Genomic DNA, 56,667 nt, shown 5'->3' with positions numbered 1-56,667 from the left:
CCGAACGCAATTGCTGGCCATCGGTTTCAAACAGCATACCGTTCAAGTAATAACGGACATCCTGGTGGGCCATAGAAAACTGGGTGCTATCGATAAGCTGGCGCATCTGCCCCTGAGGAAGGGTAATTTCCACTTCACTCTGCCAGTCTTCGATATTCGGGAAATCGGCAGCTGGCAGTACAGATAGCGTATAGCGGCTACGGCCAGAGCGGATAATCGCGCGGTCCCCTTCAAGGGAAACCGAAATATTGGCGCTATCTGGCAGGCCACGGCAAATATCAAGGAACTTGCGCGATGGAACCGTTACAGCCCCTTCTTCAACGTCGCCTTCCAGAGCCAGCTTGGCAATCATCTCGACTTCAAGGTCGGTACCTGTCATCGACAGGCAACCCTGTTCGACAACCAACAGAATATTGCCGAGGATCGGCAATGAAGGGCGGCTACCCAATGCACCAGAGACCTGCTGCAGGGGTTTTAATAGCTGTTCGCGTGCAACTGTAAATTTCATATTAAGATGACAATGTTCTTATTAGGTTAGAATAATCTTCTTTGATGTCATGGCTTTCCTCACGCAGTTGCTCAATTTTGCGGCATGCGTGCAGCACCGTTGTATGATCCCGACCACCAAAAGCATCACCGATCTCCGGTAAGCTGTGGTTGGTCAACTCTTTTGCCAGAGCCATCGCCATCTGGCGCGGGCGGGCAACCGAGCGGGAGCGGCGCTTGGATAGCATATCAGCCATCTTAATCTTATAGTACTCAGCCACGGTCTTTTGAATATTATCGATAGTGACCAGTTTTTCCTGCAAGGCCAGCAAATCTCGCAGCGCCTCACGGACAAAATCAATCGTGATTGCACGGCCGGTAAAGTTGGCATTGGCGATCACGCGATTTAGGGCCCCTTCCAACTCACGGACATTGGAACGCAGACGCTTGGCAATGAAGAACGCAACTTCATCAGCCAAACGGATATTGTGGTCTTCTGCCTTCTTCATCAAGATCGCGACACGGGTTTCCAACTCTGGCGGCTCGATAGCCACCGTCAGGCCCCAACCAAAGCGCGATTTAAGGCGATCTTCTACCCCGTTGATTTCACGCGGGTAACGGTCAGACGTCAGGATGATCTGCTGGTTGCCTTCCAGTAGCGCATTAAAGGTGTGGAAGAACTCTTCCTGAGAGCGCTCCTTATTGGCAAAGAACTGAATATCATCGATCAATAGCGCATCGACGCTACGGTAGTAACGCTTGAACTCTTCGATGGCATTGTTCTGCAGCGCCTTAACCATATCCTGAACAAAACGCTCAGAGTGCATGTACACCACTTTGGCGTTGGGCTTGCGATCGGCAATGGCATTGCCAACGGCATGCAGCAAGTGGGTTTTACCCAAACCGGTTCCACCATAGAGGAACAGCGGGTTATACGCAGCCCCCGGGTTATCGGCCACCTGTCGACAAGCGGCCAAACCAAGCTGATTCGATTTACCCTCAACAAAGTTGTTGAAATTATGCTTAGGGTTCACGTTGGAGCGGTAACCCGACTGCGACTCGGGCTGCACCGGCGACGGCGCAGGCTCCCAGGTACGCGAAGGTGTATCGTCTACAGCTCTCGGTGCCGGTGCCGCTACGACAGCAGCAGGAGCCGGTGTCAGAGTCGGTGGAGGCGATACACGCTGTGGCGACGGTGCGATAACACGCCGGCTACCCACCTCAAACCGCAGGATCGGCAAATCGTTACCGCAGAACTCATTGAGCAGACGGTTGATGTTGTTGAGGTACTTATCACGGACCCAATCCAGCACGAAGCGGTTGGGCGCAAACAAGGTCAACGTATTGTCGCTCAACTCGGCTTGAAGCGGTCGAACCCACATACTGAATTCTGTTGCAGGGAGTTCTTCTTGAAGGCGTTGAAGGCACTGCAACCAAAGCGAAGATGACAAGCTCGACTCCACACTGAATAACTAAACACTAAAAGGGATGCAATTTTATACCTGCTGGCTCAGGATCGCCAGCAAAGAGATCGCAGATCAAGTGAATAAGATCTGACTTATTCACATGGATCGCACAATTATACTCGCGATCACCACAATTTGACCCCTGCTTACCCACAAATCTATAAACATTGCCCACTCATAGACATTACTAAAGATTATTTAAAATAACTCAAAGTTATTTAAAGAAACCTATTATTAACAGATAGGATAATTCTCACAGAACATCATCACAGCAACCTGAGGAGTAAACAGGATGAAAAGCTGGGTAACAACTTCATTGACTGCAATCGCCCTAACCTTGTCGGTTAGCCAAGCCGCGATGGCTGCCACCGATGTAAAAGTAGGAATGTCAGGACGCTATTTCCCTTTTACCTTTGTAAAACAAGATCAGCTGCAAGGCTTTGAGGTTGATCTGTGGAACGAGATCGGCAAACGCAATGACTACAATGTCGAGTTTGTTACCGCTAACTTCTCCGGTTTGTTCGGATTGCTGGAAACCGGTCGAATTGACACTATTTCCAACCAAATCACCATGACCGATGAGCGCAAGGCCAAGTACCTGTTCTCACACCCTTATGTCGTCGATGGGGCACAGTTAGTTGTGCGTAAGGGCAATGACGCCATCGCTGGTACGGCCGATCTATCCGGCAAGACCGTTGGGGTAAACCTGGGCTCAAATTATGAGCAGCTCCTGCGTAAACTGGATACCGATGGCAGCATCAAAATAAAAACCTACGACACCGGCATCGAACACGACGTCGCCCTGGGCCGTACTGATGCCTTCGTGATGGACCGTCTGTCGTCGCTTGAACTGATCAAGAAAGCTAACCTGCCACTGGAATTGGCCGGTGAACCGTTCGAGACCATCGAAAATGCCTGGCCGTTCGTACAAGGCGAGAAAGGTGAAAAGCTGCGTGACGAAGTGAACGTAGCACTCGATGCGATGCGCGAAGACGGTACTCTCGCCGAAATTTCCATCAAGTGGTTTGATGCCGACATCACCCACTAGTAACACCTGCTATTCTTCATAACAAAAGGCTCACCCTCGGGTGGGTCTTTGTCGCTGAAAAACCACAGTAAAAAAGAAGACACCATATGGGTTTTGATTTTGACTATATGCTTTCCCTGATGCCGATCTTGTTCAAATATCTCGGTACCACGATGGGAATGGCACTCTGGGGCTTAGTGTTTGCCCTGATCATCGCATTGGTACTGGCACTGCTGCGAACTTACCGCATTCCGGTGCTCGATCAGCTCAGCCAACTCTATATCAGCTTTTTCCGCGGTACCCCACTGCTGGTACAGCTGTTCCTGCTCTATTATGGCCTGCCACAAGTGATGCCGGTCTTCGTTGGTCTTGATGCCTTTACCGCCGCAGTCATAGGCCTGAGCCTGCATTTTGCCGCTTACATGGCCGAGACTATCCGTGCAGCCATCCTCGGTATCGACCGCAGCCAACGCGAAGCCAGCCTGTCAATTGGCATGACTGAACTACAAGCCATGCGGCGGATCATCCTGCCACAGGCTACACGGGTGGCCCTGCCATCGCTAATGAACTATTTCATCGACATGATCAAATCAACCTCGCTGGCTTTCACCCTCGGGGTAGCTGAAATCATGGCTATGGCCCAAATGGAGGCCTCTTCAAGCTTCAAGTTCTTTGAGGCATTCCTTGCCGTTGCCCTTATCTACTGGGGTATAGTGCTTGTCCTGACCCGGGTCCAAAACTGGGCAGAAGCCAAACTCAACAGGGCGTATACACGATGATTAAAATTGAAAACCTGACGAAGCGCTTTGGTGATGCGACCATTTTCTCCGGGCTAGATTTAACTATCAGCAAAGGTGAAATCGTCGTCGTGATCGGCCCGTCGGGAACTGGAAAGTCGACTCTGCTGCGCTGTGTCAATTTCCTCGAAACCGCCGATGAAGGACACCTCACCCTTGGCGATGTCTCGATCGACAGCCAGCAGGCCGGCCAAAAAGAGGTGCTGGCACTGCGCCGCAAGACCGGGTTTGTATTCCAGAACTATGCCCTCTTTGCTCACCTGACAGCACGACAAAATATCGCCGAGGGCCTGATCACCGTTAAGGGCTGGAACAAAGAAGAAGCTCACCAGAAGGCCCAGCAGATCCTTGACGACATAGGCCTTGGCGACAAAGGCGAGCATTACCCTGCCGCCCTGTCTGGCGGTCAGCAACAACGAGTCGGGATCGGCCGTGCAATGGCACTCGAAGCCGAATTGCTACTGTTTGACGAGCCAACATCGGCACTGGATCCCGAGTGGGTCGGCGAAGTGTTGAACCTGATGCAGAAACTGGCCACCCGGCACCAGACCATGCTGGTGGTTACCCACGAAATGCAATTTGCCCGCGAAGTGGCCGATCGGGTGATCTTTATGGCCGATGGCGGCTTTGTCGAACAAGGCACTCCGGATCAGATCTTCGGTAATCCGCAAGATCCGAGGCTGAAGAAGTTCCTAAACCAAGTCGGGATCCGTTAAGGATCCTTGCACTCTGGCAAATAGGAAGTATAATTCAGCGCCCGTAGTTCTCTGCGGGCATAATTATTGACTATTTAAGAGTCAGTGATTACAATTCCGCCTCTTTGATTAGAGGCAACGACTGAAATCAGTCGCTAAACTCTAACCAAACTTAAAAACTGATCAGTTAATTTAAGGTAAAACCCATGAAACGCACTTTTCAACCTTCAGTTCTAAAGCGCAAGCGTAACCACGGTTTCCGTGCACGCATGGCTACTAAGAACGGTCGCGCAACAATCAACGCTCGTCGCGCTAAAGGCCGTAAGCGTCTTTCTAAGTAATCATCAGATTATTTTGAGTAAGAACGCTTTCTCTCGGGAGTTACGTCTGTTAACTCCCGAACATTACAAAAAAGTCTTCCAGCAAGCTCATCGTGCTGGCTCTCCTCATTTAACTATTCTTGCCCGCAATAACAACCTCGACCATCCGCGTCTTGGCTTGGCTGTCCCGAAGAAACAGATTAAAACTGCCGTTGGCCGTAACAAATTCAAACGTATCGTGCGTGAGAGTTTCCGCCTGCAGCAACATGATCTGCCAGCAAAGGATTTTGTCGTTATCGCCAAGAAAAGTGCCAGTGAACTGAGCAACGAAGAACTTTTCAAGCTTCTAGAGAAATTATGGCATCGCCTGTCTCGCCCTTCGCGTGGCTAGTCATCAGACTAGTCCGCTTTTACCAACTGGCAATAAGTCCGCTTATTGGGCCCCGCTGTCGCTTTACCCCTACATGTTCCCAATACGCTATCGAGGCGATAAAAACGCATGGAGCGATAAAAGGTGGTTGGTTCGCAGCGAAACGTCTATTAAGATGTCATCCTTTAACCGACGGTGGTTATGACCCCGTTCCGCCAACCAAGCATAACGACAGAGATAATTAACGATGGATTCCCAACGCAATATTCTGTTAATTGCCCTACTGTTTGTCTCTTTCCTACTGTTCCAACAGTGGAATACAGACAGCAACCCGCAACCGCAGGGTGTAGCGCAACAAGTCAACAACAGTGGTGATGTGCCTTCGCATTCCGCTGACGGCCAGACTATCACTGACCAAAGCACGTCAAACAACTTGATCACTATTAACACTGATGTACTGGCGCTTACTGTCGATACGCTAGGTGGTGACATCATCGAAGCAAAGCTACTGGCTTATGACAACGAATTGGAATCGGAAGACCCATTCGTTCTCCTGAAAAATGACCAGGGCCATAGCTACACAGCTCAATCAGGCCTAATCGGTGCCCAAGGTATCGATACGGCAGCTGGTCGTGCTCAACTACAAGCAACCGCTGACAGCTTCGTCCTCGCTGATGGCCAAGACGAACTGCGCGTACCGCTGACTTACGAGCAAGACGGCATCAGCTACACCAAAACGATCATCGTGAAGCGCAACAGCTACGCAGTTGATGTTGAATACAGCATCGATAACCAATCTGCCCAGCCAGCCAGCGTGCAGATGTATGCCCAGCTGAAGCAAAACCTAATGGACGATGGCGGCAGCCTGACCATGCCTACCTACCGTGGTGGCGCATACTCAACTGGCAACGTGAAGTACAAGAAGTACAGCTTCGATGATATGCAGGACAAAAACTTGAACCTGGATATGAATCAAGGCTGGGCGGCAATGATGCAGCACTACTTCGTGACAGCATGGATCCCGCGCACAGAAGAAGCGAGCAACCTGTACACCCGCACTGGTAATGGCCAGGGCTACATCGGTGTACGCATGCCAACAACGACAGTTGCGCCTGGCAGTGAGCAGTCACTAACGGCGACACTGTGGGTCGGTCCTAAACTACAAGACCAAATGGCAGCAACGGCTCCGAACCTGAACCTGACAGTCGACTACGGCTGGCTATGGTTTATCGCCAGCCCGCTTCACAGCCTGCTGTCGTTCATCCAAGGCATCGTGGTGAACTGGGGTCTGGCAATTATTATCCTGACATTCATTGTTCGTGGTGCGATGTACCCGCTGACCAAAGCGCAGTACACCTCAATGGCGAAAATGCGTATGCTGCAGCCAAAACTGCAAGCAATGCGTGAGCGTTTGGGCGACGACCGCCAGCGCATGAGCCAGGAAATGATGGAACTGTACAAGAAAGAGAAAGTGAACCCACTGGGTGGCTGTCTACCAATCTTGCTACAGATGCCTATCTTCATCGCACTTTACTGGTCATTGATGGAATCCGTTGAACTACGTCATACACCATTCTTCGGCTGGATCCACGACCTGTCAGCACAGGACCCGTACTACATCCTGCCGATCCTGATGGGTGCGACCATGTTCATGATCCAGAAGATGAGCCCGACGACGGTTACCGACCCGATGCAGCAGAAGATCATGACTTTCATGCCGGTGATGTTCACCTTCTTCTTCCTGTTCTTCCCGTCAGGTCTAGTCCTTTACTGGCTGGTATCTAACGTCGTAACACTTATCCAGCAGACGTTGATTTACCGTTCACTGGAAAAGAAAGGTCTGCATAGCAAGTAACGCAGCCCTGAGTTAAGAAAAAGGCGGCCTGCGGGCCGCCTTTTTTATTCTCCCAATCCCAAGCACTTGCCATTGCTGGGCAATCGCCACTACTCTGTTTACAATTGCCGCGTATTTATCAAGCTAAGCCAAAATTATGACTGAACATACAGATACCATTGTTGCCCAAGCCACCCCACCAGGGCGTGGCGGCGTCGGGATCATCCGCGTCTCGGGCCCGAAAGCCAACGAGGTCACCCTGGCCGTAGCCGGACGTGAGCTCAAGCCTCGCTATGCCGAATACCTATCGTTCAAAAATGAAGATGGTACGGCGCTGGATCAGGGAATAGCCTTGTTCTTCAAGGGCCCGAACTCCTTTACCGGCGAAGATGTCCTCGAGCTGCAGGGCCATGGCGGCCCGGTACTGATGGATATGATGATCCGCCGTATCTTGGAAATCGATGGCATTCGCGCTGCCCGACCGGGGGAGTTCTCCGAACGCGCCTTTATGAACGACAAACTCGACCTGACGCAAGCAGAGGCGATTGCCGACCTGATTGATGCCAGTTCAGAGGAAGCGGCAAAAAGTGCCTTCAAATCGCTGCAGGGGGCCTTCTCGACCCGCGTTAATGAATTAGTTGAGGCCCTTATTCATCTGCGCATCTACGTCGAAGCCGCGATTGACTTCCCTGAAGAAGAAATCGACTTCCTGTCCGATGGCAAGGTCTCCGGTGATCTTAACGGCATTATCGACCGTCTAGATGCCGTGCGCCGCGAAGCCAACCAAGGCGCTATCATGCGTGAAGGGATGAAGGTCGTGATTGCCGGTCGGCCGAATGCCGGTAAGTCGAGCCTACTCAATGCCCTTTCCGGCAAGGACAGTGCCATCGTCACCGATATTGCCGGTACCACCCGTGACGTACTGCGCGAGCATATCCACATTGATGGCATGCCGCTGCATATCATCGACACCGCAGGCTTACGTGAAGCCTCTGACGAAGTTGAGCGCATTGGTATCGAACGGGCCTGGGAGGAAATCCAGCAAGCCGACCGCGTTCTGTTCATGGTCGATGGTACCACCACCGACGCCACAGACCCGGCAGAGATCTGGCCGGAGTTTATTGAACGTTTACCGCAAGGGCTGGGCATTACGGTGATCCGTAACAAGGTTGAGCTGACCGGAGAAAGCACGGGGATTTGCCACGTCAACAACCCGACCCTTATCCGCCTCTCAGCCCGTACCGGAGAAGGGGTCGAACCACTGCGTGAACACCTCAAGGAATGCATGGGCTTTGCCGGCACCACCGAAGGGGGCTTTATGGCCCGCCGGCGTCACCTTGACGCCCTGGAGCGCGCAGCCAGCCATCTGGAAACCGGCAAAGAGCAACTGGAGGGCTTCATGGCCGGAGAAATCCTTGCCGAAGAGCTCCGCCTCGCCCAGCAACACCTGAGTGAAATTACCGGCGAATTTACCTCCGATGATCTACTCGGCCGGATCTTCACCTCGTTCTGTATCGGCAAATAACCGATCCTCACCCGCGATCATTTCCACAGCCTGTCTCGGATCCGCGTGACAGGCTGTGTATAAGCTGCCGATAAAAGATCCCCTCCCCAGCAAGATCAAGCTTCCCTCCTACGTCCAACCCAGTACAATACTGTGTATAACCCCTTTGTGAATATCTACACGGATTTGAGGACATGAGCCACATTACCCTTATTACCGGCAGCACCCTTGGCGGCGCCGAATACGTTGCCGACCACTTGAGCGACCTGCTGGAACAAGCCGGCCATAGTACGGATATCACCAACCAAGCCGACCTCGGACAACTTGCTACCGACCAAATCTGGCTGGTGGTCTGCTCGACCCATGGCGCAGGTGAATATCCCGACAATTTCCAGCCTTTCGCCGAACAACTACACAGCCAGCAACCGGATCTCGCCGCTTTACGCTATGCCGTGATCGGCTTGGGTGACTCCAGCTACGATACCTTTTGTGCCGCAGCCAGGAAGATTGATCAACAGTTGGCAAATCTGGGGGCGATCCGCCTTGGGGAAAGACTCGAAATTGATGTTTCACGGGATCCGGTCCCGGAGGATCCAGCAGAATTATGGCTGGAAAACTGGAAAAACAACCTGCTTTGAATAAAAAACAAACAGTTTTTTACCCAGTTTTTGCCGATCTTTAAACTTTTTTCTGTGGATAACTATAGATCTAAACGGTGATCAACCCATAGTTATCCCTTTAGTAACTTCTTGTCCTCCATTCCGCTGTTAATAACTGCCTTTTTTGATCCCAGCTAATCCCAGCACTGATCCATGCTGCTCCACAGCAAATGATCCTCGATAAGACCATGATCATTAGGATCATTTATCACTTATCCACACGATCGGCGGATCTATATAATAGATCTAACAGAAGATCTATTTAAAAGATCTTATCTATATTCAAAAGCAGTATCCCCAAGGATCAAATGATCTTCAGGAAAGATTCTCTCCACGACGGAAACAGGATAGAATATTGCACCTTCGCTCAAAGATAACTCACTGCCAATTTTGAATATCCGAGGTAGTTTCATGTTTTACCAGGAAAATTTTGATGTCATCGTCGTAGGTGGCGGCCATGCCGGGACTGAAGCTGCATTGGCAGCAGCCCGTATGGGACAAAAAACCCTACTGCTGACACACAACATCGATACGTTGGGACAGATGTCATGCAACCCAGCAATCGGCGGGATCGGGAAAGGACACCTGGTTAAAGAAGTTGACGCCCTTGGTGGTTTGATGGCCCGGGCGATCGACAAAGGCGGGATCCAGTTCCGCACTTTGAACTCGTCAAAAGGCCCTGCGGTGAGGGCAACACGCGCTCAGGCAGACCGTGCCCTGTACAAAGCAGCCGTGCGTGACGCGCTAGAGAACCAGCCGAACCTAAAGTTATTCCAACAGGCGGTTGATGATCTGATCATCGAAAATGATCGTGTTGTCGGCGCCGTAACTGAAATGGGACTGAAGTTCCGTGCCAAAGCGGTCGTGTTGACTGTAGGGACATTCCTCGGTGGCAAGATCCACATTGGTCTAGAAAACTACAACGGCGGCCGCGCCGGGGATCCACCGTCGATCACCTTGGCGTCACGTTTGCGTGAAATGCCATTCCGGGTTGATCGTCTCAAGACCGGAACACCTCCGCGTATTGATGCGCGCAGTGTCGATTTTAGCCAGCTGCAAGCCCAGCATGGTGACAACCCGACACCACTGTTTTCGTTTATGGGTAAAGCCTCGGATCATCCACGCCAGATCCCATGTTTTATTACCCACACCAACGAGAAAACTCACGATGTGATCCGTAATAATCTGGATCGCAGCCCGATGTATTCCGGGGTGATCGAGGGGATCGGCCCACGTTACTGCCCGTCGATCGAAGACAAGGTAATGCGTTTTGCCGACAAGGACAGCCATCAGATCTTCATCGAGCCTGAAGGCCTGACAACCCATGAGCTGTACCCAAACGGGATTTCCACCAGTTTGCCGTTTGATGTCCAGATGCAGATTGTCCGTTCGATGAAGGGTTTCGAGAATGCCGATATTGTCCGTCCGGGTTATGCCATTGAGTATGATTTCTTCGATCCTCGTGACTTGAAGCAGACGTTCGAGACCAAGTTTATCAATGGTCTGTTCTTTGCCGGCCAGATCAACGGCACCACCGGTTACGAAGAGGCCGCAGCCCAAGGCTTGTTGGCCGGAATGAACGCTGCCCTGCTGGCACAGGACCGTGAAGGTTGGAGCCCGCGTCGCGATCAGGCCTACATGGGTGTACTGATTGACGATTTGTCGACCATGGGCACCAAAGAACCGTACCGCATGTTCACATCCCGAGCTGAATATCGTTTGCTGCTGCGTGAAGACAACGCTGATTTGCGTTTGACCGAAATTGGCCGCGAATTTGGTTTGGTTGATGACGAACGGTGGGCACGCTTCAACCAGAAACTGGAAAATATTGAGCAGGAACGCCAGCGCCTGAAAAATATTTGGGTGACGCCGACGTCGGAGCAGGTTGAGGCGGTAAACCAGATCCTCAAGACGCCGATCACCCGCGAGGCGAGCGGCGAGGATTTGCTGCGCCGTCCGGAAGTAACGTACAACCTGCTTACTGATATTGCGCTATTCGGCCCTGCTCATGAAGATAGCCAGGCCTGCGAACAGGTGGAAACCCAGGTCAAGTACCAAGGGTATATTGACCGCCAGAAAGACGAAGTGGAAAAATCCCTGCGCCATGAGAAGACCAAGCTGCCGCTGGATATCGATTACAGCGTCGTCAAAGGCTTGTCGAACGAAGTCATTGCCAAGCTCAATGATGCCAAGCCGGAAACTATCGGTATGGCGTCACGTATTTCAGGCATCACCCCGGCTGCGATTTCCCTGCTGTTGGTGTACCTCAAGAAGCAAGGCCTGCTGAAGAAAGGCGAATAGGAGTAATTTGTGAAACAACGTCTGTTGCAACTGGTAGCGCAAACTGATCTCACAGTCACAGATCAGCAAATTGACCAGCTCGTCGGCTATGTCGCCATGCTGGATAAATGGAATAAAGCGTATAATCTGACATCGGTACGCGATCCGTATGAGATGTTGGTGAAACATATTATGGATAGTATTGTGGTAAGCCCTCACCTTGTTGGTGAGCGGTTTATCGATGTGGGTACCGGTCCGGGCCTTCCAGGGATCCCTCTGGCGATCATGAACCCGGACAAGCAGTTCACGTTGTTAGACAGTCTGGGCAAGCGGATCCGTTTTATCCGCCAAGTGATCCATGAACTGAAGATCGACAATGTCACCCCGGTTCAGAGCCGGGTTGAGGAATTCCAGCCTGAAGTCGGTTTTGATGCCGTGCTTAGTCGTGCGTTTGCCTCAATGAATGATATGGTATCTTGGTGCCACCACCTCCCTACCAGCAACGGGTGCTTCCTGGCGCTGAAGGGGCAATTCAATCAGCAGGAAGTGACAGAACTACCCGAATGGTGTTCTGTGACGGAAGTCATATCTTTGCATGTTCCTGAGCTGGAAGGCGAACGCCATCTAGTAGTCTTGACAGCAAAGGATTAAAGGATGAGGTTTTTTTGTGGGAAGAGTCATAGCGGTAGCCAACCAGAAGGGAGGCGTGGGTAAAACCACAACATGTGTCAACTTGGCAGCGTCATTGGCGGCCACGCAACGCAAGGTCTTGGTCATTGACCTGGATCCCCAGGGCAACGCCACCATGGCCAGCGGCGTGGATAAATACCAAGTCGATGCAACGGCCTATGAGCTTCTTGTCGAAGAAACCCCGTTCAACGATGTCGTGATCACCGACACCACTGGCGGCTATCATCTGATAGCCGCTAACGGTGATGTCACGGCGGCAGAAATCAAGCTGATGGAAGTCTTTGCCCGCGAAGTTCGGCTGCGTACAGCCCTTGAAAATGTTCGTGGTAACTATGATTTCATCTTTATTGATTGTCCTCCTGCCTTAAACCTTCTTACAATCAATGCAATGACAGCTGCAGACTCTGTTCTGGTACCGATGCAGTGCGAATATTTCGCGCTCGAGGGGCTAACGGCATTGATGGATACCATCAGCAAACTCACCGCTGTCGTCAATAGTGAACTGAAAATTGAGGGATTGCTGCGGACCATGTATGACCCGCGCAACCGGCTGGCGAACGAAGTGTCCCAGCAGCTCAAGAAGCATTTTGGCGACAAGGTCTATCGTACCGTTATCCCGCGCAATGTCCGGCTTGCCGAAGCTCCGAGTCATGGCCGACCAGCCATGTACTACGACAAGTACTCGAGCGGTGCCAAAGCCTATTTGGCCTTGGCCGGTGAAATTATCCGCCGTGAAGAGTTGGCAGCGAATGCCAGCGCGGTCGATGCATAAAGGTTAATCATGAACATGAATAAACGGGGCCTGGGAAAAGGCCTTGATGCCTTGCTGGCCACCAGCTCTGTTGCCGCCACCAAGCTGCAGCAGGCTGATAAAGCACAAACACTGTCGGCTGACGGTAGTCTCAAAGAGCTGGCTATCAGCCAGCTGGCGCCGGGTCGCTACCAGCCACGCAAAGATATGTCGGAAGAAGCACTGGCCGAGTTGGCTGAATCTATCCGTGCTCAAGGCGTGATCCAGCCGATTGTGGTGAGGGAAATCGCGCCACAGCAGTACGAGATCATTGCCGGAGAGCGGCGCTGGCGTGCATCGCGTCAAGCCGGCCTTCAGAAAGTCCCTTGTATTATCAAGGATGTTAACGACAGGGCCACTGTGGCCATTGCTTTGATTGAGAATATCCAACGTGAAGATCTCAACGCGATAGAGGAAGCGCAGGCGCTGGAACGGCTGCAAAGTGAGTTTTCACTTACTCACCAGCAAGTCGCCGAAGCGGTGGGCAAGTCTCGTGCGGCGGTATCGAATCTGCTGCGTTTGAACCAGTTGGAAGCGCCGGTCAAGCGCATGGTAGAGCAAAAACAGCTGGAAATGGGCCATGCCCGTGCCTTGCTTGCTCTACCCAATGAACGCCAGCTTGAAGCGGCACAAATTGTTGTAGCCAAGATGTTAACGGTTCGTAATGCTGAACGCTTGGTGAAGAAGATGCTGACGCCGGAACCTGAGCCCAAAGTAGCGGTTGCTAATCCTACCATCGAAGCGGTAGAAAACCAGCTAAGTGAGCAGTTTGGCACCCAGGTGGCGATAAATCAGCAGAAAAACGGCAAAGGAAAGATCGTTATCAGCTTTGATCAGGCTGACAAGCTCCAGCAAATTATTGCAATGCTAGGTCACGAAGTGTGATATAAAACGTGCATATTTTGTTGCAAAAATTACAACGACGTGATCAAGTTATTGTGTTGTAAAATCTAACATCTTTTTTTGCTGCGATTAGATTGCATTCAATCTTATGAGCCGTATAATTTTCGCTGTTTTCCCAGCACGTCGTAAGTGCAGTGGAACGTACTCGAGGAACGAATACATGGTATCGGCGCTAGTTCGACCGGGACGCCAATTGGCGAAACGGTTGCTGTTACTACAATCTGGCGTCGTTTTGATAACGGCAATCATGGCAGTTTTTGCTGTCAGTGTTGACTGGGGAATCTCTGCACTTATCGGCGGTGGTATCTTTGTGATCGCCAACGCAGTCTTTGCAACCTGTGCGTTTTTGTTCAGCGGAGCCCGCAAGGCCCGGCTGGTCATGGCGTCATTCTATGGTGGCGAAGTGCTGAAAATCCTCATTACAGTCATTTTGTTTGCCTTTGTTTACCTGTATGTCGAGGTGGAACTTGTTCCCCTCAAACTGACCTATTTGCTGGCTCTCGGAATTAATATCTTTGGGCCGGTTTTATTCATTAACAACAACAAATAGGATGAGTTATGGCTGCGCCAGGTGAAGCGCTAACGCCGTCAGGCTACATCACTCACCACCTGACAAATTTGTCGATTGGTGATGGTGGTTTCTGGACGGTACATATAGATAGCCTGTTTTTCTCAGCCCTGACCGGTCTACTCTTTCTTTGGGTATTCCGTAAGGCTGCGAAAACAGCGACATCAGGAGTTCCTGGGAAACTACAGTGTTTTGTGGAAATGGTCGTAGAGTTCGTTGACGATAACGTCAAGGAAACCTTCCATGGCCGCAACCCGCTGATAGCTCCTTTGGCTCTTACCATTTTCTGCTGGATTTTGCTGATGAACATCATGGACTTGGTGCCAATTGATTTTCTTCCGTATCCTGCTGAACATTGGTTGGGTATTCCTTACCTTAAGGTGGTACCGAGTGCTGATGTCAACATCACCATGTCAATGGCGCTGGGCGTTTTTGCCTTGATGATTTACTACAGCATCAAAGTAAAAGGTCTCGGTGGCTTTGCGAAAGAACTGGCTCTTCACCCGTTCAATCACCCGGTCATGATCCCGTTCAACCTGCTTCTTGAAATTGTTTCGCTACTGGCGAAGCCGCTTTCATTAGGTATGCGTCTGTTCGGTAACATGTTCGCCGGTGAGGTGGTGTTTATCCTAATCGCGGCACTTATGCCGTGGTGGGCACAATGGCTGGGCTCGGTACCGTGGGCAATTTTCCACGTTCTAGTCATTACAATTCAAGCATTCGTGTTTATGATGTTGACTATTGTGTACCTGTCTCAGGCGCATGAAGACAATCATTAACGATTATTTGTAAATTATTCAATTTTTTACTGGCACTTTAGCCGACAACTATAAACTGGAGATAGTGATGGAAACTTTACTAAGCTTTTCTGCAATTGCCGTAGGCATCATTGTAGGTCTTGCTGCACTGGGTACAGCGATCGGCTTCGCCCTTCTTGGTGGTAAATTCCTTGAAGGTGCTGCACGCCAGCCTGAAATGGCTCCAATGCTACAGGTTAAGATGTTCATCATCGCTGGTCTGCTTGATGCGGTTCCAATGATCGGTATCGTAATCGCTCTACTATTCACGTTCGCAAACCCATTCGTTGGCCAGCTAGCTGGTTAATAACACAAAACGAACGGACCCATAGCAACCCTTTTTAAGGAGATGCGTTGTGAATATGAATGCAACTTTGCTGGGTCAGGCTATCGCCTTCTTTATGTTTGTGGTGTTCTGCATGAAATATGTATGGCCACCAATCATGGAAGCGATTGAAGAGCGTCAGAAAAAAATTGCTGACGGTTTGGCAGCCGCTGATCGCGCTGCCAAAGACCTGAACCTAGCGCAGTCAAATGCTTCTGACTCACTGAAAGAAGCAAAACGCACTGCAACTGAAATTGTAGAGCAAGCTAACAAGCGCAAAGCTCAGATCGTCGATGAAGCGAAGGCTGAAGCCCTCGTTGAGCGTGATAAAATTCTGTCCCAAGGTCTTGCTGAGATCGAAGCAGAACGTAACCGCGCCCGCGATGAACTAAGAAAACAAGTTGCAACTCTGGCTGTGATTGGTGCTGAGAAAATCATTGAGCGTTCTATCGATAAAGATGCGCACGCTGATCTTCTTAACAAAGTCACTGCAGAACTGTAATTAAAGGGGCAAGCACATGTCGGATATGACTACTATCGCACGCCCCTACGCTAAAGCAGCCTTTGATCTTGCGGTTGAGAAAGGTGAGCTGGCCCAATGGGCGGAAATGCTCTCCTTTGCTGCCGAAGTCACCCGTAACGAGACCATCCAGGATATTCTGGATAGCGGTTACGCGGCGGACAAGCTGACGGAGATTTTCCTGTCAGTATGCGGCGAGCAACTCAACGAAGTCGGCCAGAACCTGATTAAGGTTATGGCCGAGAACGGACGCCTGAAAGTACTTCCTGCTGTATGCAGCGAGTTCCTGCTCCTGAAAAGCGAGCTGGAAAAAACTATCGATGCCACTGTGACCTCTGCGGTTGCCCTGGATGATAGTCAACTTGCTGCCATCGGTGAGAAACTGGAACAGCGTCTGAGCCGTAAGGTGAAGCTGAATTGCAGTGTAGACGAGACCCTGATTGCTGGGGTCGTGATTAGAGCTGGAGACTTGGTCATCGATAACTCAGTACGCGGCAAGTTAGACCGCCTGAGCGATACTTTGCAGTCTTGATTTGGGGAATTGGAGCATGCAACTTAATTCCACGGAAATTAGCGAACTGATCAAGCAACGTATTGAAAACTTCAACGTTGTAAGTGAAGCGCGTAACGAAGGTACTATCGTGTCGGTAAGCGACGGTATCATTCGTATCCATGGCCTTGCTGATGTGATGCAAGGTGAAATGATTGAATTACCTGGTGGCCGTTATGCACTAGCACTTAACCTTGAGCGTGACTCGGTGGGTGCGGTTGTAATGGGCCCATATGTCGACCTTCAGGAAGGCATGAAAGTAACGGGTACTGGTCGTATTCTTGAAGTACCTGTCGGCCCTGCACTGCTAGGCCGCGTAGTGAATACACTGGGTGAGCCTATTGATGGTAAAGGTTCGATCGAAGCAGAAGTTTACTCTCCTGTTGAAGTGATTGCACCGGGTGTTATCGAACGTAAATCTGTTGATCAGCCAGTTCAGACTGGTTACAAGGCAGTTGATTCGATGATCCCGATCGGCCGTGGCCAGCGTGAGCTGATCATCGGTGACCGTCAGACGGGTAAAACCGCCATGGCGATCGATGCCATTATCAACCAGAAGAACTCTGGTATTTATTCTGTATATGTCGCTATCGGCCAGAAAGCTTCTACTATCGCCAACGTGGTACGTAAGCTGGAAGAGCACGGTGCACTGGAAAACACCATCATTGTTGTTGCGTCAGCATCTGAATCAGCAGCTCTGCAATACCTAGCGCCTTACGCGGGTTGTGCAATGGGTGAATACTTCCGTGACCGTGGTGAAGATGCACTGATTGTATACGATGACCTGTCTAAGCAGGCTGTTGCTTACCGTCAAATTTCACTATTGCTTAAGCGTCCACCAGGCCGTGAAGCATTCCCAGGTGATGTTTTCTACTTACACTCGCGTCTTCTAGAGCGTGCGTCTCGCGTCAGTGAGCACTACGTAGAAAAATTCACGAACGGTAAAGTGAAAGGCAAAACAGGTTCACTGACTGCGCTTCCTATTATCGAAACGCAAGCAGGTGACGTATCGGCATTCGTACCGACCAACGTTATCTCTATCACCGATGGTCAGATCTTCCTACAAACAGAGCTGTTCAACGCCGGTATTCGTCCAGCGGTTGATCCAGGTATCTCTGTATCGCGGGTAGGTGGTTCTGCTCAAACTAAAATCATCAAGAAACTGTCTGGTGGTATTCGTACCGCACTGGCACAGTACCGTGAACTGGCAGCATTTGCTCAGTTCTCGTCTGACCTTGATGAAGCAACTAAGAAACAGCTTGATCACGGTCAGAAAGTTACTGAGCTGATGAAGCAGAAGCAGTACTCGCCGATGTCTGTATTTGAACAGGCTGTGGTTATCTTTGCTGCGGAAAAAGGCTACTTGAATGATGTGGAGCTGACCAAGCTTGCTGATTTTGAAGCTGCGTTGCTTTCATATGCCAAAGGTCAATTCGCTGAGCTTGTGTCTCAGGTTGATGAAACGGGTGCGTGGAATGATGAAATCGAAACTCAGTTTGTAAAACTGGTTGAAGGTTTCAAAGCGACCCAGACTTGGTAATTGGTTGGTGGTCGCTTGCGATCACCTACTAACGGAGAGTAACGATGGCCGGCGCAAAAGAGATTCGTAACAAGATCGGTAGTGTTAAAAACACTCAGAAGATCACTAAAGCGATGGAGATGGTTGCTGCTTCTAAGATGCGTAAAACGCAAGAAGCAATGGAATCATCTCGTCCATACGCACAAACTATGCGCAAAGTGATCGGTCATATCGCCCTTGGTAGTCTTGAGTATAAGCACCCTTATCTTGAGGAGCGTGAAGCCAAGCGCGTAGGTTACATCATTGTTTCTACTGACCGCGGTCTGTGTGGCGGCTTGAACATTAACCTGTTCAAGCAAGTCATGGCAGATATCCAAGGTTGGAATGAAAAAGGCGCAGAAATTGACCTTGCACTGGTTGGTGCAAAGGCTACGGGCTTTTTCAATAGTTACGGCGGTAACGTCCAGGCTCAGGTATCCGGTTTGGGTGATAACCCATCGGTTGATGAGCTGATTGGTACTGTTGGTGTCATGCTGAAGAAATATGATGAGGGCCAACTGGATCGCCTGTACTTGGTGTACAACAAGTTTGTAAACACTATGGTTCAGGAACCAGTGATCGATCAATTGCTGCCTTTGCCTAAGTCGGAAGATGAAGAAATGCAGCGCAGCCACGCTTGGGATTACATTTATGAGCCTGAGCCTAAAGCCCTGCTGGATACCCTATTGGTTCGCTATGTCGAATCACAGGTATACCAGGGTGTTGTCGAAAACCTTGCCAGTGAGCAAGCGGCACGAATGGTTGCGATGAAAGCAGCAACAGATAATGCAGGAAATCTGATTGATGAATTGCAGCTTGTGTATAACAAAGCCCGTCAGGCGGCGATTACACAAGAACTGTCAGAAATCGTTTCTGGTGCATCTGCTGTTTAAGGCAAAGAATTAATAAGTTTAGAGGATTAACGATGGCTACAGGTAAGATCGTACAGATCATCGGTGCGGTAGTCGACGTAGAGTTTCCACAGGACTCTGTACCACAGGTATACGACGCCCTACACGTTGATGCGAAAGAAAACGGTACGCTAGTACTGGAAGTTCAGCAGCAGCTTGGTGGTGGTGTTGTTCGTGGTATCGCTATGGGTACTTCTGATGGCTTGCGTCGTGGTTTGTCTGTTGAAAATACAGGCCGCCCAATTGAAGTTCCAGTTGGTACTGCAACTCTAGGACGTATCATGAACGTTCTGGGTCAGCCAATTGATGAGTGTGGTGAGATCGGTGAGAAAGAGCGCTACTCTATCCACCGTGAAGCACCTAGCTACGAAGAGCAATCAAACGAAACCGCACTGCTAGAAACCGGTGTTAAAGTAATCGACCTGATTTGTCCATTCGCGAAGGGTGGTAAAATCGGTCTATTCGGTGGTGCCGGTGTTGGTAAGACCGTCAACATGATGGAACTTATCAACAATATCGCCCTACAGCACTCTGGCCTGTCTGTATTTGCCGGTGTTGGTGAGCGTACGCGTGAAGGTAACGATTTCTACTTTGAGATGCAGGAAGCGGGCGTTGTAAACGTTGAGAAGCCTGAAGAATCGAAAGTAGCGATGGTTTACGGTCAGATGAACGAGCCACCGGGTAACCGTCTACGTGTTGCACTGACTGGTCTAACAATGGCTGAGCGCTTCCGTGACGAAGGCCGTGATGTCCTATTGTTCATCGATAACATCTACCGTTACACCCTTGCGGGTACAGAGGTATCGGCACTACTGGGTCGTATGCCATCTGCGGTAGGTTACCAGCCAACGCTTGCAGAAGAGATGGGTGTTCTTCAGGAACGTATCACATCCACCAAGTCAGGCTCTATCACATCTGTTCAGGCCGTTTACGTCCCTGCGGATGACTTGACGGATCCATCGCCAGCAACGACGTTTGCTCACTTGGATGCAACGGTTGTACTTTCTCGTCAAATCGCATCGCTTGGTCTATACCCTGCGATCGACCCACTAGATTCAACATCTCGTATGCTTGATCCTCTAGTGGTTGGCCAAGAGCACTACGACATTGCTCGTGGCGTTCAGAGCTTGCTACAGCGTTATAAAGAGCTAAAAGACATCATTGCAATCCTAGGTATGGACGAGCTATCTGAAGAAGATAAGCAAGCTGTATCTCGTGCACGTAAGATTGAGCGTTTCCTAACTCAGCCTTACCACGTTGCAGAAGTCTTTACTGGTGACCCTGGCATCTACGTATCTCTGAAAGAGACATTGCGTAGTTTCAAAGGCATTCTAGCGGGCGAATACGACGATATCCCAGAGCAGGCATTTATGTACTGTGGTGCGATTGAAGACGTGTTGGAAAACGCGAAGAAGCTTTAAGCTGACTAGGAGGCGACATGGCAGCGATAACCTTCCATCTGGACGTAGTAAGCGCAGAGAAACGTTTGTTCTCTGGCCGTGCTGAAGACATTCAGGTGACCGGTAGCGAAGGTGAACTGGGTATTCACGCAGGACACACTCCGCTGCTGACCGCTATAACGCCAGGTATGGTCCGTATTACCAAACAGCATGGTGAAGAAGAGGTGATCTACCTCTCTGGTGGCATGCTGGAGGTTCAGCCGGGCACGGTGACCGTGTTGGCAGACACCGCTATCCGCGGTGAAGATCTGGACGCAGCGAAAGCGGCAGAAGCGAAACGCCAAGCTGAGGAGCGTATCCATAACCAGCATGGTGATATCGACTTCGCTCAGGCAGCCAGTGATTTGGCGAAAGCGATTGCTCAGCTTCGAGTCATCGAGTTGACCAAGAAAGCCCGCTAATTATCAGCAAGGCCAAAAAAGCGACCCTCGGGTCGCTTTTTTTATACCGGCTCACTTGGGCATGACAGGCTGTGGTCTTCCAGCATGCCAAGAGTGAGTTATTACTCGTAAAAAAATATCTATTTTTCCTGCCGCCCTTGCCTTTGCCATTATACAATGCCCCAAGGAAACTTATTTAATATGCACCAAGAGGACTAATTCATGAGCTTCAGTGCTGTGATTCTCGCCGCGGGAAAGGGAACCCGCATGTACTCCAACCTGCCTAAAGTACTGCACACACTGGCGGGAAAGCCTATGGCCAAACACGTCATTGATACCTGTGCTGGCCTCGGCGCTAACAATATTCACCTGGTCTACGGCCACGGTGGTGACCAGATGCAGGCATCCTTGGGCGCAGAGCCAGTTAACTGGGTGCTGCAGGCCGAGCAGCTAGGCACGGGCCATGCAGTAAACCAGGCTTGCCCTGGTTTGGCGGAAGACGAGAAGGTGCTTATCCTGTACGGCGATGTTCCGCTTATCAGTAATGAAACGCTGGAAAACCTACTCGATGCCCAGCCAGATGGTGGCATCGCCCTGCTGACCGTGGTCCTTGATGATCCGACCGGTTACGGCCGTATCGTGCGCCGCAACGGTCCTGTGGTCGCGATTGTCGAGCAGAAAGATGCGTCGGAAGAGCAGAAGCTGATCAAGGAAATCAATACCGGGGTGATGGTTGCCAACGGTGGTGATCTCAAGCGCTGGCTGTCAGCATTGAAGAATGATAACGCCCAGGGGGAATACTACCTGACCGATATCATCGAAATTGCCCACAACGAAGGCCGCGCGGTGGAAGCGGTACACCCGGTGCGGGCTATCGAAGTTGAAGGCGTCAACAACCGCGTTCAGCTGGCCAGGTTGGAGCGTGCGTTCCAAGCCATGCAGGCGGAGCGTTTGCTCGAGCAAGGTGTGATGCTGCGCGATCCGGCCCGTTTTGATCTACGCGGTGAACTGCAGTGCGGCACCGATATCGAAATCGATGCCAATGTCATTATCGAAGGCAGTGTATCGCTGGGTAATAACGTGGTGATCGGTGCAGGTTCCATCCTGAAAGACTGTGAAATTGATGACAATACGATTATCCGTCCTTACAGCGTGATCGAAGGCGCGACGGTCGGTGAAGACTGTACTGTCGGTCCGTTTGCCCGCTTACGCCCAGGTGCCGAGTTGGTGGGTGATTCGCATGTTGGTAACTTCGTTGAAATGAAGAAGTCGCGTTTGGGCAAGGGCTCGAAGGCCAACCACCTGACTTACCTTGGTGATGCCGAAATTGGCGATCGTGTGAACATTGGTGCCGGTACGATTACCTGTAACTACGATGGTGCCAACAAGTTCAAGACTGAGATTGCCGATGACGTGTTTGTAGGCTCTGATACTCAGTTGATTGCCCCTGTGAAAGTCGGTAAAGGTGCCACGATTGGGGCCGGTGCGACGATCAACCGTAATGTCGGTGACGGTGAGTTGGTGATCACCCGTGCGCCAGCCCGTACCGTCAAAGGCTGGAAGCGTCCAGAAAAGAAGTAGTGACTCTTTGCTCTAAATGATCAAAGGCAAGGTGTAGACCTTGCCTTTTTTATACCTGCAGAAAATATTTCCAGTTTCTCGCCCCTCTTCTTTCGAATAAAAAATTAATTGCACATGGTTGATCAAAAAAGTTTTGATCTGCTAGTATTCCTTTTAAATCGAAACTTATGGCTTCAGTTCGTAAATTAATGACTAAACGAAATACCCAACAGCGTCGTCATGCCATTCTCTCTATGGTCAATGAACAGGGCGAAATCAGTGTTGATACACTGGCTAAGCATTTCGCCACATCCGAAGTCACTGTCCGCAAGGATTTGGCTGCATTAGAAAAAAATGGCCTTTTGTTACGGCGGTACGGTGGTGCGGTTTCCATACCAACCGAAATGGTCAGCGAGCCAGAAGAACAAGTTTCGGTTCGTAAGTTGGCTATTGCCAAGGCGGCGGCTGTGCGGATCCGTGATCATAACCGGATCATTATTGACAGCGGCAGTACCACCGCCAGCTTGATCAGCCTGCTCAATGACAAGCATGGTCTGATAGTGATGACCAACTCACTCAATGTTGCCAATGCCCTGAACAGTTTGGAAAACGAGCCCACCCTGCTGATGACCGGGGGCACTTGGGACCCGCATTCCGAGGCGTTCCAAGGTCAAGTGGCTGAATCAGTGCTGCGTTCGTATGATTTTGATCAGCTCTTTATTGGTGCAGATGGCATAGATACTGCACGGGGTACAACCACATTCAATGAGCTAGTGGGGCTGAGCCGGGTGATGGCTGAGGTGTCACGCGAAGTGGTGGTGATGGTCGAGTCGAGCAAGGTGGGACGCAAGATCCCCAACCTAGAGCTGCCGTGGACGAATATCAGTACATTGATCACCGATGACGGCTTGGACATGGAAGCCAAACAACAGATTGAACAGCATGGCGTGCAGGTGATTTGCGCGGCAGCGGAATAAATTTAGGAGCAAGAAATTATGTGTGGAATTGTTGGTGCGGTAGCACAGCGTGATGTAGCAGAAATTCTGGTTGAAGGGCTACGCCGCCTTGAGTACCGCGGCTATGATTCAGCCGGTGTCGCGATTGTTGATAGTGAGTCGAACCTGACCCGAGTACGCCGTTTGGGTAAAGTCCAAGAGTTGGCTGATGCCGTAGGCGAGGAGCATGTTGTTGGTGGTACAGGTATAGCTCATACGCGCTGGGCCACACACGGTGAGCCGTCTGAAGTTAACGCCCACCCACACATGTCAGGTGATGTTGCCGTGGTACACAATGGCATCATCGAAAACCACGAAGAGTTGCGTGAACTACTGCAATCCCGCGGTTATGTATTCGAGTCCCAAACTGATACTGAAGTGATTGCTCACATGGTGGAATGGGAACTGCGCACCTCGGCTACCCTGCTAGAAGCGGTGCAGAAAACCGCGAAGCAATTGACAGGTGCTTACGGTACGGTTGCCCTGGATCGCAAAGACCCATCACGGATTGTGGTCGCGCGCTCTGGCAGCCCGATTGTTATCGGCTTCGGTGTCGGTGAGAACTTCCTGGCTTCTGATCAGCTTGCTCTGTTGAACGTGACTCGCCGCTTCATGTACTTAGAAGAAGGCGATGTAGCAGAAATCACCCGCCGTGATGTCACAGTGTACGATTCAGTTGGTGAGCGCGTCGAGCGCGAGATCTCAGAATCCAATGCCGAGCACGACGCGGGTGACAAGGGCCAATACCGCCACTTTATGCAAAAAGAGATCTACGAGCAGCCAACGGCGTTGATCAAGACTATGGAAGGCCGTATCACGGCGGATTCTGTGGTTACAGAAGCAATTGGCGTGAACGCGACAGAGATCCTCAGCCAGGTTGAGCATGTGCAGATTGTGGCCTGTGGTACGTCTTACAATGCCGGAATGACCGCTCGCTACTGGTTCGAAGATATTGCCGGCGTTAGCTGTGATGTGGAAATTGCATCGGAGTTCCGTTATCGCAAGTTTGTCACCCGTCCGAACAGCCTACTTATCACTCTGTCCCAGTCCGGTGAAACGGCCGATACGCTAGCGGCGCTTCGCCTTGCTAAAGAGAAAGGCTACATGGCGGCAATGACTATCTGTAATGTGGCGGGCTCTTCGCTGGTTCGTGAATCGGATTTTGCCTTCATGACCCGTGCGGGAGTGGAAATCGGTGTGGCATCGACCAAAGCTTTTACCACTCAGCTTTCAGCCCTGCTGATGTTAGTAACGGCATTGGGTAAACAGCAAAACCGCATTAGCAAAGAGAAAGAGCAAGAGATCGTTGAAGCCCTGCATGCCCTACCACAGCAGATCAATGCGGCGCTTTCTTTTGAAAAAGACATCGAAGCACTGGCCACTGATTTTGCCGACAAGCACCACACGCTATTCCTTGGCCGTGGTGAGTTCTACCCGATTGCGATGGAAGCCTCGCTGAAACTCAAAGAGATTTCGTACATCCACGCCGAAGCCTATGCGGCGGGTGAGCTCAAGCACGGTCCACTAGCGCTGATCGATGCGGATATGCCAGTGGTGGTTGTGGCACCGAGCAATGACTTGTTGGAGAAGCTCAAGTCAAACGTCGAAGAAGTACGTGCCCGTGGCGGCCTATTGTATGTCTTTGCTGATGCTGATGCCGGCTTTGAAGGGGATGAGACCATGAAGATCATCACCATGCCACATGTCAGCGAGATCACCGCTGCGATTTACTACACGATCCCGATGCAGTTGCTGTCTTACTATGTTGCATTAATCAAAGGGACCGATGTCGATCAGCCGCGTAATTTGGCGAAGGCTGTAACAGTCGAATAAAAAATCAGTCTGTTAGCTCATTACTCAGCAGTTTGTTTTAAAAATGAGAAAAGGCACCCAAGCGGGTGCCTTTTTTATTGGGCTAAGATGGGAGGGTCTACTATCTTGACAGGGCTGAATGATTTCTTTGCGAATTAAAAAAGTCAGGCAGTCTGGTTACTATTTGCAAACCAAATTACAACAATGCGAACGGTGGTTATAAGTAAATGATTGTTATGTAGTGGATTGTTAGATTTATCTCAAGTTGGCTTATGTTGTGCAATCCAGTAATGAAAGCTAGGCATTATTCATTGTGTTGTATTGGAGGTGTGACATGACAGATCCGAAAGCCCAAATCGCAGCCCGCATCAAAGAAGCCAGGGAATGGAAAGGCCTGACCCAGGTCCATATGGCCCAGCAACTTAAGGTCGCACGTCAAACCTATCTGGATTTGGAGACGGGTAAAACCGAACCCAAGGTGAGGATGCTGTCGGAAATTGCGGCGATCACCGAGCGGCCATTGACCTGGTTCGTGTACGGTGATGAAGGCATTGAAATACTGGAAAGTGAATACAAGGAGGAAATTGATCGTTTGTTGCAGTATTTCAGTCGACTCCCCCATTCCGCTAGGAATGTCATTTTGCAGCAAAGTATTAATTTGGCGGGATTTATGGCGGAGTATACCCGCGCACTAACACAACGGGACAAGTCGTAATCAGGTGGTCAGATCTGTGTCGGCATATGCCGACATAAAGACGCACGTGGTGCCTTGATAGCTGGTCACTAGAGGGAGGGGGTCACAGTTTATAAACTTGCCTGTTATGTAAACCATTGTCCTTAATTAATAATCATGACTTGAATGACATTATACTCACTAAGGAAGTGAGATATTCCTCCCGGGCGTTCAGCGCATGGTCTGTGGATGGGAGGGTATATATGAGGATGCTATGGAACAGGTAAAATCGTGGATTGCAAAAAGAATCAAGGATGCGCGGGAATGGAAAGGGATCTCCCAGGTGGCGATGGCCAAGCACCTAGATGTTGCCAGACAAACATATTTGGATCTCGAGTCGGGAAAAACAGAGCCGAGGATTTCTACCTTGGTGAGGATTGCTGAACTGACCGACCAACCACTCGGGTGGTTTGTGTTTGATATTCAGCGTCCGGAGATGCAGCATGAGCAGCTGAAGTCAGAATTAATCCAGCTCTCATCACTGTACGGGAAACTATCAGAGCCGCTACGAAGCCAATTATTAACTAGCCATGTCAATCAGCTCAAGATGATTATTGAGCATTTGGATGTCGACGGGGCAAATAAAGCAGCCACAGGGGCTGCTTAGCAAATCGTATTGGATAATCCGTGTCTTGCCCTTACTGGGCTAGGAAAAACTGGTAAGCCGGATTGTCTGTTTCGTCTTTCCAGCTGTAGCCGAGCTCTCGCAGGTGGCTGGTAAAGGACAACAAGTCTTGCTCTTCCAACTCAAATCCACAGAGTACCCTGCCATAATCCGCACCATGGTTGCGGTAGTTGAACAGGCTGATATTCCAGTGGGTGCCTAAGGTATTAAGGAACTTGAGCAGGGCTCCGGGATATTCCGGAAACTCAAAACTGTACAGCCGCTCTTTCAATGGTTTGGAAGGTCGGCCTCCAATCATATAGCGAACATGGACCTTGGCCATTTCGTCATCGGACAAATCAACCACCGGGTACCCCCCCTTTCGTAGATCGGCGATGATGTTGTCGAGCTCTTCTTGAGCCTGGATCAAGCGTACCCCGACGAACACATTGGCCAGGCTATCGTTGTTGTAGCGGTAGTTGAACTCGGTAACCGCACGGCCACCGAGGATGTGACAGAAATCGAGAAACGCCCCCGGTCGTTCGGGAATAGTGACGGCCAGTAACCCTTCCCGCTTTTCACCGAGCTCGCAACGCTCTGATACGTAACGCAAGCCGTGGAAGTTGAGGTTGGCCCCAGATAGCACCGCCGCTAATTGTTTGTCCTTGAGTTGATGGCGATCGGTAAACTTCTTCAGCCCGGCCAGGGACAAGGCACCTGAAGGCTCGGCGATTGCCCGGGTATCCTCGAAGATATCTTTGACGGCCGAGCAAATTTCATCGCTGCTGACGGTGATGGAATCATCGAGGTATTGCTGGCACAGACGGAAAGTTTCTTCGCCGATCCGTTTTACAGCAACGCCATCGGCAAACATACCGACTTGATCCAGAGTTACCGGCTCCCCGGCATCCAGTGCTGCACGTAGGCAGGCCGAATCCTCGGCCTCGACCCCGATGACTTTGATTTGTGGCATCAGCTGTTTGATAAGTACGGCAACACCTGCAGCGATCCCCCCGCCACCGACCGGGACAAAGATATAGTCGAGATGACCATTTTGCTGGACCAGTTCAACACCAATCGTGCCCTGCCCGGCAATCACTGAAGGATGATCGAAAGGCGGAATGAAGGTATAGCCGTGCTGGCTGGCAAGCATTTCGGCATGGGCTTTTGCTTCGTCGAAATTACCGCCGTGCAATACGACTTTGCCGCCGAAACTGCGGACCGCATCCACCTTGATGTCTGGGGTGGTCCGCGGCATGACAATCGTTGCCTGTACCCCGAGGTGCTTGCCTGACATCGCCAAGCCCTGGGCATGGTTACCTGCCGATGCGGCAATCACCCCAGCCTGGCGCTGGGCCTCGTTAAGCTGGGACATCATGTTGTAGGCACCGCGCAGCTTGAACGAGTGAACCGGCTGGCGGTCTTCTCGCTTAAGCTGTACCTGGTTGCCGATCCGTGCTGCCAGACGATCCATCGTTTGTAGCGGGGTGACTTGCGCCACCTCATACACGGGTGCACGGAGAATATCGCGAAGGTAATCGGCTCCGCTTAACAGCTCTACATCCTTGGCCAAGGTTACTTCGCTCATCATGCTTTATCCTTCTAGTTTCGATTTATCACGCACAGCCCCTTGGTCGGCGCTGGTGGCGAGGTTGGCGTAGGCACGTAGGGCAAAAGAGACTTCGCGCTGGCGGTCTAATGGTTTCCAGCCTCGTAGCTCTGTTTGTTCTCGGCGACTGGCCAGTGTTGCGTCATCAACCTGCAGGTCGATACTGCGGTTTGGGATATCGATGGCAATGGTGTCGCCATTTTCAATCAAACCAATGGTGCCGCCACTGGCTGCTTCCGGTGATACGTGGCCGATTGACAAGCCGCTGGTGCCGCCGGAGAATCGTCCGTCGGTGATCAGGGCACACTCTTTGCCCAGCCCCATCGATTTGAGGTAAGTGGTTGGGTAGAGCATTTCTTGCATACCTGGGCCGCCTTTCGGCCCTTCGTAGCGAATAACGACGACATCGCCGGCTTTCACTTTACCGCCCAAGATACCTTCCACTGCGGTTTCCTGGCTTTCGAAGACTACTGCAGGGCCGGTAAAGGTCAGGCAGCTCTCATCCACGCCAGCGGTTTTCACGATACAGCCATCGAGTGCCATATTGCCGGAAAGCACTGCGAGGCCACCGTCTTGGCTGAAGGCATGTTCTTTATTGCGGATACAGCCATTTTCGCGGTCATCATCCAGGCTGTCCCAGCGGCAGTCTTGTGAGAAGGCCTGGGTGGTACGGATCCCTGCTGGTCCGGCACGGAAGAATGTCTTCACTTCCTCAGACTCGGTCTGAACGATATCGTAATGCTTGAAGCTTTCCGAGAATTGCTCACCCAGGATGTTGTAGCAATCATTGTGGAATAAATCGGCGCGATCGAGCTCGGCAAGAATGCTGTATACCCCACCGGCCCGGTGGACATCTTCCATATGGTATTTCTGGGTTGATGGTGCCACTTTACATAGGTGCGGGACGCGGCGTGACATGCGATCGATGTCTGCCATGGTGAAGTCAATCTCACCTTCCTGCGCCGCTGCCAAGAGGTGGAGTACGGTATTGGTCGAGCCGCCCATAGCAATATCGAGGGCCATCGCATTTTCGAAGGCTTGCTTGGTCGCAATATTGCGAGGCAAGGCGCTCTCATCATCCTGTTCGTAGTAACGTTTGGTGAGTTCCACTACACGCTTACCGGCGTTAATGAATAATTGCTCACGGTCTGCGTGGGTGGCCAGCATCGAGCCATTGCCCGGTTGGCTCAGGCCGAGGGCTTCGGTCAGGCAGTTCATCGAGTTAGCGGTGAACATGCCCGAGCATGAACCGCAGGTCGGACAGGCGGAGCGTTCGATCTGCTCGCTCTGTTCATCGGAAACATTAGGATCGGCACCTTGGATCATCGCATCAACCAGATCAAGCTTGAGGATCTGATCCGACAGTTTGGTCTTGCCGGCTTCCATCGGGCCGCCGGAAACGAAGATCACTGGGATATTGAGGCGCAGTGAGGCCATCAGCATTCCCGGGGTGATTTTGTCGCAGTTCGAGATACACACCATGGCATCGGCGCAGTGGGCGTTGACCATGTATTCGACCGAGTCAGCGATAAGTTCACGCGATGGCAGTGAGTACAGCATTCCGCCGTGGCCCATAGCAATACCATCATCCACAGCAATCGTATTGAATTCTTTGGCGATACCGCCCGCCGCTTCAATTTCCTTCGCGACTAACTGGCCCAGATCCTTGAGGTGGACGTGGCCCGGTACAAATTGGGTGAACGAGTTCACCACCGCAATGATCGGCTTGCCGAAATCTTCATCTTTTACGCCGGTGGCGCGCCATAAGGCACGGGCGCCAGCCATATTGCGGCCGTGGGTGGTGGTGGCGGAACGGTACTTGGGCATAACTAAAATCCTTTTGCTGTATTGCATGGCCGGTGCGGTTTGGTCACCGGCCGCTAAGTCGGGTTTTACTGGTCGGCAGGGTAAACGTAGTCAAGCCAACCCCACTTGTCTTCGGTGGTGCCGTTGAACAGGCCGAAGTAGGCTTCTTGCAGTACCTTGGTCACCGGACCGCGTTTGCCTTCACCGACGGTGATCTGATCGACGCTGCGAACCGGGACGATTTCGGCTGCGGTACCGGTCATGAAAACTTCATCGGCCAGGTACAGGGCTTCGCGCGCAATATTCTCTTCACGGACTTCATAGCCATGTTCTTTGGCTAGGATCATGATGGTATCGCGGGTGATACCCGGCAAGATGGCACTGGTTGCTGGTGGTGTCGACAAGATACCGTTGCGGATCACAAACAGGTTCTCACCAGCCCCTTCAGACAGATAGCCGTCAACGCTCAGGGCGATCCCCTCGGCATAGCCGTGGCGACGGGCTTCACCACCAACCAGGAGGGAAGACAGGTAGTTACCGCCGGCTTTGGCCGCGGTTGGGATCGTATTCGGCGCAGCACGGTTCCAGCTCGAAATCATAGCATCGACCCCGTTTTCCAACGCTTCTTCACCTAGGTATGAACCCCAAGGGAAAGCGGCAACCATGACATCCATTTCTGTGTCCACCGGTGGGCAGACACCCAGGCCAACATTGCCGACAAAGGCGAGAGGGCGGATATAGGCGGAATCGAGTTTATTCACCCGCAATGTTTCACGGCAGACTTCCATCAGCTCGTCGGCGCTGTACGGGATTGGGAAGCGGTAGATTTTGGCTGAATTTTTCAGGCGATCCATGTGCTCTTTATGACGGAAGATCGCCGGACCTTTCGGGGTGTTATAGCAGCGGATACCTTCGAAGACCGAGGTACCGTAGTGCATGGCATGTGTTAGCACGTGCACCTTGGCGTCGCCCCAAGGCATCATTTCACCGTTGAACCAAATAAAATCCGCTGTGTTGGCCATGTTTGTTCCTTCCTTAAAATCTAATCTCGATTAGCTACGAGTGTGGTTTCTACGGTACGAATATCCCAGAGTTTTTCGATTTGGTTGATCAGCGTCGTAATCGGGCGATCGCTGTCGACAAGGATTTCGATACTGGCGATTTTGCTTTCATGGTTTTGGGTTGCATTCACTTGTTTTATCACAAAACCACGGTGACGGATCACACGCAAGATACGTTCTAGTAATACTGGCTTATCATCCGCTTTGATGTCGAGTAAATATCTGTCCATTAAGTATTCTCCAGCATATCTTGATTCGCTGCGCCAGGTGGTACGAGGGGCCATACATTGTCTTCTTCAGAGATCAATACATGGAGTAAGTAAGCCGTCTTGCTAGCCAGCATTTCCTTCAGTGCCGGCTCCACATCTTCCTTGCGGGTGATGGTTTTGCCTGGAATATCGAAGGCCTGGGCCAGCATCACAAAGTCAGGGTTGTCATCGAGGATGGTTTCGCTGTGGCGGCCATCGAAGAACAGGGACTGCCATTGGCGCACCATCCCTAGGCGTTGGTTGTTGATCAGTACCATCTTGACCGGGATCTGGCGGCGCTTGAGGGTACCCAACTCCTGGATATTCATCATGAACGAGCCGTCACCGGTGATCAGGATTGACTCATCATCCGGGCGGGCGACCTTGGCACCCATTGCTGCCGGTAGGCCGAAGCCCATGGTGCCGAGGCCGGCCGAGGTGATGTAATTTTGTGGCTCTCGCGGCTGGATATGCTGGGCTGCCCACATTTGGTGCTGACCGACGTCGGTCGAAATCATGGCACTGTCTGGCATCATGTCCGACAGCTGTTTCATTAACAGCGGGGCATAGATCAACTCGCCTGGATGGTCATAGCGCCATTTGTTTTGTTGGCGCAAGCTGGCGGCATAATCTACCCAGTCAGTGATATCTTGGCTCAGTTCCAGTTGCGGCAGGATGATATTGAGATCACCGCGCAACGGGGCATGGGCATGGCGTAATTTGTTGAACTCGGCAGCATCAATATCGATATGGATTACCTTGGCGTGAGGGGCGAAGGTATCCAGCTTACCGGTTACCCGATCATCGAAGCGGGCACCGACGACGATCAGCAGATCACACTCCTGCACCACCAGGTTGGCGGTTTTGGTACCGTGCATCCCCAGCATGCCCAGGTAGTGTGGGTCATGGCGCTCAATCGTGCCAAGTCCTTTGAGGGTGCTGACCGACGGCATCGGGTTCATGGTAAGGAAGGTGCGCACGGTGTTGGTGGCTTTGGCTAACTGGACCCCGCCGCCGACATACAGTACCGGACGCTGGCTTTCAGACAGTAGCTGCTGGGCGGTAGCTACCTGCTCGGTGGTAGCCACTGGTAGTACTGGAGGGGTGATCGGTGTCAAATCCCCATCCGGAGCTTGGCCAAGCTGGACATCTTTGGCGATGTCGACCACTACCGGGCCCGGGCGACCTGCTTTGGCCACTTCAAATGCCTCGGCAAGGGTCGGGATCAGATCGTCGATGTCTGTTACCAGATAGCTGTGCTTGGCACAGGCCAGCGACATGCCGATCACATCCATCTCCTGGAAGGCATCGGTGCCGATGTGCGAACTGGCAACTTGCCCTGTGATAGCGACAATCGGCACTGAATCGAGGAAGGCATCGGCCAGCCCTGTCATCAGGTTAGTGGCGCCGGGACCTGATGTAGCCATGCATACTGCCACGTCCTGTGTTGCTCTGGCCATACCGATGGCGGCCATGGCGGCGCCTTGTTCGTGGCGGCACAGGATGTGCTCGACGCCACCGTCATAGAGGGCATCATAGATGGGCATGATGGCACCACCTGGATAGCCAAATATTGTTTTGATCCCCTGCTTCTGCAGCGCCGCTACGACTAACTCTGCTCCCGTCATCGCTGCTCTCCCTTGTTTCCTTGCCTGCGACATGCTGATTGATTGTTGGTTTAATCAGCATATTTCATTAGATAGTCCAAAAAAAAGCCCCCTGGCCTGTTGGCTTAGGGGGCTTCTCTGCGTTTGTTGTGCTTGTCAGCTAATTTACGCCTGCCCGTCCCCCTCGTAGTGAAATTAGCACCACGATGACGTTGATAATGAGTAGGAGGGCGTTGGCCATAAATTGCATTGACTGTCTGTCCGGTTTTTATGTTTAGACGTTGTGTTTACCTAGTGGTAACACAGACATCGCTCGCATGACAAGAAAAAAGTTAAAATTAATTTGCAATTAGACTGCATAAATAGGCTATTGATGAAACGTATTTGATGAAAATATTTAACTTTTTTGTTTGAAATAACAGCAGGATGACTACAGATGAACCTTGCCATTATTCACAGCCGTGCCAGCGTCGGGGTAGAGGCTCCAGCTGTCACCGTAGAGGTGCATATCAGCAATGGCATGCCTGCCTTAACCTTGGTTGGCCTGCCGGAAACCAGTGTTAAGGAAGCCAAGGACAGGGTGCGCAGTGCCATCGTCAATGCCGGGTTCGAGTTTCCGTCCCGGCGTATTACGGTCAACTTGGCACCGGCAGATTTACCCAAGGAAGGGGGCCGGTTCGATTTACCTATCGCGCTTGGGATCCTCGCCGCTTCGGAGCAAATACCGGCCAATAAGCTACATAACTTCGAATTTTTAGGAGAGTTGGCGCTGTCCGGAGAGTTGCGCCCAGTCAAAGGTGCCCTGCCCGCAGCCTTGGCTGCTGGGCAGGCCACGCGATGTTTGGTGGTGCCAGATGGTAATGGTGATCAGGTCGCGTTGGTCGGTAAAGACTGCCATAAATCAGCACCGAGCTTATTGGCTGTCTGTACCTATTTGCATGGGCAAGGTGAGCTCGCCCTGGCACAGTCACCCATCCTCGACGTGGCAGAGAGTGTGGCACCAGAGCGGGATATGCAAGATATTATCGGCCAGCAACAGGGCAAGCGAGCACTGGAGATTGCGGCTGCTGGTGGCCATAACTTACTGTTTCTTGGTCCGCCCGGGACCGGGAAAACCATGCTGGCTTCGAGATTGTGTGATTTGTTGCCAGCGATGTCCATTGAGGAGGCGATGGAAACCGCGGCAGTGGCCTCGCTGACCCAGCAGCATATCCATGAGGGGAACTGGCGCCGGCGGCCCTTCCGTACTCCCCATCATTCCAGCTCGATGGCGGCTTTGGTCGGGGGCGGTTCGGTGCCCCGCCCTGGTGAGATCTCCCTCGCCCACAACGGTATTTTGTTCCTTGATGAGATGCCTGAGTTTGAGCGCAAGGTGCTGGACTCGATGCGTGAGCCGCTGGAGTCCGGTGAAATAGTGATCTCCCGTGCCACCAGCAAGACCACTTTCCCGGCCCGGTTCCAGCTGATTGGTGCGCTGAACCCGAGTCCGACCGGTTTTTATGAGGGCAACCAGTCGCGGACCAATCCCCAGGCCATATTGCGCTACCTCAGCCGGTTGTCGGGACCGTTGCTGGACCGCTTTGATATGTCGATTGAGATCCCGGCTTTGCCGAGAGGAACCTTGGCTGATGGGGGCGATCGGGGCGAGCCCAGCACGGTTATCCGCACGAGGGTGCTGGAGGCGCGTGAGAACATGCTACAGCGCAGCGGTCGGGTTAATGCCCTGCTGGGGACCCGTGAGTTGGATAAGTTCTGCAAGCTCGAGCGGCAAGACGCCGAATTCCTCGAAACGGCCCTGCATCAGCTCGGCTTGTCTATCAGGGCTTACCACCGGATCATCAAGGTAGCGCGGACCATTGCCGATCTGGCCGGGTGCGAAGCGATTGAGCGTCGCCACCTTGCCGAGGCGTTGGGCTACCGAGCGATGGATAGATTATTGCGCCAACTGACGGCGCAGGCGGTGTAGGACGTTTTTAAATGGGGATAGAACACAAAAAGGCCCGCAGGCCTTTTTGTATTCTGTTGTCCGTAAGAGGTGGCTTACTTGGTCAGTAGGTAGTTCACCAGCTCAAAGTACTCGTCGATGGATTTGACCTTGCCGGCTTCAACCTGGTACTTGTTGTTGACGATGATCGCAGGAACACCAGTCAGGCCGCTGTCTTGGAAGGCTTTGTTGAAGCGGTTTACCATCGAGTTCACGGCAAAGCTGTTGAAGGCACCGTCAAAATCTTCCGCACTCACCCCTTCATCAATGAAGATCTGGCGCAGTTCATTATCGTTGCGCGGTGGCTTTTGCATGTCATGGACGCGGGCAAACAGTACCGGTGTGATTGTATCTTCGACGCCAAGCACGATAGAAGTCGCGTAGGCCTTGCTCATGGATTTACCCATGTTGCCGCCCATGAACGATACATGGTTTTTTTGCAGCTTGGCATTGTCCGGCAGGTTTTTCTTCAGCTGCTGGATGATGGGTTCGAAGCTATTACAGTGCGGGCAGTAGAACGAGAAGTATTCGGTGACCACTGGACTGCTGGATTTTGGCAGATCCAATACCTTGTAATATTCCCCTTCGGTAAATTTTGCCGCCTGTACGGATAGTGACAGCAGCGCCACGCTGGCAAAAGCTAGGATCTTCTTAAACATGAATCAAATTACTCCCTGATATCAAAGTCTGAAATAACGCCGTTATTTCTACGATGTTGTGATTAGTATTATTACCATTGCGGCATCAGTTGCAATGGCGGTTCGTTGAGGGCTGCCAGTTGCTCTTTGAATGCCAATACTTGCCCTTCCCAGTACTTGGCATCGGCAAACCATGGGAAGGCATGTGGGAACGCCGGATCTTCCCAGCGGCGGGCTAGCCATGCCATGTAATGTACCATTCTAAGACCGCGTAAAGGCTCAATCAGTTGTAACTGTTTTTGATCAAAATCGGCAAATTCCGAATAGGCTTCCAAAATCGTATCGAGCTGGGCGAGTTGATCATGGCGATCGCCGTTGAGTAGCATCCACAAGTCCTGGACCGCGGGTCCATTGCGGGCATCATCTAAATCGACGAACAGTGGGCCGTCACGCCAGAGGATATTGCCGGGATGGCAGTCGCCATGGAGACGGATTGACGTCCAGTCGGTATGCCATTGGTGTTCGAGTTCGCGGATCAGGGTATCGAGATCGGAGAAGAAAGCATGCTTGAGGTGATCGGGGATCATCGCAGATTGCTCAAGGACCTGACGCGGCTGGTAGAGGTACTCATCAAGGCCGACCGTCGGACGGTGTTGAAAGGCCGTACGCTGGCCAACCTGGTGGATCCGGCCGAGGAAACGACCGACCCATTCCAGTTGGTCAAAATTGTCGACTTCGAACTGGCGGCCCCCCACGCTGGGAAACAGGGCCAAACGGTGATTCTGAAATGGATGCAGGGTGCGGCCATTAATCTTGATAGGTGCAGCAACGGGGATTTCCTGCTCCGCCAGCTCAAGTGTGAACTGGTGCTCCTCGGCGATCTGCTCGTCAGTCCAGCGCTGAGGGCGATAGAATTTGGTGACATAGCGGGCACCGTCTTCGGCGACAAACTGGTAAACCCGGTTCTCATAGCTGTTGAGCGGTAGCAGGCCGGATTCAGCACGGATGCCGATGCTGTCGAGGGCATCAAGCAATAAGTCTGGGTTCAGGTCGGCAAAATTAAAGCCGTGTTGTTGTGTCATCGTGACTTTCCACTAGGTACAGATTGTACGCAATTATAACATCATAATAAGAAAGGGCCTTTGATGGCCCCTTCTTTACACTATTTTGCACTGGCTGAGTGGGTAACACACTAGCGAAGTTCGCCGATAAAGCGGCTTTCGGTCTGGACTTGGTGACCGTCGCCTTCCCGCGTCAGGCTAAAGGTGATATCGGCAATATTGCCTTGTAGCAGGTATGGGTCCACTCCCAGGCTGACCGGCAAGGTAAAGATCTCTCCGGCGGCAACGCTGACTTGCTGTGGACCGTACCACTCAATCTCTTCGAGCCCGCTGACCGCGAGGCTATAGCGGGTATCTTGCTGGGTTTTGTTGAGGATTTTTAGGGTGTAGGTATTTTCCACCAGGCCTTGGTTGTTGATCCGGAACAGCTGGCTGCGGTCGCGGAGCACATCCAGCCCCATTGGTTGGACGGATGCAAATAGATAGAAGAACAGGCCGATCATCGCGACCATCACACCGCCATAACCGAGCAGCTTGGGCCGCATGATATGGGTGCTGTGCCCCTCCAGTTTGTGTTCGGTGGTGTAGCTGATCAGGCGTTTGTCATAGCCCATCCGCATCATGGTTTCATCACAGGCATCGACGCAGGCACCGCAGTTGATGCATTCATATTGCAGGCCGTCACGGATGTCGATCCCCGTTGGGCAGACCTGCACGCAGAGGTTGCAGTCGATACAGTCACCAAGGCCGAGCGTTTTGGGATCTTTCTTGCGCGGTCTTGGGCCTCGGGCTTCGCCCCGTGCGACATCATAGCCAACGATATAGGTGTCCTTGTCGAACATTGCTGACTGGAAGCGGGCGTAGGGGCACATGTGGATACAGACTATCGAGCGCATCCAGCCAGCGTTGGCATAGGTACAGCCGGTAAAGAACAGCACCCAGAAGCCAGCCCAGAAGCTGGTACCGAAGGTAAAGAAGTCAACCACCAAGGATTTGACGGGCAGGAAGTAGCCAACAAACGTTAGGCCGGTCGCAAGGGCGACGGTCAGCCAGGCAATATGCTTAAGGATTTTACGGCCAATGAGTTTGGCGGTGGGTTTTATACTGTCTTGCTTGCGGCGCTTGTTGGCCGGGCCCTCGAGTTTTTCCTCGCACCAGATATAGATGAATGTCCAGACCGTTTGGGGGCAGAAGTAACCGCACCATACCCGCCCAAGGAAAGTGGTGATAAAAAACAGGGCAAAAGCCGCGATCATGAACAGGGTGGCCAGCAAGGTCAGATCCTGGGGCCATAGGGTGGTACCGAAAAAGTGAAATTGCTGCTGGCCGATATCGAGCAAGATCCCCTGACGGTCTCCGTAGGGGATCCACGGTAGCCCCATAAATAGCAGCATCAACAACCACCCCATACGGCGGCGCAGTTGCTGGTAAACCCCTTTGGCAGCTCGGACATAAATCCGATTGCCGGGATTGAAGCGGTCAGTCCCCCCTTTGTGGGTCTTGGGATTGACCGTGGGTGGGGTGACATCCTTAATCTTTATTTTCTCTTGGGTCATGACTGTACTTTCCTTGGATGCTGCCTCACAGGCAGCGCGCAGCCAGTACGTTGCCGGCCAGTGCGTTGTAATCGTAAAGTTGGAATTGGTAAATAAATGTTACCGGCAGAGTATATCCCAGGCGGGAGCATGAATACTCTAGCGAGGTCATAATTTAGCCAACGGATACCGGAGAGTGTGAGGTGGCGGGGGGAAGAGGCTTAGAGACTGAAGAGAGTCTTAGCGGCAAAGAAAGGTGAAATATGCTGGGCCAGGGCGGCCCAGCACTGGGATCACTTGACGATACCGCGAGCACGCAAGATAGCGGTCTTGAAGTCGTCTTCGCAATCCTTGGCGATGCCAGGGATCATTTCCAGCTTCTCGCTATTACGCATCTTCAGGTGATAGATAAGGATATCGTCAGTTAGATCTTCCAGCTTGCCTTCGTACTTGGCTTCTTGTGCCAGTTTCAGCAAGAACTCAACCAGATTCATATCTGGTTCTTTGAGCCATTCAGGGTGGATGAGCTCGATCATTTCATTGACGCGATGGGTCTTCATAACAACTCCGCTTAGTAAAGGCTGGTTAACTGTATGGTTATTATTTTTAGTGGGATAACGGTATAACAAAGCAAGGACGGATACAAATCGGTGGGGACAAATAAAAGGGCAGCCGGAGGCTGCCCTGAACGCAAAGTGGTGCTACGCTGCTTTTTCGTTGTCGCCGCAGGTGACGGCCTGGTGAGGAGCTAGGATCACTGGCTGGGACGGAACAGCGGCTTTGGTTGTTTTGCTTTTGAGTATTGGTGCGTGTGAGGTACTGCGCAGACGGGATGGGCTGCGAGGTGTGCTGTACCTGACAAACGAGGCTGGGCGCATGTTTTACCTATTGGTCAGGCGCTTCCGTGGCCAGGGTGAATATAATATTTCAGCATCTTTATCGTTGGCAGGGCCGTTCCTGTGCAGAAATAAAATGGTGTTTAATTTTCGCGGCGAGAATAGCAACAACCTATCATTAAGTCGAGTGTTATTTGACCGCTGTTAAGGTGTTTAATGTTTGTTTTTTACCAAGCTTTGGAAGCGAAATGATACCCGTCTCGTCATCTGTGAAGATAAGCTGTTTATCTGGTTTCACTTTGTGGTCTAATGCTGCCATTACTGGCGATAAGGACCTGTCTGGCAAGCAACGGCAGGACAATAACTACAGCCTCTGGAGGGAGTTAATGGATCACGATCAGCAGCGACGGGTTACCAGCCGTAATTTGTCCTATAAACTGGCAGAGTCTATCGGGCAACAGATCTTGCGTGGGGAAACCGCACCGGGAGAAATTCTACCGGGTGAAGTAGAGCTGGGCGAAATGTACGGTGTCAGCCGGACCGCTATCCGCGAAGCCATCAAAATGCTGGCGGCCAAGGGAATGGTGTTGCCCCGTCCGCGTATCGGTACCCGGGTATTGCCGAAGCGGAACTGGAATTATCTGGATCAAGATCTGCTGGCTTGGCTTAACTTCGAGCAGCAAAGTGATTTGGTCTCTGAGTTCCAGCGGGTAAGGATCTCGCTTGAGCCTGAGGCTGCCGCCCTAACTGCCGTTAATGCCAATGACGCCGATCGCGAAGAATTATGTCGTCTGATGGCCGAGATGCATGCCTTGGGCGAAAAGTTTGATCAAGACCGCTGGGTCGACGTTGATACCCGTTACCACCAGTTGATTTACTTTGCCTCGGGCAATCACTTTATCAGCCCGTTCGGCAATTTGTTCAAAGCGGTGTTCGAGAGCTATTTCAGGGTGATCACCCGCGAGAAGCTGCTCAAGCTTGAGCTGCACCAGCAAGTGGTTGATGGCATTATGGCCCGCGATCCGGAAGCAGCCAGACAGGCTACTATCGAACTGTTGCGTTAATCCGAGAAACGAAGCTAAGGCTTCGTTTTTTTGTTTGTGCTCCAGATCGCTAAGTCTGCCCTTGCGGCAACAGGGTGTTCACTGCAATATAAGTATCATTTCATATTGATAGTGTGCATACGATCGTGATGGTCATGCGTGTGCAGCAAAGGAGATGCCCTGATGTCATTATTCCGCAAAAGCTTGGCCAGCCTTGGCATTGGTTCTGCTCGGGTTGATACCGTGCTACCACAGGGCGTGTTGATCCCTGGAGACCCCTTGGCTATTGATATACAGGTACATGGCGGAAAGGTAGAGCAGCAAATCGACAATATCCTCCTGTTCCTGTGTTGCCGCTACGAGGAAGAAGTGGAAAGCAGCCGGGGGGATAGTCAGCACCGTAAGGAAAAGATCACCCAAACCTGTCGTTTGGCCGAATGGTCATTGCCCTACTCGTTCGTTATTGGTGCCCATGAAGCGCGCCATTTCGATGTGAGTTTGTCGCTGCCTTTCAACACCCCTATCACCATCGGTGATTCCCATGTCTGGCTCGAGACGCACCTCGATATGCCGTTGGCTTTTGATGCCAAGGATAAAGATCTACTGACGGTCAGACCCGATCCGCTGTTGGACGGCGTTTTTTCGGCGTTGGAGCTGGCCGGGCTTCGGATCCGTCAAGTGGAATGCGAGGCGGCCAAGGGCTTTGCCCTGCCGTTTGTCCAGGAATTTGAATTCATACCGGTATCCGGCCCCTATCATGGTCGCTGGCGCGAGCTGGAGGTGGTGGTCTACCGTGATGAATCGGGTTTGCAGATGTGGTTTGAAATTGACCGGCGCCAGCGTGGCTTTAGCGGTATGTTGTCAGGCATGCTGGGGCGTGGCGAGCTCAAGCGCTACTGTGAGATCCCTGCCAGCTTACATCCGCAACAGGCGGGTGAGCGGGTATTGACCTTTTTAGATCAAGCCACCTAACTCAGTGTAAGTTGTGGCCTCGCTCTCGAAACAAGGGCGAGTGATGAAAAACGCTTATTTCAGCTTACACCTGTAAGCTAAATATGCCATACTGCTATTCTATTGAGCATAAACTCTATATTTAGGACGACAGCAATGGCAGAGCAGTTGGCGACCGGCTCGGAGTATTCGGTCACGGAGGAAGTGGCAAACAGCATCAGCCACGGCCTTGGCATGGTGTTTGGGATCATAGGATTGGTCTTGTTGCTGATACAGGCTGTCAGTACCGGGGCCGATGTGCTGAGTATTACCAGCTTGAGTATTTATGGTGCCAGTATGATTTTGCTCTATCTGGCATCGACCCTCTATCACGCGATCCCGTCCGAGCGGGCCAAGCGGGCACTGAAGACTTTTGATCATTGTGCCATTTATCTACTGATTGCTGGGACCTACACCCCGTTTCTTCTGATCACCCTGCGCACCCCGCTGGCGTTTATTTTAATGGCGGTGATTTGGGGAATTGCCTTAGTCGGTATTGTGCTGAAAATTGCCTTCGTATATCGCTTCAAGCGCTTGTCATTGGCGACCTATCTGACCATGGGGTGGTTGTCATTGATCGCGTTGTACCCATTGGCGATGTCTCTGGCCACGGGGGGGCTGGTTCTGCTGGCGGCGGGCGGTATCGTATATTCCGTCGGGGTGGTGTTCTATGTCAATAAGCGTATTCCCTACAACCATGCTATTTGGCATGTGTTTGTACTGGGAGGCACGGTCTGCCATTTCCTGGCGATTTATTTTTATGTTACGCCAGTATAAGCGGTGCGATTAACCGGTTTGCGATTGATACAAAAAGAGAGCCAAGTGGCTCTCTTTTTTCTTTAGGGTGTCTTTCTACTGGGTTAGTTGCGCCAGAACGCCGGGAAGAACACCACCAATACGGTCAGGATTTCCAGCCTTCCCATCAGCATACCGAAGCTCAACGTCCACTTGGCTAGATCGGGCAAGGTCGCAAAGTTGCCGGTCGGGCCGATCACATTGCCCATTCCGGGGCCGACATTGGCGACCGCTGTCACGGCACCGGTAATGCTGGTGATAGCATCGAGTCCTAACATGCTGAGAATCGCGGCAACCACCACGATGGTCAGGACAAACGTCAGGGCGAAAGCCACTACTGAGCGGACAATACCATCAGTAACCGGGCGACCATTGTAGCGTTGGATAAACACCCCTGACGGGTGGATCAACTGCATCATCTGCTTGCGCAGCAGGGCAAAGGCGACCTGGAAACGGAATATTTTGATCCCCCCGGCGGTCGAGCCCGAGCACCCACCGACCAGCATGATGAAGGCAAATACGATAGTCGGGAATGGCCCCCAGGCGGTAAAGTCATCCAGCCCGAAGCCTGTAGTCGTCACCACCGAAATGATGTTGAACAGCGAGACCCTAAACGCATCAATGAAACGGTAATCCAATTGCCAGGTCAGCCACAGCGCCACGGCCAGGCCTGCGCTGAATACCAAAAGAGTAAACCCCCTTACCTGAGCATCGCTCAGCAAGGAGCGGGCTTCGCGTTTGCGCAGCGCCTGAACAAAGAGCAGGAATGGCAAGCCTCCAGCAAACATGAACACAATCGCTACCCAGTGGGCACTGTTCGAGAAGTGGTTCATCGAGCCATCTGAGGTTGAATAGCCACCAGTCGACAACGTGGTAAAGGCATGGTTGATCGCGTCGAAGGTATTCATCCCTGTCAGCAGGTAACCGAGGAAACAAAGCCCGGTCAGGCTGAGATAGACATTGACGATATTCTTGGCCACGCTCTTGGTCCGTGGCGAGCTTTTATCGGACCAGTCGGAAGACTCGGTTTGGAACAGGCGCATACCACCGACATTGAGCATCGGCAAGATAGCCACCCCCATCACGATAAAGCCGATCCCGCCGAGCCACTGCAAGGTGGAGCGCCACAGCAAGATGCTCGGCGCCATATCATCCAGTCCGCTGAGCACGGTCGAGCCTGTGGTGGTGATCCCCGACATGGTCTCGAAGTAGGCATCGGTAAAGCTGATATGGTTGATAAAGACAAACGGTAAGGCGGCAAAGGCACTGGCAATGGTCCAGACCAGCGTGGTGATCAGGAACATATCCCGCACGCCAAGCTTGAACTCGTTGGTCCGGCCGAATGTCAGGCACAGGAATGCCACCACATGGGTGATTATGACGGCGGTGGCGAAGTCGATAAACCCTTCGGTCCCGGTGGCGAAGGCCACCAGGGTCGGGACATACATGAACAGGGCGATCTTGGATAAGACCAGCCCGATCACAAACAGAATGGGACGAAAGTTGACCATGTTGGCTACTACAGGAAGAACGGACTAGGTTGGAACAGGCGTTCGACGTCTGGGATATATTTCTTATCGACCAGGAACATCACCACGTGATCATTTTGTTCGATCACCGTGCGGTCATGGGCAATAAGCACTTCTTCACCACGGACAACCGCACCAATGGTGGTGCCCGGAGGTAGTTTGATTTCACCCACAGCCTTGCCAACCACCTTGGAGGTGCTCGAGTCACCGTGGGCAATCGCCTCGATAGCTTCGGCAGCCCCGCGGCGCAGCGAGGAGACGTTGACGATATCGGCTTTGCGGACATGGGTCAGCAAGGCAGAGATCGTCGCTTGCTGCGGCGAAATCGCAATATCAATGGTACCGCCCTGGACGAGGTCGACATAGGCCCCGCGCTGGATCAGCACCATGACCTTCTTGGCCCCCATCCGCTTGGCCAGCATGGCTGACATAATGTTGGCTTCATCATCGTTGGTGACGGCAATGAATACGTCGATTTGTTCTATGTGCTCTTCGCTCAGGAGTTCCTGATCGGATGCATCGCCACAGAATACAATGGTGTTTTCCAGCATCTCGGACAGGTTTTCGGCCCGCTCTGGGTTACGTTCGATCAGTTTGACGCTGTAGTTTTGTTCCAAACGACGGGCCAGACCGGCACCGATGTTACCCCCGCCGACAATCATCAGGCGTTTGTAGGGTTTCTCGAGGCGCTGGAGTTCACTCATCACCGATCGGATATGGTTGCTGGCGGCGACAAAGAAGACTTCATCATCAGCTTCGATAATCGTGGTGCCGCGAGGGCGGATTGGACGGCCCTGGCGGAAGATCGCGGCAACTCGGGTATCGACGTGCGGCATATGCTCACGCAGTGCTGACAGGGCGTTACCGACCAGTGGACCGCCGTAATAGGCTTTGACGGCCACCAGGCCGACTTTGTCCTCGGCAAACCCGACGACCTGCAAAGCGCCCGGGTATTCTATCAGCCGTTCAATATAGCCAGTTACCAGCTCTTCCGGGGCGATCAGGTGATCGACCGGCACCGCATCGGACTGGAACAGCTGGTCCTTTTCCTTGAGGTATTCCGGTGAGCGGATACGGGCCACCCGGTTGGGGGTGTTGAATAAGGTAAAGGCGATCTGGCAGGCGATCATATTGGTTTCATCGGAGTTGGTCACCGAAACCAGCATGTCGGCATCCTGTGCCCCAGCTTCACGTAGGGTGCGGGGATGGCTGGCAAAGCCCTGTACGACACGCAGATCATATTTGTCTTGCAGCTCGCGCAGGCGCTCAGGGTCCTTATCGACGATAGTAATATCGTTGTTCTCGCCAACCAGGTTTTCGGCTAGGGTACCGCCGACCTGTCCGGCTCCGAGAATGATAATTTTCATAGCATATGCCTGATTAATAGAATCGTTGTAGGTTACTACGCTTCGGGAGAAGGGTCATGCAGAACTCTGCTCATTTAGAATAACTTAGTTTGCAGCGATAGAAAGGCTGACCGCTGAATTACCTGCATAAAATCCCGAAATATAAACAAAAAACGGAACTTGAAGGTCAAGTTCCGCTATCGGTTATTTAGATCGCTTTGCGCATAACGGCATAGTAGAAGCCGTCCATATCCTGTTCGCCAGGCAATATCTGGCGGCCGGGTTGCTGGCGGTCGCTACCGATCAGCTCGGCATCAGCAGTGCGCTCAAGGAACGCTTTTACCTGTTCGCTGTTTTCCTGCGGGGTAATCGAACAGGTGGCGTATACCAAGGTACCGCCCGGCTTGAGCTGCTGCCACATCGCATCAACAATTTCCGATTGGAGCTGGGCCAGAGCGGCAATGTCATCGGCACGGCGCAGCCACTTGATATCCGGGTGGCGGCGGATCACACCGGTGGCCGAGCAAGGGGCATCCAGCAAAATGCGATCGAACTGCTCGCCCTGCCACCATTCTTCCGGGTAGCGGGCATCGGCACACAACACTTGAGCGGTTAGGTTCAGGCGCTGCAGGTTGTCATGCACTCGCTTTAGACGGTTGTCATCACAATCGATAGCAACCACTTGGGTATCCGGTTGGCGCTCCATGATATGGGCGGTTTTACCCCCAGGCGCGGCACAGCAATCAAGGATCAGCTCACCTGCTTGTGGCTGGAGGTATTCAACCGATAACTGGGCGGCTGCATCTTGCACCGACACCCAACCCTCGGCAAAACCCGGCAGTTTGCTGACATCGCACGGCGCGTGGAGCTTAAGGGCATCTGGCGCTTCGGTGTGGATATCGGTTTCGATACCGGCTTCGTCAAGCAATACGCGGTAGGCATCGCGGCTATGGTGTTGGCGGTTGACCCGCAGCCACATCGGCGCTTTGGTATTGTTGGCGGTGGTGATGCTGTCGAGCTGCTCTGGGTAACTAGCCTTGAGAAGCTTGAGTAACCAGCCCGGGTGGCCGTAACGGCCGGCATCATGGCTGATGGCTTGCTGATCTAGGCTCTCTTGCTGACGCTGGTAGTTACGTAAAATGGCATTGATCAGGCCGCGAAGCTGCGGCTTTTTTAAATTCTTAGTGGCATTGACCGTTTCGGCAACCGCCGCATGGGCTGGGATGCGCATGTAACCCAGCTGATAGAGGCCGACAAGAATAAGGTGATGGAAGACGCGCTGTTTGCCCTTGAGCGGCTTGTCCATCAGTTGTTGGGTCACCGACTCAAGGCGTGGAAGCCAGCGCAGTACGCCATAGCACATCTCTTGAAGCAGCGCATGATCACGCTCCTTGATGTCTTGTTGGGCAGCTGGCAGTGCGGTAGAAAGAGACTGGCCCTGATCAACCACTTGATAGATAACCTTGGCTGCTGCAGCTCTTACATTCATGCAGATTTCCTGATGTATTGACCTAACTCCCGTCGCGTATTGCGGTGGAGGCAGGTTGAAAAAAGTAAGGCCAGTGCAAGCACTGGCCCTTGGAAGGTTACAGTACCGTGCCGGGTTCGAACCATTCGCGGCGCGAGTTCAGCAGATCTTGTGCCTTCATCGCTTTTTTGCCCGGCGGCTGAAGCTCGGTCAGGCGCAGTGCCCCTTGTCCGGCTGCCACCAATATCCCCTGCTTATCTGCTGCGAGAACTGTGCCCGGTGCCTTGCCTTGGTTATCGGCTTCGGCATTGGCATGCCAGACTTTCACGTTCTGCTCGGCGACGGTGAAGTAGCTCATCGGCCATGGGTTGAAGGCGCGGATGCAGCGTTCGATGTGGGCGGCATCATCCGCCCAGTTGATGCAGGCTTCTTCTTTGCTCAGTTTCTTGGCATAGTTGGCTAGCGCATCATCTTGTTTTTCCGCAACCGCTTTACCATCGGCGATATCGGCCAGACAATCAACCAGAGCGACGGGGCCAAGCTCTGCCAGCTTTTCGTACATCGAGGCACTGGTATCGGTCGGCTCGATTGGCAAGGTAGCAATTTGCAGCATGTCACCGGTATCCAGGCCGATATCCATCTGCATGATGGTCACGCCAGTTTCGGCATCTCCAGCCCAGATCGAGCGTTGGATTGGGGCCGCACCACGCCAGCGTGGCAGGATAGAGCCATGGACATTGATACAGCCCAGCTTTGGGGTATCCAGTACCGCTTGTGGCAACAACAGGCCATAAGCCACCACCACCATGATATCGGCATCGAGAGCGGCCAATTCTTGCTTGGCTTCATCTGACTTGAAGTTCTCCGGCTGGTAGACCGGGATACCGTGCTCAAGGGCAATATGCTTGACGGGGCTGGCCGTCAGCTTTTTGCCGCGACCTGCCGGGCGGTCCGGCTGGGTGTAAACCGCAATGACATCGTGCTCCGAAGACAATAACGCCGCCAAGTGACGGGCGGCGAAATCCGGAGTACCAGCAAAAACAATTTTCAAAGGTTTGCTCAAGGTAGCGTCCTTAAAATCAGGTAGGCGAATTAGGCGTTATTCGCGTGTTTTTCGTTGTAGCGTTTGATCTTGGCCAGCTTGTCTTGAATACGCTTACGCTTCAGTGGCGATAGGTAATCAACAAACAGCTTACCTTCTAGGTGGTCAAGCTCGTGCTGGACACAAATAGCCAGTAGGTCGTCGGCATCAAAGGTAAACTCTTCGCCATCACGGTTTAGGGCTTTTACCGTGACTTCAGCCGCTCGTGACACGAGGGCACGGGCACCAGGAACTGACAGGCAACCTTCTTCGATGCCGTCTTCACCACGCTTTTCGATGATTTCTGGATTGATCAGTACCATTGGCTCATTGCGCTCTTCCGACAGATCGATCACCACGATGCGTTGGTGGCAATCCACCTGAGTGGCTGCCAGACCGATCCCTTCTTCTTCGTACATGGTTTCCAGCATGTCATCGACAAATTTCTGGATCTCAGGCGTTACGGCTTCGACAGGTTTGGCAACGGTGCGCAGGCGCTCGTCAGGGAATGTTAATACTTGCAATACAGACATAGACACTCTTTTTAAAAGGCAGTACTGATAACTGGGATCGTTTAATTGTTCTAATTCTAGTCATTTTAAAGGGCAAATCATAGTACCCCGTTGCATGGACCTTCTGTGTCTGCGGTTTGCTCCCTCTTGGTAAATTGCAATCGTGAGGCTGGAAAAAGTGAAGCCTGCCGAAAACTATGGGCGAACTGACACAGTGTTCTGGACACCACGCAAGGTCAGTGACAGCCTGATAATTTAAGCCTAGCGGTAGTGGGGGGATGATGAAGCAGTGGAAAAAGGTGTCGTGGGGAGTGTGGCTGGTAGTCGCCAGTATGGGGGGTGCCGTTTATGCCCAATCTCTAGCGCTTAGCGTCAAGGAAGGGGCGCCTGCCGTCTATACCGTTAAGAAGGGGGATACCCTTTGGGATATTTCAGCGCACTATCTGGCCAGTCCCTGGCGTTGGCCAGAATTATGGCAGAGCAATCGTAACACGGTGGCTGATCCCCACTGGATTTACCCCGGAGACCAGCTTCACCTGCATTTTGTTGGTGGCCAGCCTCGTTTGCTGCGTAAACCGGTGCGCTACTTGTCGCCCAAGATAAAAGTGACCCCTAAACCGGTGACCACCTTGCCTGCTGAGTTGCTCTTGCCTTATCTCGCTGAGGATAAGTTACTGATGGACAGGGAGCGAGCTAATCTACCTCATGTGATTGGTGACAGCTTGGCTCAGGGATATATCGCCAGAGGGGGGACGATCTGGGTCGATACACCATTGGTTGTTGGCGACCGGTGGGGGATTTACCGGTCAGCTCCGCCGCTAGAGCGCAAATTAGCGTCAGGGGAAATGACCAAAATCTCGAGCCTGAAAGAAGTTGCCCGAGGCGAAGTAGTGAGCGTTACCGAGATGACCAGTGCGGTCGTGTTGACCGATGCTTACCAGGAAGTTAAGCCCAATGATGTGTTGCTTCCTGCCCCATTGCCAAAACATGACGGAGCGATGAGTTTCTCTCCCTCCCCTTCTCCGGCCGCCTCCGAGGCCGAGGTCGTAGCCACTATGGGAGGAATGGCCTATATCGCAACTCATGAAGTTGTCGTGCTCAACCAGGGTCACCTTGATGGCCTGGAAGCTGGTCATGTACTTAGCATCATTCGACCCGGGGCGGGTTACACCGGCGACAAAGGCAATTATGAGTACAGTGAGCCTGATACCCAGCTGTTGTCGTCTTCGCTTTTCTCGCCTTCGAAATCAGGCCGTTTGCAAGATATCTTAATCGGTGAGGTAATAGTGATCCGTCCTTATGAATACTTCAGTCTCGCCGTGGTGACTCGGGCAATCGAGCCTTTCAGGGTAGGGGCTCGCGTCGTATCACCCCGGAAAGGTTAAACCGGTAGGATGTCATCGCTTAGTGACTGGCTTACCCTGGCCTCCGCTCCACAGCTTGGCGGCTTTCGGATAAGCCGCCTGCTGGAGCGCACCACACCCAGTGAGCTGTGTACGATGTCCGATCGGGAACGGGGGCAGATCGGCCTGAGTGAACGTCAGTGCCAGCACCTGGCCTTTCCGCCGCAGCAGCGTATCGATCGCTGCCTCGCTTGGCACCAACAGCCCAACCAGCAGATCATCCCCCTTGACTCCTCGCTTTATCCGGCCCTGCTGCGGGAGATCCCGTCTCCCCCTCCTTTATTGTTTGTCCGGGGTGAGACGCGCTGGTTGCATGAGCCACAACTGGCTATTGTCGGTAGTCGGGCTGCCAGTATTGACGGTTTGGAGGCAGCCGGAGAGTTTGCTGCTGCCATGGTGGCGGCGAACTATGTCGTCAGCAGTGGCTTGGCGTTGGGTATCGATGGTCAGGCCCATTACAGCGCGCTGAAAAATGGTGGCGCCACTGTGGCGGTATTAGGCTCAGGCCTCGACCGTATTTATCCCGCCAAACATCGAGACTTGGCTGATACGATTGCCGATCAAGGAGCTCTGGTATCGGAGTTCTGGCCCGATGAATCACCGCGTCCCCAGCACTTTCCTCGGCGTAACCGGGTGATCAGTGGGTTGTCGGTCGGCGTATTAGTGGTAGAGGCTGAGGAAAAAAGCGGATCCTTGATCACTGCTCGTTATGCACTTGAGCAAGGCCGGGATGTTTTTGCCATACCCGGTTCGATCTACAACCCGATGAGCCGGGGCTGTCATGCACTGATAAAAAACGGTGCTAAATTAGTAGAAACGCCGGTCGATATCTTTGAGGATGTCGGAGTACTGACAGAGTGCGCAAAAAGTAGTCAGTCAGTTCATTGTGTCCCACAACCTCAAAATGATAAATTGCCATTTCCAGCGCTGTTGGCTAACGTAGGCAATGAGGCAACACCCGTAGATGTAGTTGCTGAACGTAGTAGACTACCCGTTCATGAAGTCATGATGCAGTTACTTGAATTGGAATTGCAAGGAATGGTCGCTGCTGTACCAGGTGGCTATGTCAGAACGAGGAGGGGCTAGTTATGATGGATATCCTAATGTACCTGTTTGAAACCTATATCCACAGCGATGCGGAGCTCATGGTTGATCAGGATGAACTTTCCGAAGAGTTGCTTCGTGCTGGTTTTCACCAGGAAGATATTTACAAGGCGTTGGAGTGGCTGGAAAAGCTCGCGGCCCTGCAAGAAACAGAAGAAACGCCTTATATGAACACCAGTTCTGTGACGGCGATGCGTATTTATACGGCGCAAGAAATGTCACGTCTGGATACTACTTGTCGGGGTTTTTTGACTTACCTAGAGCAAATTCATGTGCTGGGCGCTGATACCCGGGAAATGGTGATTGACCGGATTATGGCGCTGGAAACCTCAGACTTTAATCTTGATGACCTGAAATGGATCATATTGATGGTTCTATTCAATGCGCCGGGCAATGAAAGCGCCTACAGCCAAATGGAAGAGCTGCTGTATGGCATGGAAGATGGCTACATACACTAAGTCCGTGTCGGTGGGCTGTTACTGAAGATGATTGAGTCGTATGTCTGGAAAAATTAACGCCCAGCTGTTTAGTGCCCATGAGCACGCGCTAGAGCATGAAAACCTGTGCCCGGAATGCGGCTCACCACTGGCGATGCGCAACGGTAAGCGCGGCCCTTTTTTGGGCTGTACCAACTACCCCGCGTGTGAATATATCAAGTCCCAGGCCAACAATGATGGCCATATCGTCAAACATTTGGGCCAGCCTTGTCCCGACTGTGGCGAAGAGCTGGTATTGCGCCAAGGACGCTATGGTATGTTCATCGGTTGCAGCGGTTACCCGCAATGTCACCATATTGAATCGCCAGAGAAAAAAGCCGAGTCGACTCAAGTCTCCTGCCCTGAGTGCCAGAAGGGAAACCTTATTGAGAGAAAGTCACGATACGGTAAGGTGTTTTATGCCTGCGATCAGTATCCGGGCTGCCGCTTTGCGGTCAATGCCAAGCCGGTAGAAGGCCAGTGCCAAACATGTGGTTTTGATCTGTTGGTTGAGAAGAAATTGGCCAGCGGTATTAAGCTGCAATGTGCTGACCGACGCTGCCATGCATACCAGGAGTAAGCATCGTTAGGGCAAGCGTTAGCCGTGAGTATTCAAGAAACAACAAAGCCAGCATCATGCTGGCTTTGTTGTGTATGGTGGTTCACTAGCGTTTCAGGGCGGGAAACGCAGTTGGGTCGAGATGGTCGGCAATGGTGCTTAGTGACACAGCCAAGTTCTCTTGGGTATCGGCACAGACATTGATATGTCCCATCTTACGGCCAGGGCGTTTTTCTTTACCATACCAGTGAATATGGCACTGGGGGTGGCTCAGTAACGCACTTGGCAAGCGGTTTTCACCCAGAATATTGATCATTGCGGTCGGACGCAGCAGGGCTGTGCTGCCCAATGGCAAACCGGTCACGGCACGTAAATGGTTCTCGAACTGGCAGGTCTCGGCACCTTGCTGGGTCCAGTGACCGGAGTTATGTACCCGTGGTGCGATTTCGTTGACCAGCAGCTTGCCGCCGACATCAAAGAACTCTATGGCCAATACACCGATATAATCCATGGACTCAGCCAGAGAGCGGAACATCGCTTCGGCTTGGTTTTGCAGGGCTTCGTTGTCGGTCATCGCAACTGACAAGCTCAATACCCCATCGGTGTGGGTATTTTCTGCCAGAGGGTATACCGAAATATCACCGTTTTTACCGCGGGCACCGACCAAAGAAACTTCACGGTCAAACGGGACAAACTCTTCGGCAACAATGGCTTGGTTATCGGTTTGTGCTATGAATTCAGCCATCTCCTGCCAAATTGTGTCGGCATCGTCACGCTGTTTCAGACGCCACTGACCCTTGCCATCGTAGCCACCTAAGGCACTTTTCAATACCATCGGCAGACCCACGGTGTCCATTGCAGTATCTAAATCTTCACGGTTGTTGATCAGGTGGTATTTGGCATTGGCCACTCCGGCACTGTCGAGTAGTGCTTTTTCAAGGCGGCGATCACCGCCAGCCTTGATGGCGTCAGTGGTCGGCAGGAACTTACCGCTTTGCTCGCAGATATCTAACACTTCGTGGGGAATATGTTCGAACTCTGCAGTGATCACATCGGAATACGTGATAGCCGTATTGAGTCCTTTCAGCATCACCTGCTGGGTTAGGGGATGCACGACGTTGCCAGTACCGACATCATAAGCAAAGACTTCGATGTTCAGTGGTGCGCCAGCAAGTGACATCATACGGGCAAGTTGCCCTGCACCAAGTACCAGTACTTTCATTATGCTTCCTCAGCCGGATTCGGGTTGGCAAGAACAGTATCGGTTTGCTCTTTGCGGAACGCATCGATAGCGGCCATGACCGTGCTATCTTGGGTTCCGATGATTTGTGCTGCCAGCAGGCCTGCATTGGCGGCACCGGCATCTCCGATAGCCAAGGTACCCACAGCAACACCTTTTGGCATTTGGACAATTGAGAGTAGAGAATCCATCCCTTTCAAGGCGCGGGACTGAACCGGTACCCCAAGTACAGGCAGGCTGGTGAAGGCTGCAGTCATTCCTGGTAGATGGGCAGCGCCACCGGCACCGGCAATAATCACTTTGATACCACGGGTGTTTGCTTGCTCTGCGTACTCAGCCAATAAATGTGGAGTACGGTGGGCTGATACAACTTTGGTTTCATAGGCAATGTTGAAACGGTCCAGCATTTCAGCCGCATGCTGCATGGTTGGCCAATCTGACTTTGAACCCATGATGATCCCAACTTTCATCCCGATCTCCTTTGGGGTAACTAAACGGTGAGGTATTAATGCATGTGCCGCGCATTATACGAGTATTTTTCGTGAAGGAAAACGTTTGCGTCAGGTAAATTGCAACAATGATTATAGAGCGTGGAGTTGTTAGGAAGGAGTCGGTAAGATAGGTAAACAGAACGTTACAACCGACGTCAGTCATTTCAAAGAGGTACCTGTGGAGAACCTTAACCAAGTAGTTGCAGCCCTGCAGCAGCAGGACGTTATTGCCTACCCAACCGAAGCCGTGTTCGGTGTGGGGTGTGATCCTGATAGTGAAACAGCGGTCAGCAAGTTATTGGCGCTCAAACAGCGGCCGATTGAAAAAGGCCTGATCCTGATTGCCGCCAACTATGAGCAACTGGCTCCCTATATCGATGACAGTGCGTTGAACGAAGAGCAGAAAGCCCGAATCTTTGCCTCCTGGCCGGGACCGGTGACCTGGGTCATGCCTACGAAGCCGGGTGTTCCGCGCTTTTTGACCGGGCAGTTTGATACGATTGCAGTGCGAGTAACCGATCACCCTTTGGTACAGCAGCTCTGTCTTGCTTTTGGTAAGCCCTTGACCTCGACCAGCGCCAATTTGACAGGCCAAGAGCCCGGACGTACGGCTGCCGATGTTGAAGCCCAGCTTGGTAACCAATTATCAGCAATTTTGCAGGGTGAAACTGGAGGGCGAGATAACCCTTCTGAAATCCGTGATGCCATCACCGGCAATATTTTCCGCCAAGGATAGGATTAAGATAATGCAGCAAGTGAATAAAGATGCCGTCAAAGCCTTTTTACTGGATCTGCAAGATAGGATCTGTAATGCCGTTGCTGAGCAGGACGGACAAGCGGGTTTTGAGCAAGATCAGTGGCAGCGTGAGCAAGGTGGCGGTGGTCGTAGCCGAGTGTTACGCGAGGGCCGACTCTTTGAGCAGGCCGGTGTTAATTTCTCTCATGTCTTTGGCGCACAGATGCCTGCATCTGCTACGGCACATCGGCCTGAACTTGCTGGGCGTAGCTTTGAAGCGATGGGGGTGTCGCTGGTGATCCACCCGCGTAACCCGTATGTGCCGACCTCTCATGCTAATGTACGGTTCTTCATTGCTGAAAAGGAAGGTGAAGATCCTGTCTGGTGGTTTGGTGGCGGCTTTGATCTGACACCGTTCTACCCGTTCGAAGAAGATTGCCAGCATTGGCATGATACCGCCAAAGCGCTTTGTCAGCCATTTGGTGAGTCGGTATATGATGAGCACAAGGCTTGGTGCGATAAATATTTCTTCTTACCTCATCGTAACGAAACCCGCGGCGTGGGTGGTCTGTTTTTCGATGACCTCAATGCTTGGGGCTTTGAAAAGAGCTTTGCTTATATGCAGGCCGTGGGCAATGGTTATTTGGATGCGTATTTGCCGATTGTCGAGAAGCGCTCCCCTACCCTCTATGGCGAACGTGAACGTCAGTTCCAATTGTACCGCCGTGGCCGCTATGTGGAGTTTAACCTGGTATATGACCGTGGCACCTTGTTCGGTCTGCAAAGCGGTGGTCGCACGGAATCAATCCTGATGTCCATGCCTCCCCTCGCCCGCTGGGAATATAGCTATACCCCTGAGCCGGGTTCAAAGGAAGCTGATCTTTATGACAACTACCTTAAGCCGCGGAGCTGGTAAGGGCTCAAAGGATTTGAGTCATTGAATCGGCAATGATAGGGTCAGTAGAAATACTGGCCCTTTTTATTGGTTTGAAAACACGGAATCCCGGCTGATGGATAAGTATGTTGTTTTTGGCAACCCGATTGCCCAGAGTAAATCTCCTTTTATTCACACACTCTTTGCCCGTCAGACTGGGCAGGACATGCGCTATGAAGCGCAGCTTGCACCTGTAGACGGATTTAAAGAGGCAGCAGATACATTTTTTACTGCTGGTGGTCGTGGCTGCAATATCACGATGCCATTTAAAGAAGATGCGTTTGCCTATGCCGATCAACTGACCGAGCGAGCTCGCTTGGCTGGGGCTGTGAACACCCTGAAAAAGCTCGATGACGGCGTTATTCTCGGTGATAATACCGATGGTGAAGGCTTAGTGCAGGATCTGATTCAGCACAGTACCTTATTGAAAGGACAAAGAGTCCTGCTTATCGGTGCGGGCGGTGCAGCTCGTGGAGTGGTGTTGCCACTACTGGCACAAGGTGTCAGTTCTCTGACTATTGCTAATCGGACAGTGGAGAAAGCAGGGGCGCTTGTCGAATTGTTCTCTTCCCATGGTCCAGTGAAGGCATCGGCCTTGCCTGAACTCGAGGGTAATGAATTTGACGTGATTATTAACTCGACCTCGGCGAGCCTCAGCGGTGAATTACCTGGGATCCCTGCCAGTTTGATCCGCCCTGAAGTGACCTGCTACGACATGGTCTATGGTGCCGAGCCGACGACATTTAATGTCTGGGCCAAAGAGCATGGTGCTAGAGTAGCGCTGGATGGTCTGGGGATGTTGGTCGGTCAAGCTGCAGAGAGTTTTATGTTGTGGCGTGGCATTCGGCCTGGGGCAAAACAGGTGCATAATGAATTGCGCCGTACACTTCAACAGTAAAGAGCATTATGAATCAAGATATTTTGTTTGCTGACATGCAAACGTGGGACAGTGAGCGCCAAGCCGTGAACTTTCCCGCACAACAAGGTGGTGCACTGATACATTGTTGGGTTAGCTTAGCCTGGCTTGAAAAAGAGTATGGGCAAATACTTGCTAATGAGGCCGCTGTCCTTGCTGTGTTTGCCCAACATCGTTTCGATTTGGAAGACATCGCCGAAACCTTGATTGAAGATGAAGAGTTTAACGTCGATGGCGATATCGATATCGCCTAACCCTATTCTTCTGTGAGATATTCGTTTTTCAGCCTGACGTAATTGTCTGCCGAGCTTGGCAGGAAAGCGCGCTCTTTATCGGTTAAAGCGCGCGCTTGCTTTACTGGGCAACCTATATAGAGAAAGCCGCGTTTTAGTACCTTGCCCGGTGGTACCAAACTACCTGCGCCAATCATCACATCATCTTCGATAATCGCACCATCTAGAATAATAGCGCCCATACCGACTAAAACACGATGGCCGATTTGGCAGCCGTGTAGCATGGCTTTATGTCCAATTGTCACCTCATCTCCAATGAGTAAAGGGTGACCATGCGGCTTTTCGTTACTGGTTCGTGATACATGCAGGACGGTGCCATCTTGAACATTGGTCTTTGCTCCTATCTTTATATGATTCACATCCCCGCGGGCTGCAACCAAAGGCCAGATGCTGGCATCCTCTCCCAGAGTAATATCGCCGATGAGTATTGCAGATGGATCGACATAGGCGCTGGAAGAAATAGTCGGATAAGTATTTTTATAGGGACGAATAGATTTAACCATAGCGCAGAGCCTTAAAAATTAAGTTTATATTGTCAGATTAGCCTTGGTGTGGTGTAAATAATATCGAAAAACACCGCCTTTGTTTGATTACTGCACAGTTAGGCTCAAAAGATGAATTTATTTTGAATTTAGCCTTGCCAACGTGATCGAACTCTCTATAATGCGACCTCACTGACACGGAGCACGGCAACTTAAGCCGCTAACCAATCAGTATTGTTCTTTAACAATTTGACCATGCAATCTGTGTGGGCACTCGTGAAATGATAGTC

At 52.0% G+C, this 56,667-nt stretch carries 59 protein-coding genes (1 of these 59 only partly in view); 39 read left to right on the top strand and 20 right to left on the bottom strand.

All coding sequences use genetic code 11. The annotated features are described in order from the left end of the window. Together dnaN and dnaA are read right to left on the bottom strand one after the other, a co-directional pair. Positions 1–508, bottom strand: partial view of a DNA polymerase III subunit beta gene (gene dnaN, locus C9I99_RS24920; protein WP_107351532.1) — the beginning only. Its footprint begins 593 nt before the window's first position; 508 of the gene's 1,101 nt are visible here — the first part of the coding sequence; the start codon lies at positions 506–508; the stop codon falls past the left edge of the window. Position 509: 1 nt separating this feature from the next. Next, positions 510–1,937: a chromosomal replication initiator protein DnaA gene (gene dnaA / locus C9I99_RS24915; protein ID WP_107351531.1), complete on the bottom strand. Its 1,428-nt coding sequence runs from the start codon at positions 1,935–1,937 to the stop codon at positions 510–512. A gap of 307 nt (positions 1,938–2,244) precedes the next feature. On the opposite strand from dnaA, the gene C9I99_RS24910 reads away from it, so the two are divergent. The 27 genes from C9I99_RS24910 (at position 2,245) to C9I99_RS24780 (ending at position 26,597) form a co-directional block, all read left to right on the top strand. After that, positions 2,245–3,000, top strand: a complete 756-nt coding sequence (locus C9I99_RS24910; RefSeq protein ID WP_107351530.1) for an amino acid ABC transporter substrate-binding protein — start codon at positions 2,245–2,247, stop codon at positions 2,998–3,000. A gap of 86 nt (positions 3,001–3,086) precedes the next feature. Next, on the top strand, positions 3,087–3,758 hold the full coding sequence (locus C9I99_RS24905; protein WP_107351529.1) for an amino acid ABC transporter permease: 672 nt from the start codon (positions 3,087–3,089) through the stop codon (positions 3,756–3,758). Further along, the gene (locus tag C9I99_RS24900) at positions 3,755–4,492 is read left to right on the top strand and encodes an amino acid ABC transporter ATP-binding protein (RefSeq protein WP_107351528.1); all 738 of its coding nucleotides are present in this window, start codon (positions 3,755–3,757) and stop codon (positions 4,490–4,492) included. Before C9I99_RS24905 ends, C9I99_RS24900 begins: the two co-directional genes overlap by 4 nt. Before the next feature lie 185 nt (positions 4,493–4,677). Next, positions 4,678–4,812, top strand: a complete 135-nt coding sequence (gene rpmH, locus C9I99_RS24895; protein WP_045037224.1) for a 50S ribosomal protein L34 — start codon at positions 4,678–4,680, stop codon at positions 4,810–4,812. Between the two features lie 13 nt (positions 4,813–4,825). Then, on the top strand, positions 4,826–5,182 hold the full coding sequence (rnpA, locus tag C9I99_RS24890; RefSeq protein ID WP_107351527.1) for a ribonuclease P protein component: 357 nt from the start codon (positions 4,826–4,828) through the stop codon (positions 5,180–5,182). After that, on the top strand, positions 5,149–5,406 hold the full coding sequence (gene yidD / locus C9I99_RS24885; protein WP_107351526.1) for a membrane protein insertion efficiency factor YidD: 258 nt from the start codon (positions 5,149–5,151) through the stop codon (positions 5,404–5,406). Before rnpA ends, yidD begins: the two co-directional genes overlap by 34 nt. 2 nt (positions 5,407–5,408) lie before the next feature. Then, the gene (gene yidC / locus C9I99_RS24880; protein WP_107351525.1) at positions 5,409–7,016 is read left to right on the top strand and encodes a membrane protein insertase YidC; all 1,608 of its coding nucleotides are present in this window, start codon (positions 5,409–5,411) and stop codon (positions 7,014–7,016) included. A gap of 136 nt (positions 7,017–7,152) precedes the next feature. Further along, positions 7,153–8,520 carry a tRNA uridine-5-carboxymethylaminomethyl(34) synthesis GTPase MnmE gene (gene mnmE / locus C9I99_RS24875; protein ID WP_107351524.1) on the top strand — a complete coding sequence of 456 codons (1,368 nt, stop codon included), beginning with the start codon at positions 7,153–7,155 and terminating at the stop codon, positions 8,518–8,520. A gap of 173 nt (positions 8,521–8,693) precedes the next feature. Next, positions 8,694–9,137 (top strand): FMN-binding protein MioC, encoded by a 444-nt coding sequence (gene mioC / locus C9I99_RS24870; protein ID WP_107351523.1) that lies wholly within the window; start codon positions 8,694–8,696, stop codon positions 9,135–9,137. Between the two features lie 432 nt (positions 9,138–9,569). Next, positions 9,570–11,459, top strand: coding sequence for a tRNA uridine-5-carboxymethylaminomethyl(34) synthesis enzyme MnmG (gene mnmG / locus C9I99_RS24865; protein WP_107351522.1), 1,890 nt, complete (start codon positions 9,570–9,572; stop codon positions 11,457–11,459). A 9-nt stretch (positions 11,460–11,468) separates the two neighbouring features. After that, complete coding sequence (gene rsmG / locus C9I99_RS24860) at positions 11,469–12,089, top strand: 16S rRNA (guanine(527)-N(7))-methyltransferase RsmG (RefSeq protein WP_107351521.1); 621 nt, start codon at positions 11,469–11,471, stop codon at positions 12,087–12,089. 16 nt (positions 12,090–12,105) lie between these two features. Continuing rightward, the gene (locus tag C9I99_RS24855; protein ID WP_107351520.1) at positions 12,106–12,900 is read left to right on the top strand and encodes a ParA family protein; all 795 of its coding nucleotides are present in this window, start codon (positions 12,106–12,108) and stop codon (positions 12,898–12,900) included. Between the two features lie 15 nt (positions 12,901–12,915). After that, positions 12,916–13,803 carry a ParB/RepB/Spo0J family partition protein gene (locus C9I99_RS24850; RefSeq protein WP_166645519.1) on the top strand — a complete coding sequence of 296 codons (888 nt, stop codon included), beginning with the start codon at positions 12,916–12,918 and terminating at the stop codon, positions 13,801–13,803. Positions 13,804–13,981: 178 nt separating this feature from the next. After that, positions 13,982–14,371, top strand: coding sequence for a F0F1 ATP synthase subunit I (locus tag C9I99_RS24845; RefSeq protein WP_107351518.1), 390 nt, complete (start codon positions 13,982–13,984; stop codon positions 14,369–14,371). An 8-nt stretch (positions 14,372–14,379) separates the two neighbouring features. Then, positions 14,380–15,168 (top strand): F0F1 ATP synthase subunit A, encoded by a 789-nt coding sequence (atpB, locus tag C9I99_RS24840; RefSeq protein WP_107351517.1) that lies wholly within the window; start codon positions 14,380–14,382, stop codon positions 15,166–15,168. Between the two features lie 67 nt (positions 15,169–15,235). Next, the gene (gene atpE / locus C9I99_RS24835; RefSeq protein ID WP_005302247.1) at positions 15,236–15,493 is read left to right on the top strand and encodes a F0F1 ATP synthase subunit C; all 258 of its coding nucleotides are present in this window, start codon (positions 15,236–15,238) and stop codon (positions 15,491–15,493) included. A 49-nt stretch (positions 15,494–15,542) separates the two neighbouring features. After that, complete coding sequence (gene atpF / locus C9I99_RS24830; protein ID WP_107351516.1) at positions 15,543–16,013, top strand: F0F1 ATP synthase subunit B; 471 nt, start codon at positions 15,543–15,545, stop codon at positions 16,011–16,013. Between the two features lie 16 nt (positions 16,014–16,029). Continuing rightward, positions 16,030–16,563 carry a F0F1 ATP synthase subunit delta gene (gene atpH, locus C9I99_RS24825; protein WP_107351515.1) on the top strand — a complete coding sequence of 178 codons (534 nt, stop codon included), beginning with the start codon at positions 16,030–16,032 and terminating at the stop codon, positions 16,561–16,563. Positions 16,564–16,579: 16 nt separating this feature from the next. Beyond that, positions 16,580–18,121 (top strand): F0F1 ATP synthase subunit alpha, encoded by a 1,542-nt coding sequence (gene atpA, locus C9I99_RS24820; RefSeq protein WP_107351514.1) that lies wholly within the window; start codon positions 16,580–16,582, stop codon positions 18,119–18,121. 44 nt (positions 18,122–18,165) lie between these two features. Beyond that, positions 18,166–19,032: a F0F1 ATP synthase subunit gamma gene (atpG, locus tag C9I99_RS24815; protein WP_107351513.1), complete on the top strand. Its 867-nt coding sequence runs from the start codon at positions 18,166–18,168 to the stop codon at positions 19,030–19,032. Between the two features lie 32 nt (positions 19,033–19,064). Then, entirely contained in the window at positions 19,065–20,471 is a 1,407-nt protein-coding gene (gene atpD, locus C9I99_RS24810; RefSeq protein WP_107351512.1) for a F0F1 ATP synthase subunit beta, read from the top strand. A gap of 17 nt (positions 20,472–20,488) precedes the next feature. After that, entirely contained in the window at positions 20,489–20,911 is a 423-nt protein-coding gene (locus C9I99_RS24805) for a F0F1 ATP synthase subunit epsilon (protein ID WP_107351511.1), read from the top strand. Positions 20,912–21,112: 201 nt separating this feature from the next. Continuing rightward, the gene (glmU, locus tag C9I99_RS24800) at positions 21,113–22,471 is read left to right on the top strand and encodes a bifunctional UDP-N-acetylglucosamine diphosphorylase/glucosamine-1-phosphate N-acetyltransferase GlmU (protein WP_107351510.1); all 1,359 of its coding nucleotides are present in this window, start codon (positions 21,113–21,115) and stop codon (positions 22,469–22,471) included. A gap of 188 nt (positions 22,472–22,659) precedes the next feature. Beyond that, the gene (locus C9I99_RS24795) at positions 22,660–23,427 is read left to right on the top strand and encodes a DeoR/GlpR family DNA-binding transcription regulator (protein ID WP_107351554.1); all 768 of its coding nucleotides are present in this window, start codon (positions 22,660–22,662) and stop codon (positions 23,425–23,427) included. 18 nt (positions 23,428–23,445) lie between these two features. Continuing rightward, the gene (gene glmS, locus C9I99_RS24790; protein ID WP_107351509.1) at positions 23,446–25,278 is read left to right on the top strand and encodes a glutamine--fructose-6-phosphate transaminase (isomerizing); all 1,833 of its coding nucleotides are present in this window, start codon (positions 23,446–23,448) and stop codon (positions 25,276–25,278) included. A 313-nt stretch (positions 25,279–25,591) separates the two neighbouring features. Then, positions 25,592–25,972: a helix-turn-helix transcriptional regulator gene (locus C9I99_RS24785; protein WP_107351508.1), complete on the top strand. Its 381-nt coding sequence runs from the start codon at positions 25,592–25,594 to the stop codon at positions 25,970–25,972. A gap of 232 nt (positions 25,973–26,204) precedes the next feature. Continuing rightward, entirely contained in the window at positions 26,205–26,597 is a 393-nt protein-coding gene (locus C9I99_RS24780) for a helix-turn-helix transcriptional regulator (RefSeq protein ID WP_107351553.1), read from the top strand. Between the two features lie 31 nt (positions 26,598–26,628). On the opposite strand, the gene ilvA is transcribed toward C9I99_RS24780, so the two are convergent. From ilvA to ilvG, 5 genes are all read right to left on the bottom strand, one after another. Beyond that, a complete protein-coding gene (gene ilvA / locus C9I99_RS24775) occupies positions 26,629–28,182 on the bottom strand; it encodes a threonine ammonia-lyase, biosynthetic (RefSeq protein ID WP_107351552.1) in 1,554 nt (517 codons plus the stop codon). A 6-nt stretch (positions 28,183–28,188) separates the two neighbouring features. Further along, positions 28,189–30,030: a dihydroxy-acid dehydratase gene (gene ilvD / locus C9I99_RS24770; protein WP_107351507.1), complete on the bottom strand. Its 1,842-nt coding sequence runs from the start codon at positions 30,028–30,030 to the stop codon at positions 28,189–28,191. Positions 30,031–30,095: 65 nt separating this feature from the next. Then, on the bottom strand, positions 30,096–31,031 hold the full coding sequence (ilvE, locus tag C9I99_RS24765; protein ID WP_107351506.1) for a branched-chain-amino-acid transaminase: 936 nt from the start codon (positions 31,029–31,031) through the stop codon (positions 30,096–30,098). 20 nt (positions 31,032–31,051) lie between these two features. After that, on the bottom strand, positions 31,052–31,300 hold the full coding sequence (gene ilvM / locus C9I99_RS24760; protein WP_039468244.1) for an acetolactate synthase 2 small subunit: 249 nt from the start codon (positions 31,298–31,300) through the stop codon (positions 31,052–31,054). Next, positions 31,300–32,946 carry an acetolactate synthase 2 catalytic subunit gene (gene ilvG / locus C9I99_RS24755; protein WP_107351505.1) on the bottom strand — a complete coding sequence of 549 codons (1,647 nt, stop codon included), beginning with the start codon at positions 32,944–32,946 and terminating at the stop codon, positions 31,300–31,302. The genes ilvM and ilvG overlap by 1 nt, the downstream gene beginning before the upstream one ends. A 415-nt stretch (positions 32,947–33,361) precedes the next feature. Between ilvG and C9I99_RS24750 the strand changes: the two genes are divergently transcribed. After that, entirely contained in the window at positions 33,362–34,891 is a 1,530-nt protein-coding gene (locus C9I99_RS24750; protein ID WP_107351504.1) for a YifB family Mg chelatase-like AAA ATPase, read from the top strand. Between the two features lie 74 nt (positions 34,892–34,965). On the opposite strand, the gene C9I99_RS24745 is transcribed toward C9I99_RS24750, so the two are convergent. The 5 genes from C9I99_RS24745 to C9I99_RS27265 all read right to left on the bottom strand — a co-directional run bounded on the left by C9I99_RS24745 (position 34,966) and on the right by C9I99_RS27265 (position 39,021). Further along, positions 34,966–35,568 carry a DsbA family protein gene (locus C9I99_RS24745; RefSeq protein WP_107351503.1) on the bottom strand — a complete coding sequence of 201 codons (603 nt, stop codon included), beginning with the start codon at positions 35,566–35,568 and terminating at the stop codon, positions 34,966–34,968. A 71-nt stretch (positions 35,569–35,639) separates the two neighbouring features. Then, a complete protein-coding gene (locus C9I99_RS24740) occupies positions 35,640–36,629 on the bottom strand; it encodes a serine/threonine protein kinase (RefSeq protein WP_107351502.1) in 990 nt (329 codons plus the stop codon). A gap of 110 nt (positions 36,630–36,739) precedes the next feature. Beyond that, on the bottom strand, positions 36,740–38,164 hold the full coding sequence (gene ccoG, locus C9I99_RS24735; protein WP_107351501.1) for a cytochrome c oxidase accessory protein CcoG: 1,425 nt from the start codon (positions 38,162–38,164) through the stop codon (positions 36,740–36,742). 272 nt (positions 38,165–38,436) lie between these two features. Further along, positions 38,437–38,703 carry a YihD family protein gene (locus C9I99_RS24730; RefSeq protein WP_107351500.1) on the bottom strand — a complete coding sequence of 89 codons (267 nt, stop codon included), beginning with the start codon at positions 38,701–38,703 and terminating at the stop codon, positions 38,437–38,439. A 141-nt stretch (positions 38,704–38,844) separates the two neighbouring features. Further along, positions 38,845–39,021 carry a hypothetical protein gene (locus C9I99_RS27265; protein ID WP_166645518.1) on the bottom strand — a complete coding sequence of 59 codons (177 nt, stop codon included), beginning with the start codon at positions 39,019–39,021 and terminating at the stop codon, positions 38,845–38,847. A 344-nt stretch (positions 39,022–39,365) separates the two neighbouring features. Here C9I99_RS27265 and C9I99_RS24725 point away from each other — a divergent pair, with 344 nt between their 5' ends. From C9I99_RS24725 to trhA, 3 genes are all read left to right on the top strand, one after another. After that, the gene (locus C9I99_RS24725) at positions 39,366–40,043 is read left to right on the top strand and encodes a FadR/GntR family transcriptional regulator (protein ID WP_107351499.1); all 678 of its coding nucleotides are present in this window, start codon (positions 39,366–39,368) and stop codon (positions 40,041–40,043) included. A gap of 162 nt (positions 40,044–40,205) precedes the next feature. Then, the gene (locus C9I99_RS24720; protein ID WP_107351498.1) at positions 40,206–40,994 is read left to right on the top strand and encodes a sporulation protein; all 789 of its coding nucleotides are present in this window, start codon (positions 40,206–40,208) and stop codon (positions 40,992–40,994) included. Positions 40,995–41,129: 135 nt separating this feature from the next. Then, positions 41,130–41,789 carry a PAQR family membrane homeostasis protein TrhA gene (trhA, locus tag C9I99_RS24715; protein ID WP_107351497.1) on the top strand — a complete coding sequence of 220 codons (660 nt, stop codon included), beginning with the start codon at positions 41,130–41,132 and terminating at the stop codon, positions 41,787–41,789. A gap of 83 nt (positions 41,790–41,872) precedes the next feature. Here trhA and C9I99_RS24710 read toward each other — a convergent pair whose 3' ends face one another. The 5 genes from C9I99_RS24710 to def all read right to left on the bottom strand — a co-directional run bounded on the left by C9I99_RS24710 (position 41,873) and on the right by def (position 47,764). Next, complete coding sequence (locus C9I99_RS24710; protein ID WP_107351496.1) at positions 41,873–43,318, bottom strand: TrkH family potassium uptake protein; 1,446 nt, start codon at positions 43,316–43,318, stop codon at positions 41,873–41,875. 8 nt (positions 43,319–43,326) lie between these two features. Further along, a complete protein-coding gene (gene trkA, locus C9I99_RS24705) occupies positions 43,327–44,721 on the bottom strand; it encodes a Trk system potassium transporter TrkA (protein WP_338069670.1) in 1,395 nt (464 codons plus the stop codon). Positions 44,722–44,890: 169 nt separating this feature from the next. Next, on the bottom strand, positions 44,891–46,171 hold the full coding sequence (gene rsmB, locus C9I99_RS24700; RefSeq protein ID WP_107351494.1) for a 16S rRNA (cytosine(967)-C(5))-methyltransferase RsmB: 1,281 nt from the start codon (positions 46,169–46,171) through the stop codon (positions 44,891–44,893). Positions 46,172–46,268: 97 nt separating this feature from the next. After that, positions 46,269–47,213, bottom strand: a complete 945-nt coding sequence (fmt, locus tag C9I99_RS24695; RefSeq protein WP_107351493.1) for a methionyl-tRNA formyltransferase — start codon at positions 47,211–47,213, stop codon at positions 46,269–46,271. Positions 47,214–47,242: 29 nt separating this feature from the next. Continuing rightward, positions 47,243–47,764 carry a peptide deformylase gene (def, locus tag C9I99_RS24690; protein ID WP_208113464.1) on the bottom strand — a complete coding sequence of 174 codons (522 nt, stop codon included), beginning with the start codon at positions 47,762–47,764 and terminating at the stop codon, positions 47,243–47,245. Between the two features lie 257 nt (positions 47,765–48,021). On the opposite strand from def, the gene C9I99_RS24685 reads away from it, so the two are divergent. Genes C9I99_RS24685 through C9I99_RS24670 form a run of 4 tightly spaced genes read left to right on the top strand, consistent with a single transcriptional unit; the run spans position 48,022 to position 51,306 of the window. After that, positions 48,022–49,128 carry a LysM peptidoglycan-binding domain-containing protein gene (locus C9I99_RS24685; protein WP_107351491.1) on the top strand — a complete coding sequence of 369 codons (1,107 nt, stop codon included), beginning with the start codon at positions 48,022–48,024 and terminating at the stop codon, positions 49,126–49,128. A 9-nt stretch (positions 49,129–49,137) separates the two neighbouring features. Further along, entirely contained in the window at positions 49,138–50,232 is a 1,095-nt protein-coding gene (gene dprA / locus C9I99_RS24680; RefSeq protein WP_107351490.1) for a DNA-processing protein DprA, read from the top strand. 2 nt (positions 50,233–50,234) lie between these two features. Further along, complete coding sequence (locus C9I99_RS24675) at positions 50,235–50,708, top strand: DUF494 family protein (protein WP_107351489.1); 474 nt, start codon at positions 50,235–50,237, stop codon at positions 50,706–50,708. A gap of 40 nt (positions 50,709–50,748) precedes the next feature. Beyond that, positions 50,749–51,306, top strand: a complete 558-nt coding sequence (locus C9I99_RS24670; RefSeq protein WP_107351488.1) for a DNA topoisomerase family protein — start codon at positions 50,749–50,751, stop codon at positions 51,304–51,306. A gap of 85 nt (positions 51,307–51,391) precedes the next feature. Here C9I99_RS24670 and C9I99_RS24665 read toward each other — a convergent pair whose 3' ends face one another. Both C9I99_RS24665 and purE read right to left on the bottom strand, forming a co-directional pair. Continuing rightward, entirely contained in the window at positions 51,392–52,507 is a 1,116-nt protein-coding gene (locus tag C9I99_RS24665; RefSeq protein WP_107351487.1) for a 5-(carboxyamino)imidazole ribonucleotide synthase, read from the bottom strand. Then, the gene (purE, locus tag C9I99_RS24660) at positions 52,507–52,995 is read right to left on the bottom strand and encodes a 5-(carboxyamino)imidazole ribonucleotide mutase (protein WP_107351486.1); all 489 of its coding nucleotides are present in this window, start codon (positions 52,993–52,995) and stop codon (positions 52,507–52,509) included. Before purE ends, C9I99_RS24665 begins: the two co-directional genes overlap by 1 nt. A 199-nt stretch (positions 52,996–53,194) precedes the next feature. Here purE and tsaC point away from each other — a divergent pair, with 199 nt between their 5' ends. From tsaC to C9I99_RS24640, 4 genes are all read left to right on the top strand, one after another. Then, the gene (tsaC, locus tag C9I99_RS24655) at positions 53,195–53,752 is read left to right on the top strand and encodes an L-threonylcarbamoyladenylate synthase type 1 TsaC (protein WP_107351485.1); all 558 of its coding nucleotides are present in this window, start codon (positions 53,195–53,197) and stop codon (positions 53,750–53,752) included. Positions 53,753–53,762: 10 nt separating this feature from the next. Next, positions 53,763–54,668: an oxygen-dependent coproporphyrinogen oxidase gene (hemF, locus tag C9I99_RS24650; RefSeq protein ID WP_107351484.1), complete on the top strand. Its 906-nt coding sequence runs from the start codon at positions 53,763–53,765 to the stop codon at positions 54,666–54,668. A 94-nt stretch (positions 54,669–54,762) separates the two neighbouring features. After that, positions 54,763–55,584: a shikimate dehydrogenase gene (gene aroE, locus C9I99_RS24645; protein WP_107351483.1), complete on the top strand. Its 822-nt coding sequence runs from the start codon at positions 54,763–54,765 to the stop codon at positions 55,582–55,584. A gap of 8 nt (positions 55,585–55,592) precedes the next feature. Next, positions 55,593–55,856, top strand: coding sequence for a DUF1488 family protein (locus C9I99_RS24640; protein WP_107351482.1), 264 nt, complete (start codon positions 55,593–55,595; stop codon positions 55,854–55,856). Between the two features lie 2 nt (positions 55,857–55,858). On the opposite strand, the gene C9I99_RS24635 is transcribed toward C9I99_RS24640, so the two are convergent. Further along, positions 55,859–56,398: a gamma carbonic anhydrase family protein gene (locus tag C9I99_RS24635; protein ID WP_107351481.1), complete on the bottom strand. Its 540-nt coding sequence runs from the start codon at positions 56,396–56,398 to the stop codon at positions 55,859–55,861. Positions 56,399–56,667 lie beyond the last annotated feature (269 nt).

Source organism: Photobacterium lutimaris (assembly GCF_003025555.1).
Taxonomy (GTDB): Bacteria; Pseudomonadota; Gammaproteobacteria; order Enterobacterales; family Vibrionaceae; genus Photobacterium; species Photobacterium lutimaris.
This window is presented reverse-complemented; position numbering and strand designations above follow the sequence as displayed.

Excerpts from the sequence above, each read along its gene's own strand:
- C9I99_RS24740 (WP_107351502.1), bottom strand. The coding sequence starts at position 36,629 with ATGACACAACAACACGGCTTTAATTTTGCCGACCTGAACCCAGACTTA.
- C9I99_RS24640 (WP_107351482.1), top strand. The coding sequence starts at position 55,593 with ATGAATCAAGATATTTTGTTTGCTGACATGCAAACGTGGGACAGTGAG.
- atpA (WP_107351514.1), top strand. The coding sequence starts at position 16,580 with ATGCAACTTAATTCCACGGAAATTAGCGAACTGATCAAGCAACGTATT.
- atpD (WP_107351512.1), top strand. The coding sequence starts at position 19,065 with ATGGCTACAGGTAAGATCGTACAGATCATCGGTGCGGTAGTCGACGTA.
- C9I99_RS27265 (WP_166645518.1), bottom strand. The coding sequence starts at position 39,021 with ATGCGCCCAGCCTCGTTTGTCAGGTACAGCACACCTCGCAGCCCATCC.
- ilvM (WP_039468244.1), bottom strand. The coding sequence starts at position 31,300 with ATGGACAGATATTTACTCGACATCAAAGCGGATGATAAGCCAGTATTA.
- atpE (WP_005302247.1), top strand. The coding sequence starts at position 15,236 with ATGGAAACTTTACTAAGCTTTTCTGCAATTGCCGTAGGCATCATTGTA.
- glmU (WP_107351510.1), top strand. The coding sequence starts at position 21,113 with ATGAGCTTCAGTGCTGTGATTCTCGCCGCGGGAAAGGGAACCCGCATG.
- C9I99_RS24910 (WP_107351530.1), top strand. The coding sequence starts at position 2,245 with ATGAAAAGCTGGGTAACAACTTCATTGACTGCAATCGCCCTAACCTTG.
- C9I99_RS24670 (WP_107351488.1), top strand. The coding sequence starts at position 50,749 with ATGTCTGGAAAAATTAACGCCCAGCTGTTTAGTGCCCATGAGCACGCG.
- yidD (WP_107351526.1), top strand. The coding sequence starts at position 5,149 with ATGGCATCGCCTGTCTCGCCCTTCGCGTGGCTAGTCATCAGACTAGTC.
- C9I99_RS24665 (WP_107351487.1), bottom strand. The coding sequence starts at position 52,507 with ATGAAAGTACTGGTACTTGGTGCAGGGCAACTTGCCCGTATGATGTCA.
- C9I99_RS24710 (WP_107351496.1), bottom strand. The coding sequence starts at position 43,318 with ATGGTCAACTTTCGTCCCATTCTGTTTGTGATCGGGCTGGTCTTATCC.
- C9I99_RS24795 (WP_107351554.1), top strand. The coding sequence starts at position 22,660 with ATGACTAAACGAAATACCCAACAGCGTCGTCATGCCATTCTCTCTATG.
- C9I99_RS24675 (WP_107351489.1), top strand. The coding sequence starts at position 50,235 with ATGATGGATATCCTAATGTACCTGTTTGAAACCTATATCCACAGCGAT.
- C9I99_RS24720 (WP_107351498.1), top strand. The coding sequence starts at position 40,206 with ATGTCATTATTCCGCAAAAGCTTGGCCAGCCTTGGCATTGGTTCTGCT.
- trhA (WP_107351497.1), top strand. The coding sequence starts at position 41,130 with ATGGCAGAGCAGTTGGCGACCGGCTCGGAGTATTCGGTCACGGAGGAA.
- hemF (WP_107351484.1), top strand. The coding sequence starts at position 53,763 with ATGCAGCAAGTGAATAAAGATGCCGTCAAAGCCTTTTTACTGGATCTG.
- C9I99_RS24730 (WP_107351500.1), bottom strand. The coding sequence starts at position 38,703 with ATGAAGACCCATCGCGTCAATGAAATGATCGAGCTCATCCACCCTGAA.
- atpH (WP_107351515.1), top strand. The coding sequence starts at position 16,030 with ATGTCGGATATGACTACTATCGCACGCCCCTACGCTAAAGCAGCCTTT.
- mnmE (WP_107351524.1), top strand. The coding sequence starts at position 7,153 with ATGACTGAACATACAGATACCATTGTTGCCCAAGCCACCCCACCAGGG.
- C9I99_RS24750 (WP_107351504.1), top strand. The coding sequence starts at position 33,362 with ATGAACCTTGCCATTATTCACAGCCGTGCCAGCGTCGGGGTAGAGGCT.
- C9I99_RS24780 (WP_107351553.1), top strand. The coding sequence starts at position 26,205 with ATGGAACAGGTAAAATCGTGGATTGCAAAAAGAATCAAGGATGCGCGG.
- C9I99_RS24905 (WP_107351529.1), top strand. The coding sequence starts at position 3,087 with ATGGGTTTTGATTTTGACTATATGCTTTCCCTGATGCCGATCTTGTTC.
- mnmG (WP_107351522.1), top strand. The coding sequence starts at position 9,570 with ATGTTTTACCAGGAAAATTTTGATGTCATCGTCGTAGGTGGCGGCCAT.
- dprA (WP_107351490.1), top strand. The coding sequence starts at position 49,138 with ATGTCATCGCTTAGTGACTGGCTTACCCTGGCCTCCGCTCCACAGCTT.
- mioC (WP_107351523.1), top strand. The coding sequence starts at position 8,694 with ATGAGCCACATTACCCTTATTACCGGCAGCACCCTTGGCGGCGCCGAA.
- C9I99_RS24785 (WP_107351508.1), top strand. The coding sequence starts at position 25,592 with ATGACAGATCCGAAAGCCCAAATCGCAGCCCGCATCAAAGAAGCCAGG.
- yidC (WP_107351525.1), top strand. The coding sequence starts at position 5,409 with ATGGATTCCCAACGCAATATTCTGTTAATTGCCCTACTGTTTGTCTCT.
- ilvA (WP_107351552.1), bottom strand. The coding sequence starts at position 28,182 with ATGAGCGAAGTAACCTTGGCCAAGGATGTAGAGCTGTTAAGCGGAGCC.
- C9I99_RS24745 (WP_107351503.1), bottom strand. The coding sequence starts at position 35,568 with ATGTTTAAGAAGATCCTAGCTTTTGCCAGCGTGGCGCTGCTGTCACTA.
- glmS (WP_107351509.1), top strand. The coding sequence starts at position 23,446 with ATGTGTGGAATTGTTGGTGCGGTAGCACAGCGTGATGTAGCAGAAATT.
- ilvG (WP_107351505.1), bottom strand. The coding sequence starts at position 32,946 with ATGACGGGAGCAGAGTTAGTCGTAGCGGCGCTGCAGAAGCAGGGGATC.
- ilvD (WP_107351507.1), bottom strand. The coding sequence starts at position 30,030 with ATGCCCAAGTACCGTTCCGCCACCACCACCCACGGCCGCAATATGGCT.
- C9I99_RS24845 (WP_107351518.1), top strand. The coding sequence starts at position 13,982 with ATGGTATCGGCGCTAGTTCGACCGGGACGCCAATTGGCGAAACGGTTG.
- C9I99_RS24635 (WP_107351481.1), bottom strand. The coding sequence starts at position 56,398 with ATGGTTAAATCTATTCGTCCCTATAAAAATACTTATCCGACTATTTCT.
- purE (WP_107351486.1), bottom strand. The coding sequence starts at position 52,995 with ATGAAAGTTGGGATCATCATGGGTTCAAAGTCAGATTGGCCAACCATG.
- C9I99_RS24900 (WP_107351528.1), top strand. The coding sequence starts at position 3,755 with ATGATTAAAATTGAAAACCTGACGAAGCGCTTTGGTGATGCGACCATT.
- rpmH (WP_045037224.1), top strand. The coding sequence starts at position 4,678 with ATGAAACGCACTTTTCAACCTTCAGTTCTAAAGCGCAAGCGTAACCAC.
- rsmB (WP_107351494.1), bottom strand. The coding sequence starts at position 46,171 with ATGAATGTAAGAGCTGCAGCAGCCAAGGTTATCTATCAAGTGGTTGAT.
- def (WP_208113464.1), bottom strand. The coding sequence starts at position 47,764 with ATGTCTGTATTGCAAGTATTAACATTCCCTGACGAGCGCCTGCGCACC.
- C9I99_RS24805 (WP_107351511.1), top strand. The coding sequence starts at position 20,489 with ATGGCAGCGATAACCTTCCATCTGGACGTAGTAAGCGCAGAGAAACGT.
- C9I99_RS24685 (WP_107351491.1), top strand. The coding sequence starts at position 48,022 with ATGATGAAGCAGTGGAAAAAGGTGTCGTGGGGAGTGTGGCTGGTAGTC.
- ccoG (WP_107351501.1), bottom strand. The coding sequence starts at position 38,164 with ATGACCCAAGAGAAAATAAAGATTAAGGATGTCACCCCACCCACGGTC.
- C9I99_RS24725 (WP_107351499.1), top strand. The coding sequence starts at position 39,366 with ATGGATCACGATCAGCAGCGACGGGTTACCAGCCGTAATTTGTCCTAT.
- aroE (WP_107351483.1), top strand. The coding sequence starts at position 54,763 with ATGGATAAGTATGTTGTTTTTGGCAACCCGATTGCCCAGAGTAAATCT.
- atpB (WP_107351517.1), top strand. The coding sequence starts at position 14,380 with ATGGCTGCGCCAGGTGAAGCGCTAACGCCGTCAGGCTACATCACTCAC.
- atpG (WP_107351513.1), top strand. The coding sequence starts at position 18,166 with ATGGCCGGCGCAAAAGAGATTCGTAACAAGATCGGTAGTGTTAAAAAC.
- C9I99_RS24850 (WP_166645519.1), top strand. The coding sequence starts at position 12,916 with ATGAATAAACGGGGCCTGGGAAAAGGCCTTGATGCCTTGCTGGCCACC.
- ilvE (WP_107351506.1), bottom strand. The coding sequence starts at position 31,031 with ATGGCCAACACAGCGGATTTTATTTGGTTCAACGGTGAAATGATGCCT.